The 57,261-nt window shown below is 68.0% G+C and carries 51 protein-coding genes and 2 tRNA genes (1 of these 53 only partly in view); 20 read left to right on the top strand and 33 right to left on the bottom strand.

What is annotated here, in order from left to right:
• Positions 1–457, bottom strand: partial view of a 1-acyl-sn-glycerol-3-phosphate acyltransferase gene (locus EBL84_RS12515; protein ID WP_123141123.1) — the 5' portion only. 353 nt of this gene lie to the left of the window's left edge; the window shows 457 of its 810 coding nt (coding positions 1–457); its start codon is at positions 455–457; the stop codon falls past the left edge of the window.
• 208 nt (positions 458–665) lie between these two features.
• On the opposite strand from EBL84_RS12515, the gene EBL84_RS12510 reads away from it, so the two are divergent.
• From EBL84_RS12510 to EBL84_RS12500, 3 genes are read left to right on the top strand one after another with little or no spacing between them, the layout of a single operon-like run.
• Positions 666–1,076, top strand: a complete 411-nt coding sequence (locus EBL84_RS12510; RefSeq protein WP_123141122.1) for a hypothetical protein — start codon at positions 666–668, stop codon at positions 1,074–1,076.
• 40 nt (positions 1,077–1,116) lie between these two features.
• Positions 1,117–1,863: a molybdopterin-synthase adenylyltransferase MoeB gene (locus EBL84_RS12505; RefSeq protein WP_123141121.1), complete on the top strand. Its 747-nt coding sequence runs from the start codon at positions 1,117–1,119 to the stop codon at positions 1,861–1,863.
• Between the two features lie 44 nt (positions 1,864–1,907).
• A complete protein-coding gene (locus tag EBL84_RS12500) occupies positions 1,908–2,441 on the top strand; it encodes a hypothetical protein (protein ID WP_123141120.1) in 534 nt (177 codons plus the stop codon).
• Here EBL84_RS12500 and ubiA read toward each other — a convergent pair.
• Together ubiA and recG are read right to left on the bottom strand one after the other, a co-directional pair.
• Positions 2,426–3,328, bottom strand: a complete 903-nt coding sequence (gene ubiA, locus EBL84_RS12495; RefSeq protein WP_123141119.1) for a 4-hydroxybenzoate octaprenyltransferase — start codon at positions 3,326–3,328, stop codon at positions 2,426–2,428. The two genes, EBL84_RS12500 and ubiA, sit on opposite strands and share 16 nt — an antisense overlap.
• Positions 3,329–3,503: 175 nt before the next feature.
• Positions 3,504–5,660, bottom strand: coding sequence for an ATP-dependent DNA helicase RecG (gene recG, locus EBL84_RS12490; protein ID WP_223807012.1), 2,157 nt, complete (start codon positions 5,658–5,660; stop codon positions 3,504–3,506).
• A gap of 71 nt (positions 5,661–5,731) precedes the next feature.
• Here recG and EBL84_RS12485 point away from each other — a divergent pair, with 71 nt between their 5' ends.
• Positions 5,732–6,148 carry a secondary thiamine-phosphate synthase enzyme YjbQ gene (locus tag EBL84_RS12485; RefSeq protein ID WP_123141117.1) on the top strand — a complete coding sequence of 139 codons (417 nt, stop codon included), beginning with the start codon at positions 5,732–5,734 and terminating at the stop codon, positions 6,146–6,148.
• A 7-nt stretch (positions 6,149–6,155) separates the two neighbouring features.
• Here the strand turns inward: EBL84_RS12485 and mltB are convergent, their stop codons facing one another.
• Together mltB and EBL84_RS12475 are read right to left on the bottom strand one after the other, a co-directional pair.
• Complete coding sequence (mltB, locus tag EBL84_RS12480) at positions 6,156–7,238, bottom strand: lytic murein transglycosylase B (RefSeq protein WP_123141116.1); 1,083 nt, start codon at positions 7,236–7,238, stop codon at positions 6,156–6,158.
• 125 nt (positions 7,239–7,363) lie between these two features.
• Complete coding sequence (locus EBL84_RS12475) at positions 7,364–7,750, bottom strand: RidA family protein (protein WP_123141115.1); 387 nt, start codon at positions 7,748–7,750, stop codon at positions 7,364–7,366.
• 106 nt (positions 7,751–7,856) lie between these two features.
• Here EBL84_RS12475 and EBL84_RS12470 point away from each other — a divergent pair, with 106 nt between their 5' ends.
• The 4 genes from EBL84_RS12470 (at position 7,857) to hcp (ending at position 11,564) form a co-directional block, all read left to right on the top strand.
• Positions 7,857–8,741, top strand: coding sequence for a phosphoribosylaminoimidazolesuccinocarboxamide synthase (locus EBL84_RS12470; RefSeq protein ID WP_123141114.1), 885 nt, complete (start codon positions 7,857–7,859; stop codon positions 8,739–8,741).
• Between the two features lie 310 nt (positions 8,742–9,051).
• On the top strand, positions 9,052–9,432 hold the full coding sequence (locus EBL84_RS12465; RefSeq protein WP_123141113.1) for a c-type cytochrome domain-containing protein: 381 nt from the start codon (positions 9,052–9,054) through the stop codon (positions 9,430–9,432).
• 139 nt (positions 9,433–9,571) lie between these two features.
• Positions 9,572–10,150, top strand: coding sequence for a DUF302 domain-containing protein (locus tag EBL84_RS12460; RefSeq protein WP_123141112.1), 579 nt, complete (start codon positions 9,572–9,574; stop codon positions 10,148–10,150).
• Positions 10,151–10,268: 118 nt separating this feature from the next.
• Positions 10,269–11,564: a hydroxylamine reductase gene (hcp, locus tag EBL84_RS12455; protein WP_123141111.1), complete on the top strand. Its 1,296-nt coding sequence runs from the start codon at positions 10,269–10,271 to the stop codon at positions 11,562–11,564.
• A 3-nt stretch (positions 11,565–11,567) separates the two neighbouring features.
• On the opposite strand, the gene EBL84_RS12450 is transcribed toward hcp, so the two are convergent.
• Entirely contained in the window at positions 11,568–12,266 is a 699-nt protein-coding gene (locus tag EBL84_RS12450; protein ID WP_123141110.1) for a Crp/Fnr family transcriptional regulator, read from the bottom strand.
• Positions 12,267–12,430: 164 nt separating this feature from the next.
• On the opposite strand from EBL84_RS12450, the gene EBL84_RS12445 reads away from it, so the two are divergent.
• The 9 genes from EBL84_RS12445 (at position 12,431) to EBL84_RS12405 (ending at position 20,844) form a co-directional block, all read left to right on the top strand.
• Positions 12,431–12,817: a DUF805 domain-containing protein gene (locus EBL84_RS12445; protein WP_123141109.1), complete on the top strand. Its 387-nt coding sequence runs from the start codon at positions 12,431–12,433 to the stop codon at positions 12,815–12,817.
• 69 nt (positions 12,818–12,886) lie between these two features.
• Positions 12,887–14,035: an efflux RND transporter periplasmic adaptor subunit gene (locus EBL84_RS12440; RefSeq protein ID WP_123141108.1), complete on the top strand. Its 1,149-nt coding sequence runs from the start codon at positions 12,887–12,889 to the stop codon at positions 14,033–14,035.
• Positions 14,032–14,697: an ABC transporter ATP-binding protein gene (locus EBL84_RS12435; protein ID WP_123141107.1), complete on the top strand. Its 666-nt coding sequence runs from the start codon at positions 14,032–14,034 to the stop codon at positions 14,695–14,697. The genes EBL84_RS12440 and EBL84_RS12435 overlap by 4 nt, the downstream gene beginning before the upstream one ends.
• A gap of 108 nt (positions 14,698–14,805) precedes the next feature.
• A complete protein-coding gene (locus tag EBL84_RS12430) occupies positions 14,806–15,879 on the top strand; it encodes a diguanylate cyclase (protein WP_123141106.1) in 1,074 nt (357 codons plus the stop codon).
• Positions 15,879–17,084: an ABC transporter permease gene (locus EBL84_RS12425; RefSeq protein WP_123141105.1), complete on the top strand. Its 1,206-nt coding sequence runs from the start codon at positions 15,879–15,881 to the stop codon at positions 17,082–17,084. Before EBL84_RS12430 ends, EBL84_RS12425 begins: the two co-directional genes overlap by 1 nt.
• An 11-nt stretch (positions 17,085–17,095) precedes the next feature.
• Positions 17,096–18,292 carry an ABC transporter permease gene (locus EBL84_RS12420; RefSeq protein ID WP_123141104.1) on the top strand — a complete coding sequence of 399 codons (1,197 nt, stop codon included), beginning with the start codon at positions 17,096–17,098 and terminating at the stop codon, positions 18,290–18,292.
• A 127-nt stretch (positions 18,293–18,419) separates the two neighbouring features.
• The gene (locus EBL84_RS12415; protein WP_223806077.1) at positions 18,420–18,728 is read left to right on the top strand and encodes an Hpt domain-containing protein; all 309 of its coding nucleotides are present in this window, start codon (positions 18,420–18,422) and stop codon (positions 18,726–18,728) included.
• Between the two features lie 455 nt (positions 18,729–19,183).
• Positions 19,184–20,005: a class I SAM-dependent methyltransferase gene (locus EBL84_RS12410; protein ID WP_123141103.1), complete on the top strand. Its 822-nt coding sequence runs from the start codon at positions 19,184–19,186 to the stop codon at positions 20,003–20,005.
• A complete protein-coding gene (locus tag EBL84_RS12405; protein WP_123141102.1) occupies positions 20,002–20,844 on the top strand; it encodes a cyclopropane-fatty-acyl-phospholipid synthase family protein in 843 nt (280 codons plus the stop codon). Before EBL84_RS12410 ends, EBL84_RS12405 begins: the two co-directional genes overlap by 4 nt.
• Before the next feature lie 111 nt (positions 20,845–20,955).
• Here the strand turns inward: EBL84_RS12405 and EBL84_RS12400 are convergent, their stop codons facing one another.
• The 7 genes from EBL84_RS12400 to EBL84_RS12370 form a co-directional block, all read right to left on the bottom strand.
• Positions 20,956–21,159: a cold-shock protein gene (locus EBL84_RS12400; protein ID WP_190287958.1), complete on the bottom strand. Its 204-nt coding sequence runs from the start codon at positions 21,157–21,159 to the stop codon at positions 20,956–20,958.
• 1,036 nt (positions 21,160–22,195) lie between these two features.
• Positions 22,196–23,566, bottom strand: a complete 1,371-nt coding sequence (locus tag EBL84_RS12395; protein ID WP_123141100.1) for an EAL domain-containing protein — start codon at positions 23,564–23,566, stop codon at positions 22,196–22,198.
• Positions 23,567–23,760: 194 nt separating this feature from the next.
• Positions 23,761–23,961 (bottom strand): DUF2061 domain-containing protein, encoded by a 201-nt coding sequence (locus EBL84_RS12390; protein WP_123141099.1) that lies wholly within the window; start codon positions 23,959–23,961, stop codon positions 23,761–23,763.
• Positions 23,962–24,077: 116 nt separating this feature from the next.
• Positions 24,078–26,081, bottom strand: a complete 2,004-nt coding sequence (locus EBL84_RS12385; protein WP_123141098.1) for an ABC transporter ATP-binding protein — start codon at positions 26,079–26,081, stop codon at positions 24,078–24,080.
• Positions 26,082–26,173: 92 nt separating this feature from the next.
• Entirely contained in the window at positions 26,174–27,592 is a 1,419-nt protein-coding gene (locus EBL84_RS12380; protein ID WP_123141097.1) for an ABC transporter permease, read from the bottom strand.
• A gap of 13 nt (positions 27,593–27,605) precedes the next feature.
• Entirely contained in the window at positions 27,606–28,583 is a 978-nt protein-coding gene (locus tag EBL84_RS12375) for an ABC transporter permease (protein WP_005224694.1), read from the bottom strand.
• A complete protein-coding gene (locus EBL84_RS12370; RefSeq protein ID WP_123141134.1) occupies positions 28,580–30,778 on the bottom strand; it encodes an ABC transporter substrate-binding protein in 2,199 nt (732 codons plus the stop codon). The genes EBL84_RS12375 and EBL84_RS12370 overlap by 4 nt, the downstream gene beginning before the upstream one ends.
• A gap of 393 nt (positions 30,779–31,171) precedes the next feature.
• On the opposite strand from EBL84_RS12370, the gene EBL84_RS12365 reads away from it, so the two are divergent.
• Positions 31,172–31,948 (top strand): enoyl-ACP reductase, encoded by a 777-nt coding sequence (locus EBL84_RS12365; RefSeq protein ID WP_062275390.1) that lies wholly within the window; start codon positions 31,172–31,174, stop codon positions 31,946–31,948.
• Positions 31,949–32,260: 312 nt separating this feature from the next.
• On the opposite strand, the gene EBL84_RS12360 is transcribed toward EBL84_RS12365, so the two are convergent.
• From EBL84_RS12360 to htpG, 16 genes are all read right to left on the bottom strand, one after another.
• Positions 32,261–34,186: a SurA N-terminal domain-containing protein gene (locus EBL84_RS12360; protein ID WP_123141096.1), complete on the bottom strand. Its 1,926-nt coding sequence runs from the start codon at positions 34,184–34,186 to the stop codon at positions 32,261–32,263.
• 75 nt (positions 34,187–34,261) lie between these two features.
• Positions 34,262–34,338: transfer RNA gene (locus tag EBL84_RS12355), tRNA-Asp, on the bottom strand.
• A 58-nt stretch (positions 34,339–34,396) separates the two neighbouring features.
• Positions 34,397–34,472, bottom strand: a tRNA-Val gene (locus tag EBL84_RS12350).
• 51 nt (positions 34,473–34,523) lie between these two features.
• Entirely contained in the window at positions 34,524–34,937 is a 414-nt protein-coding gene (locus EBL84_RS12345) for an HU family DNA-binding protein (RefSeq protein WP_165913526.1), read from the bottom strand.
• A 299-nt stretch (positions 34,938–35,236) separates the two neighbouring features.
• Positions 35,237–37,678 carry an endopeptidase La gene (lon, locus tag EBL84_RS12340; RefSeq protein ID WP_123141095.1) on the bottom strand — a complete coding sequence of 814 codons (2,442 nt, stop codon included), beginning with the start codon at positions 37,676–37,678 and terminating at the stop codon, positions 35,237–35,239.
• Positions 37,679–37,908: 230 nt separating this feature from the next.
• Complete coding sequence (gene clpX, locus EBL84_RS12335; RefSeq protein WP_062275383.1) at positions 37,909–39,174, bottom strand: ATP-dependent Clp protease ATP-binding subunit ClpX; 1,266 nt, start codon at positions 39,172–39,174, stop codon at positions 37,909–37,911.
• Between the two features lie 191 nt (positions 39,175–39,365).
• Positions 39,366–40,010, bottom strand: coding sequence for an ATP-dependent Clp endopeptidase proteolytic subunit ClpP (clpP, locus tag EBL84_RS12330; RefSeq protein WP_123141094.1), 645 nt, complete (start codon positions 40,008–40,010; stop codon positions 39,366–39,368).
• An 80-nt stretch (positions 40,011–40,090) separates the two neighbouring features.
• Positions 40,091–41,389: a trigger factor gene (gene tig, locus EBL84_RS12325; protein ID WP_123141093.1), complete on the bottom strand. Its 1,299-nt coding sequence runs from the start codon at positions 41,387–41,389 to the stop codon at positions 40,091–40,093.
• A gap of 143 nt (positions 41,390–41,532) precedes the next feature.
• Positions 41,533–43,071 carry an AMP-binding protein gene (locus EBL84_RS12320; RefSeq protein ID WP_123141092.1) on the bottom strand — a complete coding sequence of 513 codons (1,539 nt, stop codon included), beginning with the start codon at positions 43,069–43,071 and terminating at the stop codon, positions 41,533–41,535.
• Between the two features lie 10 nt (positions 43,072–43,081).
• Positions 43,082–44,467: an oxygen-independent coproporphyrinogen III oxidase gene (gene hemN, locus EBL84_RS12315; RefSeq protein ID WP_123141091.1), complete on the bottom strand. Its 1,386-nt coding sequence runs from the start codon at positions 44,465–44,467 to the stop codon at positions 43,082–43,084.
• A 228-nt stretch (positions 44,468–44,695) separates the two neighbouring features.
• Positions 44,696–45,619 (bottom strand): 50S ribosomal protein L3 N(5)-glutamine methyltransferase, encoded by a 924-nt coding sequence (gene prmB, locus EBL84_RS12310; protein ID WP_123141090.1) that lies wholly within the window; start codon positions 45,617–45,619, stop codon positions 44,696–44,698.
• 171 nt (positions 45,620–45,790) lie between these two features.
• Complete coding sequence (locus tag EBL84_RS12305) at positions 45,791–46,234, bottom strand: Rrf2 family transcriptional regulator (protein ID WP_123141089.1); 444 nt, start codon at positions 46,232–46,234, stop codon at positions 45,791–45,793.
• Between the two features lie 156 nt (positions 46,235–46,390).
• A complete protein-coding gene (locus EBL84_RS12300) occupies positions 46,391–46,897 on the bottom strand; it encodes a DUF1249 domain-containing protein (RefSeq protein ID WP_123141133.1) in 507 nt (168 codons plus the stop codon).
• Positions 46,898–46,973: 76 nt separating this feature from the next.
• Positions 46,974–47,348 (bottom strand): thioredoxin, encoded by a 375-nt coding sequence (trxA, locus tag EBL84_RS12295; RefSeq protein ID WP_123141088.1) that lies wholly within the window; start codon positions 47,346–47,348, stop codon positions 46,974–46,976.
• A 127-nt stretch (positions 47,349–47,475) separates the two neighbouring features.
• On the bottom strand, positions 47,476–48,135 hold the full coding sequence (gene adk, locus EBL84_RS12290; RefSeq protein WP_062275367.1) for an adenylate kinase: 660 nt from the start codon (positions 48,133–48,135) through the stop codon (positions 47,476–47,478).
• A 205-nt stretch (positions 48,136–48,340) separates the two neighbouring features.
• Entirely contained in the window at positions 48,341–50,257 is a 1,917-nt protein-coding gene (htpG, locus tag EBL84_RS12285; protein ID WP_123141087.1) for a molecular chaperone HtpG, read from the bottom strand.
• 323 nt (positions 50,258–50,580) lie between these two features.
• Here htpG and EBL84_RS12280 point away from each other — a divergent pair, with 323 nt between their 5' ends.
• Together EBL84_RS12280 and EBL84_RS12275 are read left to right on the top strand one after the other, a co-directional pair.
• Positions 50,581–52,215 (top strand): alpha-D-glucose phosphate-specific phosphoglucomutase, encoded by a 1,635-nt coding sequence (locus tag EBL84_RS12280; protein ID WP_123141086.1) that lies wholly within the window; start codon positions 50,581–50,583, stop codon positions 52,213–52,215.
• Between the two features lie 658 nt (positions 52,216–52,873).
• The gene (locus EBL84_RS12275; RefSeq protein ID WP_123141085.1) at positions 52,874–53,356 is read left to right on the top strand and encodes a Crp/Fnr family transcriptional regulator; all 483 of its coding nucleotides are present in this window, start codon (positions 52,874–52,876) and stop codon (positions 53,354–53,356) included.
• Between the two features lie 174 nt (positions 53,357–53,530).
• Here EBL84_RS12275 and EBL84_RS12265 read toward each other — a convergent pair whose 3' ends face one another.
• The 4 genes from EBL84_RS12265 to EBL84_RS12250 all read right to left on the bottom strand — a co-directional run.
• Complete coding sequence (locus EBL84_RS12265; RefSeq protein ID WP_123141084.1) at positions 53,531–54,133, bottom strand: DoxX family protein; 603 nt, start codon at positions 54,131–54,133, stop codon at positions 53,531–53,533.
• A 3-nt stretch (positions 54,134–54,136) separates the two neighbouring features.
• Positions 54,137–55,165 carry a GGDEF domain-containing protein gene (locus EBL84_RS12260; RefSeq protein ID WP_123141083.1) on the bottom strand — a complete coding sequence of 343 codons (1,029 nt, stop codon included), beginning with the start codon at positions 55,163–55,165 and terminating at the stop codon, positions 54,137–54,139.
• 3 nt (positions 55,166–55,168) lie between these two features.
• A complete protein-coding gene (locus EBL84_RS12255) occupies positions 55,169–55,948 on the bottom strand; it encodes a PstS family phosphate ABC transporter substrate-binding protein (RefSeq protein WP_165913527.1) in 780 nt (259 codons plus the stop codon).
• Positions 55,949–56,046: 98 nt separating this feature from the next.
• Positions 56,047–57,261 (bottom strand): penicillin-binding transpeptidase domain-containing protein (locus tag EBL84_RS12250; RefSeq protein WP_255420158.1); only part of this gene is annotated, 1,215 nt, incomplete at its 5' end.

The raw sequence follows: 57,261 nt of genomic DNA, 5'->3' as shown, positions 1-57,261 counted from the left end.
TGCCCGCGCGCAGCCGCTCGCGCCCGACCCGGAGGATGGTCTTGAAGGCGTTGACCGGGCGGCCGCGATCGATCGCGATCGGCTTGAGCAGCGCCAGCCCCCAGCCGAAGAAGGGCACCCACAGCAGCTCGCGCTTGAGCACCGTGGCCTGCGGCGAGACCAGCAGCTGCAGATAGAAGGTCTCCCACTGGCTCTGGTGATTGGCCATCACCACCACCGCCTCGCCGGCGGGGATGTGCTCGCGCCCCTCGACGACGATCTCGATGCCGTTGAGCCGGCGCAGCAACCACATGGTGGCGCGCGACCACAGGTTGACGAAGCGATAGCGCTGCGCGAAATCCATCCAGGGCGCCAGCAGCAGCGAGATCAGGCTGTGGACGATCCCCATCAGGTTGTAGAGGACGAAGAACAGGAGGCTGCGCAGCCACACCCCCAGGTCGGCCTTGTCGTTGTACATCGGCAAATCCGCTCCCATCTCTCGGACAGCAGGTCTACGGCCGTCGCACCCGGCAGCACGCCCGGGATCAGGCCCTGCGCGCGCCGCCGACGCGACATCGTCACCCGTCGGAACAGGCGACACGCGGCCCGATTATAGCCACCGCCGCGACCGACCGGTCCGCCCGGGTTGATTCTTTCGCAACCACGACTAGCATTGGGCAGCCACTATGGACAGCGTCGACGTCGACCGTATCAAGGAGCGCGAGATCCCGTTCCAGGAGTTGCATCCGAACCCCGATCAGGCCGCGACCGCCGCGGCCTTCCTCGCCGAGGTCGAGGGCGTACTCGCCACCGAGGCGCTCTCGCCCTGTCTGCTGCGGGTACGCTACGACGTGCTCCAGCTCACCCTGCAGGAGATCGACGAGGCGCTCGGCGAGCTCGGGTTGCATCTCGACAACGGACTGCTCCCCAAGGTCAGGCGCGCGCTCTATCACTACACAGAGGAGACCCAGCGGGCCAATCTCGGCTACCCCAGGTGCAAGGGCAACTGTCTCAAGCAGGTCTTCGCCAAGCGCTACGCGCAGATCGAGCACGGCTGTCGCGACCAGCGGCCCGAGCACTGGCGCCGCTATCTCTGAGTCGCCACGACACCCGCCCGGGCCGGCCCGCAGCAGTACCATGAACCCGCATCCAGACCCACGCTACAGCCGCCAGATGCTGCTCCCCGGCTTCGGCGAGGACGGCCAGCGACGCCTGCGTCAGGCACGCGTGCTGCTGATCGGACTCGGCGGCCTCGGCTCGCCGATCGCCATGTATCTGGCCGCCGCCGGTGTCGGCGAGCTGCGCCTGGCCGACTTCGACGCCGTCGACCTCTCCAACCTGCACCGCCAGATCGTGCACGACAGCACCACCGTCGGCCGACCCAAGGTCGACTCGGCGATGACCCGGCTGGCGGCGCTCAACCCCGAGGTCGCGCTGGTGCCACTCAAGGGCAGCGCCACCGCCGCCCGGCTGCCCGAGCTGATCGCCGACGTCGATCTGGTGATCGACGCCTGCGACAACTTCGCCACCCGCTTCGCCATCAACGCCGCCTGCATGAGCGCCGGCATCCCCCTGGTCTCGGGCGCGGCGATCGGCACCGAGGGCCAGGTCAGCGCCTTCTCCGCTCGTCCCGGCGGCCCCTGCTACCAGTGTCTTTATCCACGCGAGGTCGGCGAGGAGGAGGGCTGCGCGGTGCGCGGCGTGCTCGGACCGGTGGTCGGCATCATCGGTGCCACCCAGGCCACCGAGGCGATCAAGATCCTCACCGGCATCGGTGAGCCGCTGTTCGGTCGGCTGCTGCTGCTCGATGCGCTGCGCATGCAGTGGCGCAGCCTGACCCTCCCCCCCGATCCCGACTGCCCGGTGTGCGGCGGGCACGGATGACCAGCAGGCCGCCTCGCGCGGCCCCGCAGCCGGAGACCCCTCAGATGCGATTCGCAGTCAGCCCCGACGAACTCCGCCGCGCCAAGGTGCCGCACGAGCTCTTTCTCACCAACCTGATCGGCAACCACATCCTGATGACGGTGGCCATCGGCGGCATCGCCGGCAGCTTCCCCTGGCTGCTGGCGCTGATCCCGACGATCTCCTTCGCCATCCTCGGCTTCATCCTGTGGCGGGCACGCCGCGCCCGCGGGCGCGACCCCTGGTACGTGATGTGTCACTGGCAGGTATGCGCGCGCCGCAGCCGGATCTTCCTGACCATGCTGACACTGCTGGTGGCGAGCGCGACCCTCGGCTGGGTCGGCTACACCTATGGCGGGATGATGAAGGAGGCGGTGTGGGCGCTGGTCGCCGGCACCGGCATCCTGCCGGTGATGGCGACCGTGCTGGTGCTGGTGATCGTCGAGTCCGACGCCCTCTACCACGCCCACGAGGCGCGGCTACCGGCCTGGGTGGTGGCGCGCCATCCCGCCCCGATCGCACAACAACGGATCGAGGGCGAGGCTCAACCGAGCGCGTAGTCGAGCACCAGCCCGACGAACACCGCCATGCCGAAGTAGTTGTTATTGAGGAAGGCGGCAAAGCAGGGGTCGGGCTCGCGCGCGCGGATCAGCCATTGCTGATAGAGGGCCAGCCCGGCGGCGGCGGCCAGCCCGAGCAGGTACCAGCCACCGCGCCCGGTGGCCATACCGACCCACAACAACAGCGCCAGCATGATGAGCTGCAACAGCCCGATGATGACACGGTCCCAGCGCCCGAACAGGATCGCGGTGGACTTGACCCCGATCTCGAGGTCGTCCTCGCGATCGACCATGGCGTACTGGGTGTCGTAGATCAGCGCCCAGATCAGGGTGGCGACGAACAGCACCCAGGCATAGAAGGGGATGGTCCCGGTCACCGCGGTGAAGGCCATCGGGATCGCCCAGCCGAAGGCGGCGCCGAGGAAGAGCTGCGGCAGATGGGTATAGCGCTTCATGAAGGGATAGAGCGCGGTCAGCGCCACCGCCACCACCGACAGCGCGATCGTCTGCCAGTTGAGCAGCAGCACCAGGCCGAAGGAGGCCAGACAGAGGACGATGAACACCCCCAGCGCCTCGCCTGCGCTCACCAGGCCGGTGGCCAGCGGGCGCTGGTTGGTGCGCCGCACATGACCGTCGAAGTCGCGATCGGCATAGTCGTTGATCGCGCACCCGGCCGAGCGCATCAGCACCACCCCGAGGACGAAAATGAGCACGATCGACCACGGCGGCTGCCCCGCGCCGGCGAACCACAGCGCCCAGAGCGCAGGCCACATCAGCAGCAGACTGCCGATCGGCCGATTGAACCGCACCAGCAGCATGTATCCATGCAGCCGCTCACGCCAGAAGGCGGGACGCAGCGCCTTGGCTGTTACCTCTTGAAGACTCATATCGCAGGTCGACTCTCACCTGATTCGTGACATTGGCGACGATGCCCCCGTCGGTACGACAGAGGACGGGACGGTCGGCAGGGGTCGCGACGAGGCGGCCACGGGAGACGGGCCCCGGCATCGTCCGCAGGTGGAGCGATTATCGCACAGCCGCGCCGGGGGCGATCGATGCGGCTCAGGCGCGACCGTAGTCGACGCGATCCCCGAGCCAGCGACGCACCAGCGGCTCGAACAGCCCGCGATGGCTGCTCAACACCAGGTCGGCGGCCTGCTGGGCGGCGGGCAGCAGCTGCTGGTCGCGCAACGGGTCGGCGATACGGAACTGCACCGCACCGGTCTGGCGGGTGCCCAGCACCTCGCCGGCACCGCGCAGCGCCAGATCACGCTCGGCGATCTCAAAGCCGCTGTTGGTGGCGCGCAGGATCCCCAGGCGCTCGCGCGCCACCGCCGAGAGCGGCGCACGATAGAGCAGCAGGCAGTGGCTCTCGACCGCGCCGCGCCCGACCCGGCCACGCAGCTGATGGAGCTGGGCGAGCCCCAGGCGCTCGGGGTTCTCGATGATCATCAGACTGGCGTTGGGCACGTCGACCCCGACCTCGATCACCGTGGTCGCCACCAGCAGGTCGAGTTCGCCCGCGGCGAAGGCGGCCATCACCGCCTCGCGCTCGGCGCCACGGATGCGCCCGTGCACCAGCCCCACGCGCAGCCCGCTGAGGCGCTCGGCGAGCTGACGCGCGGTCTCCTCGGCGGCCTGGCACTCGAGCACCTCCGACTCCTCGATCAGGGTGCAGACCCAGTAGGCCTGACGCCCCTGGGCACAGGCCTCGCGCACTCGCTCGATCACCTCGTCGCGGCGGGCATCGGGCACCGCCGCCGTGGTGATCGCCTGGCGCCCCGGCGGCAGGGCGTCGATCACCGAGAGATCGAGGTCGGCGTACATGGTCATCGCCAGCGAGCGCGGGATCGGCGTGGCGGTCATGATCAGCTGGTGGGCCAGCGCCCCCTCGCCCCCGCCCTTCTCGCGCAACCGCATGCGCTGGTGGACACCGAAGCGGTGCTGCTCGTCGATGATCACCAGCCCGAGCTCGGCGAAACGCACCTCGTCCTGGAACAGCGCATGGGTGCCGACCACCAGTCGCGCCTCGCCCGAGGCGATGCGCGCCAGCAGCTCGGCGCGCTCGCGCCCCTTGTGACGACCGGTCAGCCACAACGTGGTGATGCCGAGCTCGTCGAGCCAGCCCCCGAGGGTACGGTGGTGCTGCTCGGCGAGCAGCTCGGTGGGGGCCATCAGCACCGCCTGATGTCCGCACTCGATCGCCTGCAGCGCGGCGAGCGCGGCGACCACCGTCTTGCCGGCGCCGACATCGCCCTGCAACAGCCGATGCATCGGTCGCGGCAGCGCGAGATCGGCGGCGATCTCGCCGACCACCCGTTCCTGCGCCGGGGTCAGCGAGAACGGCAGGCGCGCACGCAACCGCGCGCGCAGCGCACCGTCACCGGCGAGCGGCGGTGCGACCTGCGTCCCCTGAGTCTCGCGCAACTGACGCAGACTCGCCTGGTGCGCCACCAGCTCCTCGAAGGCCAGGCGCTGGAAGCTCGGGTGACGGCGCTCGACCAGCGCCTCCAGGGTCGCCTCGGGCGGCGGGCGATGGAGATAGCGCAGCGCCTCGCTCAAGGTCGGCAGACCCAGAGGGTCGAGCACGCTGGCAGGCAGGCACTCGGCCGGGGCGCGGGTCTCGAGCAGCGCCAGGGCCTGCTCGGTGAGTCCGCGCAGCGACGCCTGGTTCAACCCCTCGGTGGCGGGGTAGACGGGGGTCAGTCCGGGCTCGAGCCCCTCCTGCCCGGCGCCCTGGATGCGATACTCCGGGTGCACCATCTCGAGGCCGCGCGGTCCTTGACGGACCTCGCCATAGCACGACAGCCGTACCCCCGGGCGCAACGCCGAGACCTGTTGACTGCCGAAGTGGAAGAAACGCAGCATCAGCGCACCGAGTCCACCGTCGGTGAGCCACACCTTGAGCGAGCGGCGCCGCCCGAGAGCGATCCCGGCCTCGCCGATCTCGGCCTCGACCAGTGCCTCCTGGCCGACCCGCAGCTCGGCGAGCGGCACCGCGCGACTGCGATCCTGATAGCGGGTCGGCAGGTGCAGCAACAGGTCCTGGACGCTGTGGATACCGAGCCGGGTCAGGCGCTCGGCCACCCGGGGCCCGACACGGTGCAACCGCTCGACCGGGATCTGGTCGAGCGCCTCGGTGTCGTCAGGCTTGTGATCTGGTACGGTTTGAATCAAGGCGCTGCTGTCTGCTCTAATCGCCGCGCGGGCCCCGTACATGGCGCCCGTCGCTGTACGGCGCCGCGACCCCACCTTCGTCACTGGACCCGGAGACCAGCAGCCCCTCGCCGATGATCGAACAACACCGCCTCAGCATCGCGACCCGGGGTCGCGGCACCTACGAGATCACCGACGCGGTTCAGCAACGGGTGTGCCAGAGCGCCATCGTTACTGGACTTTGCCACGTCTTCGTGCATCACACCAGTGCCTCGCTACTGCAGTGCGAGAACGCCGACCCCTCGGTCCGGCACGATCTGGAGCACTTCCTCGCCCGGCTCGCCCCCGACGGCGACCCGGTCTATACCCATGCCGCCGAGGGCCCGGACGACATGCCGGCGCACCTGCGCGCCATCCTCACCAAGATGGACCTGACCCTCCCGATCAGCGACGGACGCTGCGCGCTCGGCACCTGGCAGGGGGTCTATCTCTACGAGCACCGCACCGGCGCACAGCGGCGCCGACTCACCCTCACCCTCAACGGGGTCTGAGACGCGCTCAACGCCCGGCCAGGGCCGCGCCGTGACGGGCACGGACGGCCGCGGCGAGCTGGTGCACCGCCATGGCGTAATAGGTACTGCGGTTGTAGCGGGTGATCACCCCGAAGTTCTCGAACCCCACCCAGTACTCGGTGCCACCGCGCGCATCAAGCGCCAGCAGGCTCAGCCGCCCCCGTCCCGGCACGCCGTCGAGATCGACCCCGTGGGCACGCAGCGCGGCGCGGCTGTGGGCGCTGGTGAAGCCGGTCTTGAGCGCGCCGATCCCCTGCCCCGCGCTCACCCGCACGCGCATCGTCACCGGCGCGCCGGCGCGCCAGCCGTGGGCCTTGAAATAGTGGGCGACGCTGCCGATGGCGTCGGTCGGGTCCCAGAGATCGCGCACGCCGTCGTCGTCGAAGTCGACCGCGTAACGCTGGAAGCTGGTGGGCATGAACTGTCCCAGCCCCATGGCACCGGCATAGGAGCCTTGCGGCTTGCGCGGATCGACCCCGGACTCGCGCGCCATCAGCAGGAAGGCCTCGAGTTCGCCGGTGAAGTAGTCGGCGCGGCGCGGATAGGCGAAGGCGAGCGTGGCCAGGGCATCGAGGGTGCGGGTGGTACCGACATAGCCGCCGTAGCGTGTCTCGACCCCGAGGATGGCGACGATGTACTCGGGCGGCACGCCGTAGCGCGCCCCGGCACGCTCCAGGGTGGCGGCGTGGGCGCGCCAGAAGCGCACGCCGCCGGCGATGTTGTCGGCGGTGACGAACTTGCCGCGATAGCGCGTCCAGGCCCCGTTCGGCGCCCGCTTGGCGCGCGGCGCCTGACGGTCCATCAGCTCGATGATCCACTGCTCGCGGCGCGCCTCGGAGAGCAGCCCGGCGAGCACCTCGGGGGCGAAGTCGTGCTCCCGCGCCATGCGTGCGACGAAACGCGCGGCCGCGTCGCTGGCGGCGAAGTCGCCGCGCACCTCGGCGTCGGCCGCCACCGGCAGGACACCGCTGGAGAAGGGGTCGAGGGCGACGCGCTGCTGGGCACTGGCGCTGCAGCCGGCGACCAGGACCGGCACGCAGAGGGCGAGGACGAAGGCGATGCGATGCATGGCAGACCCGGTTGATGGCTGAGGTTGAAGGAAGGGAATGGAGTGGCGACCGATCGCGCCGCGGGCGCTACCGCCAATGGTATGCCAGGATCGCGCGAATACCATTCGCGTCGGCGCCGGGCGGTTCAGTCGGCCAGGGCCATCACCGCATCCATCTCGACCCCGGCCCCCTTGGGCAGGGCCGCCACCCCGACCACGGCGCGCGCCGGATAGGGCTCGGAGAAGTATTCGGTCATCACCTGGTTGACCACCGGGAAATGACCGAGATCGGTGAGGAAGACATTGAGCTTGACGATGTCGGCGAGGGTGCCGTTGGCGGCCCGGGCAACCGCCGTGAGATTGTCGAAGACCCGCCGCACCTGGGCCTCGATGTCGCCCTCGACCAGGGTCATGGTCTCGGGGACCAGCGGGATCTGGCCCGAGAGATAGACGGTATCGCCGACCCGCACCGCCTGCGAGTAGGTGCCGATGGCCTGGGGGGCCTGATCGGTGGAGATGACGCGTTTGTTCATCGAAGGACCTCAGATGCTCAGGATGGCGCCGACGGGCGTCGGGGATGGCCCACGAAGCGGCGTAAATCGTTATAATCTCAGCCTTGTCGTTCTGGGATCAACCGTCATGCCTGCGCTCTACGAATCGAACATCTCCACACTGCCGCTGCTCGGTCGCGGCAAGGTCCGGGACATCTATGCCGTCGGCGAGGATCATCTGCTGGTGGTCACCAGCGACCGCCTCTCGGCCTTCGACGTGGTGCTCCCGCAGCCGATCCCGGGCAAGGGCGAGGTGCTCACCCGGGTCTCCAACTTCTGGTTCGAGCGCACCGCCGACCTGATCCCCAATCACCTCTCCGACATCCCGGTCGAGGCGGTGATCACCGACCCCGAGACACTCGCCACGCTCGGCGAGCGCGCCATGGTGGTACGCCGCCTCAAGCCGCTGCCGGTCGAGGCGATCGTGCGCGGCTACCTGATCGGCTCGGGCTGGAAGGACTATCGCGCCACCGGCGCGGTGTGCGGCATCGCCCTGCCCCAGGGCCTGCGCCAGGCCGACCAGCTCCCGGAGGCGATCTACACCCCCTCGACCAAGGCCGAGATCGGCGATCACGACGAGAACATCGACTTCGCCCGCACCGTCGAGCTGCTCGGTCGCGAACTGGCCGAGCAGGTGCGCGACACCGCCATCGCCATCTACACCAGCTGCGCGGCCTATGCGCGCGAACGCGGCATCATCATCGCCGACACCAAGTTCGAGTTCGGACTCGACGAGGCGGGCCGGCTGCACCTGATCGACGAGGTGCTCACCCCCGACTCCTCGCGCTTCTGGCCGGCCGACGAGTACCGCCCGGACACCAGCCCGCCGAGCTTCGACAAGCAGTTCGTGCGCGACTATCTCGAGACCCTCGACTGGGACAAGACCCCGCCGGGGCCGGAGCTGCCGCAGTCGATCATCGACCGCACCGCCGCCAAGTATCTCGAGGCCGAGCAGCGCCTGACCGGCGCCTGAGTCCGCCCTCCCCGGGGGTGATCCCACACCCCCGTCGTCCAAGCCCAGCCCCGACCAGCGGGGCACGAAAAGCTGACCTAGGCCGGTATCACACACCTTGTCGATGGCCGGGAGTCGACTAGCATTAGAATCAACGGGGCAATTGTCAGTGGCCCGTGCCCACCGATGATTCATCAGGGGGCAAGCCGTCGAACTGCACGGTGAGCGGTCGGCATCCAGGGGCGGAACACCCTCGACCAGCGTGGCGAACACGGCAGGCCAGGAGCATTGGTGGCACGAGCCGTGTCGTGTCAACGAAGGAGAGAGGGCGATGACCAGTCGAATCCGCACGATCGCGATGATGGGGCTCCCGGCCCTGCTGGTGCTCGGTGGCTGCGGGCAGCAGGATCGCATCACCTACGAGATGCACATCCAACCACTGCTGGAGACCCATTGCGTCGAGTGTCACCTGCCGGGCGGCGCGGGCGCCGAGGCCAGCGGCTTCCAGGTCGTCTCCTACGACACCCTGATGAAGGGCACCAAGTTCGGTCCAGTGGTGGTGCCGGGCGATGCGCTCTCGAGCAGCCTCTACCGTCTGCTCGCCGGCGAGGTCGATCAATCGATCCGCATGCCCCACGGCAAGGATCCACTCGCACCGGAGCAGGTCGCGCTCGTCGAGACCTGGATCGAGCAGGGCGCGCCCGAGCGCTGACCCCTCCAGTCCGGCTCGCCGCAGGCGCGCACGGGACCGGGCCTCAGGCCCCACCCCATCTTGAGCACATGCGCCCGTCCCCACCGGACGGGCGTCTCGGGGTCCCGCGAGGGGCCCCTTCGTCAATGGAGGGATATGGATGAGACTGGCCCGCAACCTGTTTGCCATCTTCGGGGTGCTCTGTCTGCTCGCCATCGGCTATGGCGCCGCACGACTGGCGCCGATCCTCGCGACCTTCGACCCCGGCGCACCCCGGGTCTATGCCGAGTTCGGCCAGCGTCTGCTCGCGACCGGCGACCCCGGCATGGCGATGATGTGGTCGGTCCCCGTCGAAGAGGGGCTCGCGACCGAGGACGTCGTCGACTCGCTCAAGAGCCTCGCCGTCTCCAACAACCTGCTGTTCGTCGGCGAATCGCCCTTCTATCAGCAGATCGAGGCGATCACCGGCGAGCCCTATCGCTATGTCAACTTCCTCTCCTTCTGCGACGCCCGGGTCGGGCGCCAGATGCTCGAGCACCGCAACGAGTACAGCGGCTTCATGCCCTGTCGCATCGCCCTGGTCGAGGACGCCGAGGGACGGCTACACCTCTACAGCATGAACCTCGACCTGCTGATCCACGGCGGTCGCCCGCTCCCCCCGGAGCTTGAGCAGTCGGCCACGCGGGTGCGCGACATCATCTGGAGCATCATGCAGGGGGCGGCGGTCGGCGAGTTCTGATCCACGGGGACGGATTTGACCTCCATCAAGGGGCGATCGACGAGAGCGGACGAGACTGCGCCCGTCCCCGCCGTCAGTGACGCGGGACAGGTCCCGTCCGCCCACAGGAGATCGCCCCATGTATTGCAACCAGTGTGAACAGACCTTCCGCAACAGCGCCTGCGTGAACTCGCCCGGCACCTGCGGCAAGGACGCCGACGTACAGTCGCTGCAGGAGACCCTGCTCTACGGCCTCAAGGGGATGGCCGCCTACGCCCATCACGCACGCCGCCTCGGCCACCACGACGAGACCGTCTCGGCGTTCATCGAGGAGGCGCTGTTCGTCACCATGACCAACGTCAACTTCGACCCCGAGGCGCTGCTCGACTACTGTCTGCGCTGCGGCGAGATGAACCTGCGGGTGATGGAGCTGCTCGACGCGGCCCATGTCGAGACCTTCGGCGCCCCCGCCCCGAGCCGGGTGCGCGAGGGCACCGCGGCCGGTCCCGGCATCCTCGTCACCGGCCACGATCTGCTCGATCTCTGGGAGCTGCTGTGCCAGGTCGAGGGCACCTCGATCCGCGTCTACACCCACGGCGAGATGCTCCCCGCGCACATGTACCCGAAGTTGCGCGATCATCCCAACCTGGCCGGTCACTACGGCGGCGCCTGGCAGGATCAGAAGCGAGAGTTCGCCGCCTTCCCCGGCCCGGTACTGGCCACCACCAACTGCGTGCTGATCCCGCCCGAGCAGTATCGCGACCGGCTCTACACCATCCGCGCCACCGGCGTCCCCAACGCCCGGCGTCTCCCCGATGGCGACTACTCGGCGCTGATCACCGCCGCCCTGACCTGCCCGCCCTGCCCCGAGGCGCCCGCCGGCGAATCGACCATCGGCTTCCACCGCCAGGTGCTGCTCGATCAGGCACCGACCCTCGTCGAGGCGGTCAGGTCCGGCGCGATCAGCCACTTCTTCGTCATCGGCGGCTGCGACGGTGCCGAGAAGGGGCGCAACTACTTCACCGACTACGCCCGCGCCACCCCGCCGAACTCTTTCATCCTCACCCTCGGCTGCGGCAAGTACCGCATCCGCGACCACGACTACGGCGAGCACCTGGGGCTGCCGCGGCTGCTCGACATGGGCCAGTGCAACGACGCCTATGGCGCCATCGCCGTCGCCGCCGCGCTGGCCGAGGCCTGCGATTGCGGCATCAACGACCTGCCGCTGACCCTGGTGGTGAGCTGGTTCGAGCAGAAGGCGGTGGCGGTGCTGCTGAGCCTGCTGCATCTCGGCGTGCGCGGCATCACCCTCGGCCCCAACCCGCCGGCCTTCATCACCCCCGGTGTGTTCGCGATCCTGCAGCAGCGCTACGACCTGCGCCTGACCGGCCAGGACCCCGCAGGCGATCTGGCGCGCGCGCTGGCCGCGGCCTGAGGCTCACTCCGGCCCGAGCCCAGGCTCGAGCGCGGCGAGTTCGACCAGCCGGGGGCGATCGAGCAGGGTCACATGACGCCCCTCGAGCGCGATCACACCGGCATCAACGAACTGACGCAGCGCCCGCGACAAGGTCTCGGGCTGGATCGACAGACGCGAGGCAAGCACCCCCTTGGGGACCTCCAGACGCAGCGCGCGCCGCTCCGGCGGCAAGCGTTCGAGCAGATAGCGCGCCAGCCGACCGCTGGCGGTGTGCAGGGTGAGATGGTCGATCTCGCCAATCAGGCCACGCAGCCGCTGGCTCAGCGCCCCGAGCAGCAGGAAGCAGGTGTCGACCGATTCGCGCAGCATGGCGGCGAAGTCGGCCGCGTCGATCGCGATCAGCTCGGTCGGCGCGAGCGCGCTCGCGCACACCGGATAGCTCGGGCGGTTGAGGAACATCAGCGCTTCGGCGAAGGTCTGCCCGGGGGAGACGATCTCGATCACCTTGCGCGCGCCATCGGGCGCGAGCCGGTAGAGCTGCATCTGCCCGGCGCATACCAGGAAGAAACGCTCGGCCGCGTCGCCCTGGAGAAACAGCGACTGCTCGGCGGCCAGGGTGAGACGGGTGGTCCGCGCGGCGACCCGCTCGAGCTGCGCCGGTTCGAGCCGCGCGAGCAGGGGCGCGGCGCGCAATGACTCGATGATCTCGCGTTGCGACACTGTCCATCCCCAAGGTTTCGACCGTTCGTCGTCCATGCTAGCGCAGCCGGGCAGGCGACGCAGGCCGGGTATACTCTGGGAGACGCGCGCCGAGCGGCCGCATCCGTGGGGCGCAGCGCCAGCCGATCGCGTCCCGAACGAGAACCCCGCAACGAGACCCAGACATGCTCACGATCTTCTTTGGCGACATCAAGCACGGTCGTCTCTCCCGCCTCGCCTATCTCGGCTGTCACGCCGCCCTGATCGCCCTGCTGGTGCTGGCCAGCTTCGGCCTCGCCAAGGGGCCCGAGGACTCGGCGCTGATCGCCGACATCAAGCTGGCGGTGCTGGTCGCCATCGCCGCCGTGCTGCTGGTCGCCCAGGCCAACATCGCCGCCAAGCGCATCCGTGACGCCGGGCTGCCCGGTTGGTGGATACTGCTGTTGATTGCGCTGCTCAGCCTGATGATCGGGGCGCTGTTCGGTCACGAGCTGATCGCCGGTCTCGATCTGCTGCTGCTGCTGCTGCTACTGGTGCTGCCGACCGAGGCATTCGGTAGACGCGAGGCCTGAGCCACGCATCGCACCCGCTGGTCCGGCGCGCTACAATGGTGCCCCGACCAGCCTCGGACACCGTCCCCGATGAAAAGGCCGTCGCCCTCCCTCCTGCTCGTCCTCGCGCTCGGCGGCGCGCTGCTGCTGTGGTGGTACATCAGTCGACCCGGACCGCCCCGGGTCGAGTTGGTCGCGGTCAGCGAGGGCGCCATCGAGCGGCTGGTCGCCAACACCCGCGCCGGCACCGTCAAGGCCTGTCGGCGTGCCCGGCTCGCGCCCAGCCTGGGCGGTCAGATCGCCCGTCTCGAGGTCCACGAGGGCGATCGGGTGGGCGCCGGCGAGCTGTTGCTCGAACTCTGGAACCGCGACCTCGTCGCCCGTGTCGAGCTCGCCGAGCGCGAGGCCGAAGCGGCCACGGCCCGCGCCCGCGCCGCCTGTCTGCACGCCGAGCAGGCCGGGCGCGAGGCCGAGCGCCAGCGCCGGCTCGATACCCGTGCGATGACCTCGGAGGAGGCGCTCGACCGCGCCCAGACCGCCGCCCGCGCCGGCGCAGCCGAGTGCGAGGCGGCACGCGCCAACGCCGAGGTCAGCCAGGCCCAGATCGGGGTTGCGCGCGCCGAGCTGGAGCGGACCCGGCTCGTCGCCCCCTTCGCCGGAGTGGTCGCCGAGGTCTCGGGCGAGCTCAACGAGTACGTCACCCCCTCGCCGCCGGGCATCCCCACACCCCCTGCGATCGATCTCATCGACGACGCCTGCTACTACATCTCCGCCCCCATCGACGAGGTCGACGCCGCGCGCATCGCCCTCGGGCTGGAGGCGCGGATCACCCTCGATGCATTCGGCGATCGGGTCTTCGCCGGGGTGGTGCGCCGCATCGCTCCCTATGTCTTCGACCAGGAGAAGCAGGCGCGTACCGTCGAGATCGAGGTGGTGATGACCGAACCGCCGACCGACACGCCACTGCTCGCCGGCTACAGCGCCGACGTGGAGATCGTGGTCGAGCGCCGCGAACAGGTCCTGCAACTGCCCACCGCGGCGATCCAGGCCGGCCTCACGCCAAGCGTGCTGCTGTTCGATCCGACCAGCGGACGACTGCAACGACGCGAGATCCGCATCGGGATCGAGAACTGGGAGCGCACCGAGATCCGCTCCGGTCTCGCGCCCGGCGACCGCGTGGCGCGCACGCTCGGCGGTGAGGACGTGACCGACGGCGCTCGTATCGAGCCGGCGCCATGATCGCGCTCCGGGGGATCAGTCGCAGCTTCCGTGTCGGCGAGCAGCAGGTGCGGGCTCTGCATGGGGTGGAGCTGGATATCGACACTGGCGACTATGTCGCTATCATGGGCCCGTCGGGATCGGGCAAGAGCACCCTGCTCAACATCCTCGGTCTGCTCGACCGCCCGGACCAGGGCCGCTACCGGCTCGACGACATCGAGACCACCGGCCTCGACGAGGAGGCGCGCGCTGCGCTGCGCGGCAACCGCATCGGTTTCGTCTTCCAGTCCTTCCACCTGATCCCGCGACTGAGCGCCGCGGAGAACGTCGAGCTGCCGCTGATGCTCGCCGGCATCGCACCCGCGGCGCGAGGCGAGCGAGTCGCCCAGGCGCTCGACCGGCTGGGGCTGACCGACCGCGCCGACCACCGCCCCGACCAGCTCTCCGGCGGCCAGCGCCAGCGCGTGGCGATCGCCCGGGCCACGGTGATGCAACCGGGGCTGCTGCTCGCCGACGAACCCACCGGCAACCTCGACCGACGCTCGGGCGATGAGGTGATCGCCACCCTCGAGGCGCTCAACGACCAGGGCGTCACCCTGGTGGTGGTCACCCACGACCCGGTCGTGGGCGGACGCGCCGGACGGCGCATCGACATGGAGGACGGCGGCATCCGTGCCCACTGACGGTCCACACCGAGGCCTCTGCATGGACGCACGTGCACCAGGACGGCAGGATTCGCCCCATCGCACTTCGCGATCCCCGGCAACACACCTGTACCAGGCACCCTCGCCATGCCCATGCCACTGCAGTCGCTGAAGCGCCTGCTCGAGACGCCACAGCGCTTCGCTCGGGACCCGCTGCTGTTTCGTCGCGCGCAGCTGCTCAACTTCATTCTGCTCACGCTCACTGCGCTGATGAGCGTTGCCGCACTGTTCAACCTCATCATCATCGGCGACTCGAGACTCGCCCTGATCGAGCTGGCGATGGTCGTAGCCATACTGCTGGCGCTGTGGCGCTTTCGCCGTCACGCCAGCCTGCAGGGGCCGGCGTGGCTGGCCTCGTCCTCCGCGGGCGCGATGCTGCTGTATCTGATCGTCCATACCGAGGGCGACACCAACCCTTATGTGCTGCTGTTGCTCTACCCCTTGTTCGTCTATCCACTGCACGGTCTGCGCGCGGCCACCCTCGCTTACCTGCTATTCATCGCCGCGGTCCTCACCACCTTCGTCTACGGCTGGGGGCACTGGAGCATCACCTGCCCCGCCCAGACGCTGTTCAACATCACCGTCGCGCTACTCATCGGCGGCGGCATCATCCATTATTACGAGCACACCCGCGAAGAGGCGCTCAACCGGATACGCATCCTGTCGATGACCGACCCGCTCACCGGCATCTGGAACCGCACCATGTTCGACGAGATGCTCGCGCGCGAGATCGCCAAGACCGGTCGTCATCAGCGCTGTTTCTCGCTGATCCTGCTCGATCTCGACCACTTCAAGCGAATCAACGACACCCTGGGACACGATGTCGGCGACGCGGTACTGCACGAGTTCGCGCAGCTGCTCGCCACACGCACGCGCGCCAGCGACAGTCTGGCGCGCTGGGGCGGCGAGGAGTTCGCGCTGATCCTGCCCGACACCTCGCGCCGTCAGGCCGAGCAGCTCGCACGCGACCTGCTCGGGACCGTCCGCGCACACCGTTTCCCCCGTGCCGGACGGGTCACCGCAAGCCTCGGGGTCGGCACCTTCTGTCCCGGCAACGACCGCGCGACCTTCTTCCGCGCAATCGATCAGGCCCTCTATCGCGCCAAGCGTCAGGGGCGCGACCGCTATGCCATGACCGAGGACGACCAGGCAGCCGACTGATGCGCCCCCGCGACACCGCCACCACCGCACTGCGCGCGCTCGTCGCCCACCCCGGCCGCGCCGCGCTGACCCTGCTGGCCGTCGCCCTCGGCTGCGCGGCGGTGGTCGTCCTGTCGGGGATCGGCGATGGCGCGCGCCGCTTCGTGCTCGACGAGTTCAGCCAGCTCGGCACCCGGCTGCTGATCGTCGTCCCCGGGCGCAACGAGACCACCGGGGGCGCACCACCCCTGCTCGGCGAGACCCCACGCGACCTCACCCTGGACGACGCCCTGGCGCTGCTGCGCGCCCCGGGGGTCGCGCGGGTCGCCCCGGTAGCGATGGGCGAGGCCCCGGTGTCGACCGGGGCGCTGGCGCGCGAGGTCGGCATCCTCGGCACCACCGCCGACTATCTCGCCATCCGCGAACTGACGCTGGCCGCCGGGCGCTTTCTGCCCGGCGCCGATCCCGGGCGCGCGGCGCCGGTGGCGGTGCTCGGCGCGACCCTGGCGCGCGAGCTGTTCGGCACCGCCAGCCCGCTCGGGCAGCGCATCCGGATCGCCGACCGGCGCTTCCGGGTGATCGGCGTGCTCGCCGGCGGCGGTGTGTCGCTGGGCACCGACATGGCCGACCTGGCACTGATCCCGGTGGCCTCGGCCCAGGCGGTGTTCGACAACCCCGGGCTGTTCCGGGTGCTGGTCCAGGGGCGAGTCGGCGCCGATCTGACGGTCACCGCCGAGCAGATCCGTGCCATCGTCCGCGACCGCCACGAGGGCGAGGACGATGTCACCGTGATCACCCAGGACGCGCTGCTCGGTACCTTCGACCAGATCCTCTCGACGCTCACCCTGGCGGTGGCGGCGATCGCTGCGATCAGCCTGGTGGTCGCCGGGGTGTTGATCATGAACGTGATGCTGGTGTCGGTCTCCCAGCGCAGCGCCGAGGTCGGGCTGCTCAAGGCGCTGGGGGCGAGTGCGGCCCAGGTGCGCGCGCTCTTCCTCACCGAGGCCCTGATACTCGGTGCGCTCGGCAGTCTCGCCGGGCTGGGGTGCGGTCACGCCCTGCTCTGGCTGATCGACCGCCAGTTCGCCGGGTTCACCCTCGCCGCACCCCTCTGGGCGAGCCTGGCGGCGGTGCTCACCGCACTGGGCAGCGCGCTGGTGTTCGGACTGCTGCCGGCACGACGGGCCGCGCGGCTCGATCCGGTCGCGGCGCTCAACGGTCGTTGAGGCACGGAACGATGCGCACCACGGACCTGATGCGTTATGCCCTGGGCGCGGTCGGCGAGCGCCCCGGTCGCAGCCTGTTGACGGTGCTCGGGATCGCCATCGGGGTCGCCGCGGTGGTGCTGCTGACGGCGATCGGCGAGGGCGTGCACCGCTTCGTGCTCGCCGAGTTCAGCCAGTTCGGCACCAACCTGATCGCCGTCTCGCCGGGACGCACCACCACCCTGGGGATGTCCGGGGCGCTGGTCTCCAACGTCCGGCCACTGAGCCTGGAGGATGCCCGTGCGCTCGCGCGTCTCCCCGAGGTCGAGGCAGTGGTCCCCGTGGTGCAGGGCAATGTCGCCGTCGAGCACGCCGGGCGCAGCCGCCGCACCACGGTGTTCGGCGCCGGTCCCGGGGTCCCCGAGATCTGGTCGATGCGGCTGGCCAGCGGTCGCTTCCTCCCCGAACGCGGCGCCAATCCGCCGGCCTTCGCGGTGCTGGGGGCGGAGCTGGCGGTGCAGCTGTTCGGCCAGCACTCGCCGCTCGGCGCCCGTATCCGCGTCGGCGGCGAGCCCTATCGGGTGATCGGGGTGATGGCGCGCAAGGGCCAGATGCTCGGCTTCGACCTCGACGACACCCTCTACATCCCCGCCGAGCGGGCGCTGGCACTGTTCGACCGCGACAGCCTGATGGAGATCGACCTGCTCTACGACCGTCATGCCGACAGCGCGGTGGTGGCCGAACGGGTGCGCGCGCTGCTGATCCGTCGTCATGGCACCGAGGACTTCACCATCACCACCCAGGACCAGATGCTCGCGGTACTCGGGTCGGTGCTCGGCGCGCTGACCACGGTGGTCGGGGCGCTCGGCGCGATCTCGTTGCTGGTCGGCGGGATCGGCATCCTCACCATCATGACCATCGCCGTCGGCGAGCGTCGGCGCGAGATCGGGCTGCTGCGCGCGCTCGGCGCCGGACGCGAGCAGATCCGCTGGCTGTTCCTGCTCGAGGCGATGCTGCTGGCGCTGCTCGGCGGACTCGTCGGACTCGCCATCGGCGCACTGGTGGTGGTGCTGCTCGGGCTCGCACTGCCGGGGCTGCCGCTGCAACCGGCCTGGGACTTCGTGTTGCTGGCCGAGTGCGGCGCACTGCTGCTCGGGCTGGTCGCCGGGGTCGTCCCGGCGCTGCGCGCGGCGCGACTCGACCCGGTGCGGGCACTGCACGAGCAATGAGCCGCGCGGGTTGGACGGAAAGGGGAACTGGGGTTAGAGTCGCCGAAACACTCGGCGGTGGAGCACGATGATGCCGACCCCAGCACCCGCACAACCGCTTCGCGATCCAGCAGCAGCCCTTGCCAGCGTGGGCGGCGACGCTGAGCTCGCCCACGAGCTGTTCTGCGCCCTGCGCGCGGAGCTGCCGGCCGAACTCGAGGCGCTGCGCGCCTGTCGAGCCGAGAGCGACTGGCCGGGCCTGGCCGACTACGTCCATCAGATGCGCACGGTCATCCGCTACTGTGGCGTACCGGCACTCGATGCCGCACTCGACGCGCTCGAGCGCGCCGCTCGCATCGGTGACGCCCTGCGCATCGATCACGATATCGAGCAGGTCGCGACCCAGGCCGGACGACTGAGCAGCATGCCGGATCGGGAGACGATCGAACACGGATAGAAAGCCAACCAAACCGCACTCGACCTCCCCCCGCCAGTCTCCCTCCTCGCCCGCTCCAGGTGCACCCTTTTCCGCTCCCGCCGACGCCTCAGAGGCCCCGGCGAGCCAACAGGCACGGCCCGGCAATCAGATTCTCTGATAGCGAAAACAAAGATTTAAATGAAACAAAATCCACGAGCGGGTTGATTCGTGGTGTCAGCCCTGTAGGATAAAACCCTCTTCCAGTCGGGGCCACCCCGACCATCATCCGGCGGCATCCAGCTGCCACTTCGAGTGCGCAATCGCGCTGTTTTCAGTGAGCGCCCCCTGTATACCAGGGTGTATTCCGGCGCCAGAAGAAGACCTCTCGTGTATCGCCATGCCGTGCGCCATCTCCGCACTGGCCACTGAATCGCCACCCCGCGAGGCGTACACACGTCATCACCACCGACCCGAGCAGGCCCAGGAGCGACGCCATGTACAACCCCACGCATACCCAGCAGGACTATGGCAACGACCCGCTTGCAGTCAGACACACCGATCACTACCAGGCCGAATACATCCAGTCCTTCGTCGAGAAGTGGGACCAGCTGATCGACTGGGACGGACGCGCCCAGAGCGAGGGCGACTTCTTCGTCCGGGTACTGCGCGAGCACGGTGCACGCAAGGTGCTGGATGTGGCCACCGGCACCGGCTTCCACTCGGTCCGGTTGCTCAAGGAAGGGTTCGAGGTCACCAGCGCCGACGGTAATCCCAACATGTTGGCCAAGGCCTTCTCCAACGCCCGCAGCCACGGCAAGCTGCTGCGCACCGTGCAGGCCGACTGGCGCTGGCTCAACCAGGACGTCCACGACTATTACGACGCGGCGATCTGTCTCGGCAACTCCTTCACCCATCTGTTCGACGAGCGCGACCGCCGCAAGGCACTCGCCGAGTTCTACGCCACACTGCGTCACGACGGCATCCTGATCATCGACCAGCGCAACTACGACGCCCTGCTCGATCACCAGGTCGCGCCCAGCCACGACTTCTACTACTGCGGCGACAACGTCCGCGCCACCCCCGAGCACGTCGACGACTCGCTCGCCCGCTTCCGCTACGAGTTCCCCGGCGAGAACGTCTTCCATCTCAATATGTTCCCGCTGCGCAAGAACTATCTGCGCCGGTTGCTGCACGAGGTCGGCTTCCAGAAGGTGACCACCTACGGCGACTTCAAGGAGACCTATCGCGAGGATCAGCCCGATTTCTTCATCCACGTCGCCGAGAAGCGCTATCGCCAGGAGGACGAGAACGCATGAGCACGCCCTACTCCGAGGTCGTCGAGACCGCCCGCAACTATTACAACAGCGAGGATGCCGACAACTTCTACTTCCACGTCTGGGGCGGTGAGGACATCCATATCGGCATCTACCAGCATGCCGAGGAGGCGATCGCCACGGCCAGCCGCCGTACCGTCGAGCGCATGGCGACGGTCGCCGCGCCCATCACCCCGGAGACCCGGGTGCTCGACATCGGCTCGGGATTCGGCGGCGCGGCGCGCTATCTCGCCGCCACCTTCGGCTGCACGGTGACCTGCCTGAACCTCAGCGAGAAGGAGAACGCGCGCAACCGCGCGATGAATCGAGAGCAGGGACTGGAGGATCGCATCGATGTGCGTGACGGCAGCTTCGAGTCGATCCCGCTCGCCGAGACGAGCGTCGATCTGGTGTGGTCGCAGGACGCCATCCTGCACAGCGGCGAGCGCGAGCGGGTGATTGCCGAGGTGGCACGGGTGTTACGCCCGGGCGGGCGCTTCGTCTTCACTGACCCGATGCAGACCGACGACTGTCCGTCAGGGGTGCTGCAGCCGGTGCTCGAGCGTATCCATCTCAGCACACTGGGGTCATTCAGGTTCTATCGTACGACGGCCGTGGACAACGGGCTCGAGGAGGTCGAGATCATCGATCTCACCGAACAGCTGGCGGTTCACTATAGCCGGGTCGGGGAGGTGCTGGAGAGGTCGCGCGAACAGCTGGCAGGGAAGATCTCGGCGAATTATGCCGCGCGCATGCAGGACGGTCTCACGCGCTGGGTCGAGGCGGGGCGCGCCGGCTATCTGCGCTGGGGGATCATGCACTTTCGTAAACGCACCGACTGAATCGGCTCACATCCGACGGGCATGGGCGTCGGGAGAACAGCGGATCGGGTGACGGGCACCCGATCCGCGCCCTGATCGGCCCGGGCCCCAGGGGCCGGGCCAGGATCAGGCTCAGACCGGGTTGACGTTCTCGGCCTGGGGGCCTTTCGGGCCCTGGGTGACCTGCATGGTCACCTGCTGACCCTCGAGCAGGGTCTTGCGGCCACCAGCGCCATTGATCGCGCTGTAATGCACGAAGACGTCCTTGCCGCCTTCACGCGCAATAAAACCGTAACCCTTCTCGTCGTTGAACCACTTAACCGTCCCGGAAACCATTTCGCCTGGCATATCAACCTCATCACAATATAAAGCACCGGCATTCATCTCGCCGGTATTGCTAAAAATCCGCGTCCCGCACGCAATTACGAGCGCGGCTTCATCACCCTGTCACGGACAGGATGACGAATCGAACGGGAGCCACGCAGGCATCCCGCAATCGGTGGCGACACCAGGTGTCGCACCATATCCGTTATCGACCCGTGTCGATGAACGAGACCAGGCTTCCGCGGCGTGCCGAGCGCCACACACCACTCAGTGGCGTGCGAAATGCCGTTCGGCATACCTCCACGAGCACGGACGACCTGTCATCACACACTGATGACCATGGCTGTCCTGACCGGGGGAAGGGGCATCATCGTGACCGAGCATCAACCGTTCGGCAGCGACGCTCACACAGAGCGGCAGTCGCTTTCGCGGTGATCTCAAGGCCCGTGGCCCCATGCGATTGATCGGGCGGTATTGGTTCCGAGCGGGACGACCACTGGCCACCTAGGGCGGCACTGGGCCGGTTCGCCGGGCCCGCGGCCAACATGACCGTCAACCCGACACCGGACTCCGACTCCATGGGGTCCCGCGTAACTATCCTTCCATCAAGCACACGCATCCGGCGTATTCGTTCTCGAGGTGATGCGTCCTGCATCACCAGTGCTTCTTCGTCATTATGCGATTCTATTTGGCCAGTGTAAACCGGAGAACGTAATCGCAACATGGGCGTTCGCCGTCATCCCTTTTGCACCGTTTCATTATCACCACATCATCACCAGGACCACTCAGGCAACACGGCCAGCGGCTGTCATTGCTATCGGGACGAACATGATGGATACACCTCGCCTGTTCCACGCAAGACGACAGCCATGCGGTCGGGACAACGAGCGTTGGGGGAAATGCGATGGTGATCGGCGGTGATACCGCGAGTGGGGGAAATGCGACGGAGGCGGCCTTCAGTAAAGCGGAATCGAAATTCTCATGCTGGCTAGTGTAACCCTGAATCCCGCCCTTGGCGACGAAAATCTGCGTCTGGCGCACCGCACGCTCAGGATTCGATGAAGCTCGACTCGGACTCGATGCGTTGAACCGCCGGGTACATCAGGTCCTGATAGGGCATGCTGACGAAGTGCCCCTGGATGGCATCGACCCCGGCGCTGAACAGCATCGGCAGCAGCCGGGCGCTCTCCACCGCCAGCGCGATCACCTGGATGTCGCGGGCATGGGCGCAACCGACCAGACGGTCGAGATCCCGCTGTTCGACCTCGCCCTCGACCAGACCACGGGTGATCCTGCGGTTGAGCTTGACATGGGTCATCAGCCCGCCGTGACGCTCGAGAAAGCGACAGTCGCCGACACCGGGGTCTTCCAACAGGAGACCATGACGATTGAGACGCAGCAGCTCGGCGAGTTGCTCCACCCCCTCGGGTTCGCGCACGAAGGCATCGCGATGGAGCTCGACCACGATCGAGCCCGAGGAGATACGCGCCGCCGAGGTGAAGCCGCCGATGGCCTTGATCAGGGCGCGCGAACGCAGGGTCTCGGTAGCGAGGTTGACGAACAGCATGGCATCGGCGCGACCGGCACCTTGCAGCTCCTCGAGGATGGTCAGCGCCCGCCGGTAGATCCACAGATCGATCTTGCCCATCCAGCCCGCCTCGGCGATGGTCGGCAGGAAGTCGCCGGGCAGCATCAGCGCCCCGGACTCGTCCTTGAGCCGCACCAGTGCCTCGAACTGACTGCGGGCCCGCTCGGGCGCCTCGAGCGGCACGATCGGCTGGAACTCGAGGGTCAGACCGCCCTCATCGATCAGCGACTTGATCCGCAACTGCTCGGCCGACAACCCGGACTCGTGGACGGTGGTTTCGGCGACGAACTCGGTCTGGGGCTCGGAATCATGGGTCGCGGCCTTGCTCAGGTCGGTGATGGTCGGGATCACCACAGCACGCCCTCCTCGCCGCCCCTCACGACTGTCGGCATGCCCCGGCGCCACCCCCGGCGATGCGGTCTCGACCTGCTCGAGCATGCGCAAGCGCCGGCGCAGCACGGCATTGCCGAGTTCGCGCTCGCAGACCATCAGCAAGTGGTCGGTATCGCCCTTCATCACCACATCGGCCGCGCCCCACCGATAGCCCTCGGCCGGCGAGAGCTGGCTGTCTCTGGGCTTGATCAGCACCACCGATGCATCGAGGACGTCACCGATCGTATCAAGACGCTCATCGAGGGCCAGATCGAAGAAGGACCCGGCCTCACACAACACCAGATCCCAGTGTCCCGGTTCGCTCAGGGCCTGATCGAGCGACGCCTGATCACTGGCCGCGTTCAGCGCAACCTTGACCCCCCGGCGACCGAGCAACGCAGGGATGCGTAGCTTGAAGGGTTCGGGGTCCACACACAGGATGTGCTTTTTCTCGATCATCCAAGGTCCATTGGTGAGTGGTTGCGCCAGCAGCGAGTCCAATGCGCAAAAATAAGTCGAGCACAGAACTAACGCAACCCCAAAGGATCGACCGCGCCAGCACAACACCCCGTCCCGAGATGAATCGAAGGCGTCAGACTCCTGTCGAATCACAACGCCAGACGGCCGTCACCGGCAACATCGGGCATCCCCGCCTAGACCTCAGCGGTCGCAATCATCTTCGGCCGCTTGCGGATCCGCTCCCAGACCAATTCGTGGAAGAAATAGGCCACGGTGTTGATCATCGGCTCGACCAGGGCGATGGCGCCGCCGACGACCCAGCTGCCGGTCATCACATAGGCCACGGTGAAGGCCACCGTCATGTGCACCGCGCCGAAGGTGAGTGTCTTGATCATGGTCGCTACCCTCCTCGATTACCTTGAGGACAAGCATAGACCCAGACCGCCTCTAAATGAAATAGATTCTCATTTACACCCCAATAGGCATGGACGATCACGCCCTGGCCCGGCACTCAGCGCCCGGCCTCGACGAGGAGACAATGGACACGATGCGTCGCACTGACCGCCCGCCCCTCGGGATAGGCCAGGGCGCACTCGGGGCGTGCCTCGGGGCAGCGCGGATGGAAGTGACAGCCTGGCGGCGGCGCACTCGGCGAGGGCATGTCGCCCTCCAGACGCAGGGTACGCCGCTCGGCCCGGGGGTCGGCCACCGGCACCGCCGAGAGCAGCGCGCGGGTATAGGGATGACGCGGACGCTCGAGGATCTCATCGACCCTTCCCCGCTCGACCACCCGGCCCAGATACATCACCGCGACCTCGTGGGCGAGATAGGCGACCACCGACAGGTCATGGGTGATGAACAGATAGGACAGACCGAGACGGGCCTGGAGATCCTTGAGCAGGTTGAGGATCTGCGCCTGCACCGAGACGTCGAGCGCGCTGGTCGGCTCGTCGCAGACGATCACCCTGGGGTCGACGGCGAGCGCGCGGGCGATACAGATGCGCTGACGCTGCCCGCCGGAGAACTCGTGCGGATAGCGCTCGACGGCCGCACCCGGCATCCCTACCAGCTCGAGCAGCTCGGCGGCGCGGCGCAGCCGCTCCGGGCGGGTGCGCGCCAGCCCCAGCGCTTGCAGCCCCTCGCCGATCACGTCACCGACCAGCATGCGCGGATTCATCGAGGCGTGCGGGTCCTGGAAGATGATCTGCAGGTCCTTGCGGAAGCGGCGCATCCGGCGATGGCCGAGCCCAGCCAACTCGTGGCCCTGGTAACGGATCGAGCCGGCGGTGGGCGCGATCAGCTGCAGCAGCGCCTTGCCGGCAGTGGTCTTGCCGCAGCCGGACTCGCCGACCAGCGCCAGGGTACGGCCCGGGCGCAATTGCAGTGACACCCCGTCGACCGCGCGCACCTGCCCGACCACCCGGCGCAGCACCCCACGATGGATCGGGAAGTGCACCTTGAGATCGGCGACCTCGAGCAGCGGGGCCGCATCCTCCCCGGCGGGCGCATGCTCACCCTCCGCCACCGCAGGCGCGGCCACGGTGGCGGCGTCGACCTGGTCGGCGTCCCACAGATGGCAGCGCACCCAGTGCCCCGCCCCGGCCTCGTGCCAGGGCGGCAACTGCTCGGCGCAGCGCGCGAGCGCGCGCGGACAGCGCTCGACGAAGCGACAGCCGGTGAACGCGCGATCGAGCGGCGGCACCCGCCCGGGGATGGCCGCAAGCCGCGCGCCGCGCTTGTCCGCCGTCGGCAGGCTGTCGAGCAGCATGCGGCTGTAGGGGTGCGCGGGCGCGGCGAAGAAGGCGGCGGTGGTTGCCGTCTCGACGATCTCGCCGGCATACATCACCGCCAGCCGCTCGGCGGTCTCGGCCACCACCCCGAGGTCGTGGGTGATCAGCAACACCGCCAGCCCGCTTTGCTGCTGCAGGGTCTTGAGCAGGCCCAGCACCTGCGCCTGGATGGTGACATCGAGCGCGGTGGTCGGCTCGTCGGCGATCAGCAGCTCGGGATCACCGGCGAGCGCCATGGCGATCATCACCCGCTGTTTCATCCCGCCCGAGAGCTGGTGCGGATACTCGCGCGCGCGCCGCTCGGGGTCGGGGATGCCGACCGCGTGCAGCAACTCCAACACCCGCGCATCCACCGCCGCAGCAGCGGCGCCCGCGTGCAGCCGCACCGCCTCGGCGATCTGCGCGCCGATCCGCATCACCGGGTTGAGCGAGGTCTGCGGCTCCTGGAAGATCATCGCCAGACGCGCGCCACGCACCCGGCGCATCTCGGCCTCGCTGAGCCGCAGCAGGTCGACCCCGTCGAGTCGCACCGCACCGGACTCGATCCGTCCCGCCGGCGGCAGCAACCGCATCAGCGACAGCGCGGTCATCGACTTGCCGCAGCCCGACTCGCCGAGCAGCGCGAAGGTCTCGCCGCGCGCCAGCTCCAGTCGCAGGTCGTCGACCACCCGCGCCGCGCCGATGGTGGTACTCAGCCCCTCGACCTCGAGCAGCGGCGCGCTCATCGCCAGCCCCCCGGGACGACGAGGATGACGGACGCGTGGCGACGATGGCGGATCACGGCGAGGGACCTCCGGGGTTGGGTGGACACGACGGCTCAGGCGGCGCCGCGCAGGCGCGGGTCGAAGGCATCGCGCACCACGTCGGCAAACAGGTTGGCGGCGAGCACCAGGGTGAACATGAACACGAAAGCGGCGCTCAGCGACCACCACACCACCGGTTCGCGCGCCAGCTCCAGCCGCGCGCCGTTGATCATGTTGCCCCAGCTGTTCATGGTCGGGTCGACCCCGATGTTGACATAGGAGAGCACCGCCTCGGCCAGCACCAGACCGCTGAAGTCGAGCACCAGGGTGATCAGCACGATGTGCATCACGTTGGGCAGGATGTGACGACCGATGATGGTGAAATGACCGACCCCGAGCGCGCTGGCGGCCTGGACATAATCCGACTCGCGCAGCTTGAGCGTCTCGCCCCGCAGCAACCGGCACAGCCCGGTCCAGCTGGTCACGCCGAGGATCAGACAGAGAAAGAGCAGGCGCAGGTCGGCGCGCTCGACCAGGCTGGCGAAGTCCTCGGCGTGGTTGCTCATGTAGACCTGCAGCATCAGCACCGCCGCGGCGATCAGCAACACCCCGGGGATGGCGTTGAGGGTGGTGTAGAGATACTGGATCAGGTCATCGACCCAGCCCCTGAAGTAACCGGCCATGATCCCCAGCAGCAGCGCCGCGGGCAGCATCACCAGGGTGGTCAGGGTGCCGATCAGCAGCCCGGTGCGCACGCTCTTGAGCGCCTGGTAGAGCACGTCCTCGCCGACCTTGTCGGTGCCGAGGACATGATAGTGACCGGCGAGCAGCGCCACCGCCCCGCCGAGCGCCAGGATCGACGCCAGGGTGAGCAGCGCCGCACGCCACGGCACCTCGGTGCGCCCGGCTTTGATGCGCGCGCGCATCAAAGCCGGGGTGATGCCGCGCCGCCGCGCCAGTGCCGCGCTCAGCGCGAACAGGATCGCCCCCCACAGCGCCAGCCCCAGCAGCGCGCCGAGCAGCCCGCGCCAGAGGATGTCGAGACCACGCGCGGCGGGGTCGTCGAGATGGGCGCCGCCGTGCACCAGACGGGGATAATCGCGCAGCACCCGGCCATCGGGCAGCTCGATCGCCTCCTTGACGTAGAGATGGGTGGCGAAGGGCGCCGAGTAGGTCTTCTCCGACTGACTGCGCAGCCCGGCGAGCGCCAGGTCGAGCAGGCTCAGCACCTCGGGCGAGTAGCGCGTCTCGGCGCTCGTCGCGCCGGACTGGTCAGCGAGACGCAGCCGCAGATGCACCGAGTCGAGCACCGCGACCAGCAGATAGCAGCCGAGCACCACCAGGGTGACCACCCCGATGCGCGAGCGCGCCACCCGACGCCAGGGCGCGCGCAGGTGCTCGTGACGCGCGGCGTGCCAGGCAAACCCGCCGAGCAGCGCCAGCAACAGATAGAGCAGCGCGTCGGTCCACAGCACCACCGGCATCAACGGCATGGCATCGCTCCACTCATTGCAACCGCACCCGTGGGTCGGCGAGGGTGTAGGAGATGTCGGTGAGGATCAGCCCGAGGATATAGAGCACGGCGCCGAGGAACACCATCGAGCGAACGATGGCGAAGTCCTGGTTGCTGATCGCATCGATGGTGTAGCTGCCCAGCCCCGGGATGGCGAAGAAGGACTCGGTGATCAGGCTACCCATGAACAGCAGCGGCAGCACCACCACCACCCCGGTGAGGATCGGGATCAGGGCGTTGCGCAACACGTGGCGGAACAGCACCAGGCGCTCGCCCAGCCCCTTGGCGCGGGCGGTACGGACATAGTCGCGACCGATCTCCTCGAGAAACAGGGTGCGATACCAGCGTGTCCCCGCACCGATACCGCCGATCACCCCGACGATCACCGGCAGCACCAGGAACTTCAACCCGGCCAGCCCGCTGTCGTAGCCCGAGATCGGCACCAATTGGAACAGCTTACCGAGCAGGAACTGGCCGCCGATGATGTAGAACAGCCCCGAGATCGACATCATCGTCACCAGCAGCACCACGCTGGCCAGATCGACATAGGTGGCGCGGAAGAAGACGATGAACAGCGCATAGCTGATGTTGAAGGCCAGCCCCACCAGCAGCACCGGCAGCGCGATCGCCAGGCTCGGCCACATCCGCTGGGCGATATCACGCCCGATGTCGCGCCCATCGTCGGAGCTGCCGAAGTCGAAGACGAACAGCCGCACCGACTTGTCGAAGAAGATGGTCTCGGTCAGCCGCCCCAGCCCCTCGGCCTCGGCGTTGTAGAGCATCGGCCTGTCGTAGCCGTGATCGGCCTTCCAGGCCGCGACCGCCTCGGCGGTCACCCGCTTCTCGCCGAGATGCATGCGCGCCATATCATCGGGCGAGTTGACCACGAAGAAGAGCACGAAGGTCAGCAGGTTGACCCCGATCAGGATGGGGATGGCATAGAGCAGCCGACGCAGGATATAGGCACTCATAGCGCGCGACTCCGCTCGCGCCGGCGCACCAGCCACCAGGCCGGCAGCAGCAGCGCCAACAGCACGGCGGCGGCCGCGCCCAGCGGCCACAGCACCGGCTGGTTCCAGGCGCGGCGCAGCTCGGCGCGCAGCGCCGGGTCGATACGACGGTACTTGAGGGTGTTGTTGGCCATCTGGTTGGGGTAGGCGTTGTGATACCAGCGGTGATAGAGACTGAAGGCGCGCGGGTGGAAGCCCCAGATCCAGGGCGCGTCGGTACGCGCGATCTCGACCATGCGATCGATCAGCGCCTGGCGCTCGGGGCCGTCCTCGAGGTTGCGCATGCGCTCGAACAGCCGGTCGAACTCGGGGTTGGTGTAGTTGACCGAGTTCTCGCCCTGGTGCTCGACCCGACCGTTGGGGCCGTAGAGCAGGAAGAGGAAGTTCTCCGGGTCGGGGTAGTCGGCGTTCCAGCCCCAGAAGAAGATCTGGCCGGTGCCGTTGCGGATCTTGTCCTGGAAGCGGTTGTAGTCGGTGGAGCGGATCACCAGCTCGATGCCGAGCTTGGCGAACTGTTTGCGCAGCCAGTTGAGTCGTGCGCGGTCGTCGGGACCGGTGGCCACCGCCTCGTAGTTGAGCGTCAGCGCCCGACCGGTGTCGCGATCACGCCCGCCGGGATAGCCGGCCTGGACCATCAGCGTGCGCGCCTCGTCGAGCGAGCGGCGCACCGCCCGCCCCGCCTCCCAGCGATAGACGAAGGGATTGATCCCGGCCTCGCCCGTGCGATGACCGAAGATGCCCGGCGGCAGCGGGCTCTGGGCGACGACGCCACGACCATTGAGGAAGATCGAGATGAACTCCTCCATGTCGACCGCGATCGAGATCGCCCGACGCAGCAGGCGCGCGCGCTGGCCCTCGCCGCCGATCACCGGATCGAGCATGTTGAAGCCCATGAAGAAGATCGTCGGCTCGACCGCGGTCATCAGCTCGACCCCGCGCGCCTCCAGCGTCTCGGTGAGCATGGGGCGGCCGCTGGCATCGACCCGCACCGCCTGATCGAAGGCGTCCGAGGAGATCCCGGAGAAGTCGTAATAGCCCTGGAGGAACTTGTTCCAGCGCGGGATGCTCTCCTTCTCCAGGCTGTAGACGACGCGATCGATGAACGGCAGCGGCGCCCCGGCATCATCGAGGATACCGGCGGCGCGATCGCCCGGCATGCCGCTGTCGGGATAGCGCTCGCCGTGGAAGTTGGGGTTGCGCTCGAGCACCATGCGCAGGTTGGGGTTGTTCTCGGTGAGCATGTAGGGACCGGTGCCGACCGGATACCAGTCGAGCATCAGGTTGCGCTCGCGCATCCCCGGCTGGGCGTAGAAGGCCTCGGCCTCCCAGGGTATGGGCGCGAAGAAGGGCATCGCCAACCAGTAGGAGAACTGCGGGTACTTGCCCTCGAGGGTGATGCGCAACCGATAGCGATCGAGCACCTCGACGCCCTCGAACTCGGTGTCGCGCAGCAGCGCCACCCGGGCGCGCGCCTGCTCCGGGTCCGCGGCCTCGAGCCGCTCGCCGAGCGCGGCGAAGCCGAGGATGTGCTCGCCCATCACCCCGTTGATCGGCGAGTGCAGCCAGGGCGCGGCCAGACGCTTGATCTGATAGGCGAAGTCGGCGGCGACCAGCTCGCGGGTGCCGTGCTCGGCGAAGTCGCCGAGGGTGTCGATCCCGGCGAGCGCGCCGGGCTCGAGGTCGAGATAGCGCGGCGCGCCCTCGGCGTCGCGAGCAAGGGCCGGATGCGGCTGGTAGCGGGTGCCGGGACGGACGTGCAGCTCGTACTCGCTGCGGGCGATCGCCGCGGCGGGCGCGTCATCGGGCAGCGGCTCGCCAGCGGCATCGTAGAAGCGCACCCGCGGCATCTCGGCCAGGGCGAGCGGGATCAGCTGGTAAGGCCGGTGGAGAAAGTGATACTGCAGCGGCGGCTCGTAGATCTGGGCGATGAAGGTGTTTTCATTGACGGTGTAGGAGCGCGCCGGATCGAGATGCTTGGGTCGCTCGCCAAAGGAGCTGTAGAGGGTGTTGCTGGTGGCCGTGTCACGCGGATAGGGATCGTTCCAGGGGCGGTCGTCGCATGCGACCAGCCCCGCGATCAGCAGCGACATCACCGACACCACCCGGATGCCTCGCCACAGCACACGCCATCTCGCCGCCTTGTCCACCATCGGCATCATCGTCCTCACCCGCTTCGCGCCACGACGACCGTCCTCGGTCCCCGGTCACAGGTCTCATCGGCACCGCAGCTCATCGACCTCTCCCTCGCGTACACCCTTCCACCTCAATACGAGTTTCGGTACTGTTATCGGTCCCCGAACCACGGGGTATCGGTTGCGGCCCGAGAGACCGCGAGGCTCGCCGCGCCCGATCCGGCGCCAGCGTCCCGGCCCCGGGTCCCGGGTCCCGACAGGAGCGGGTGTCCGTGCCAGAGCCCCGAGCAACGATCCCCAATCATCGAATGATCTGACTGAAATGTCCAAGGGTGAACACGGACCATCAGCAGATCCCGACCCGAACGGTCGCCGGCGCACCCGCGCCCGGCCAGCGAACGCGAGAGACTACCGAACATGGGATTCCTTGAAGGCAAGAAGATTCTGATCACCGGCGTGGCGAGCAACCGCTCGATCGCCTGGGGCTGTGCCGAGGCGATGCACCGCCAGGGCGCCGAGCTGGCCTTTACCTACCAGAACGACAAGCTCAAGTCGCGTGTCACCGACATGGCCGCCAAGTGCGGTTCGGACCTGGTGCTGCCGCTCGACGTCAGCCGCGACGAGGACATCGACGCGCTGTTCGCCGCGCTCGGCGAGCAGTGGGACGGACTCGACGGCATCGTCCACTCGATCGCCTTCGCCCCGCGCGAGCAGCTCGAGGGTGAGTATGTCGATGCGGTCACCCGCGAGGGCTTCAACACCGCCCACGAGATCAGCGCCTACAGCTTCGCCGCCCTGGCCAAGGGCGGGCGGGCGATGATGGAGGGGCGTAACGGCGCGCTGCTCACCATGAGCTATCTGGGTGCGGTGCGCGCGGTTCCCAACTACAACGTGATGGGCGTGGCCAAGGCCAGTCTGGAGGCCAACGTGCGCTATCTGGCCGCCTCGCTCGGCCCGCGCGGCACCCGCGTCAACGCCGTCTCGGCCGGCCCGATCCGCACCCTCGCCGCCGCCGGCATCTCCGACTTCCGCGACATGCTCAAGCAGGTCGAGGAGCGCACCCCGATGCGCCGCAACGTCACCATCGAGGAGGTCGGCAACGCCGCCGCCTTCCTCTGCTCCGACCTGGCCAGCGGCATCACCGGCGACGTCCTCTACGTCGACACCGGCTACCACATCCTCGGGCTCGGCTGAGCCCGCTCACGCCGCCGCGCCCGTCTGGTCGCGGCGGCGCCCCGAGGCGTCACTCGACGCCTCGCTCCCCCACGCTCCCCCTGCCCCACTCCCCCGCCCGGCGCACCGCTCGCCCCCCAGGGACACAACCCTGGACAGCAGGCAGGCGACGAGCGCATCAGCAAGGCCGCGCACAAAAAAACCGCCTCGGCGCCGGCGTCATGACGCCTCCACCTGACGGTTCGATCGCATATCGCTTGATGGCGCAGCAGCGATGCCACGCATCGCTCGGGGCGTCGGCCGCGTGGCCGGTCCCCGAGCGAAGTCGCAAGGTCAGAGCTGGTCGTCGTCCACGCTCAGTGGCTCGCGGGTGATCTCGGCGCGACGCTCGATGTCGGCGAGCAGCGCATCATAGAGATCACGCCCGGCGAGTTCGGCGAGCAGTCCGGCCTCCGGGATGGTCGCGCCCTCGCCACCGACCGTCACCTCGCCATCCTCGACCTGGGTCAGCCGCACCACCACGGCATCGCCGTCGGCAAGCGCCACCGCCTCCAGCTCAGACTCTCCGGATTGCGGCGCCGGCAGCTTGAAGGCGAGATCGAGCACCGCCTCGGGCAACACCGCGCCGCGCCCGACCAGCCCGACCGATTCGATCACCGCCGCAGCCATCGCCTCGGACCACTCGGCCTCACCGTCGCGCACCTGGGCGAGCGCCGCCTCCGCCGCGGCCATCGCGGCCTGCTGCGCGCGCTGCTCACGCAGCGCGGCGACGATCTCCTCGCGCACCGTCTCGAGCGGGCGCGGCGCCGACTCGCGATGATCGCGCACCCGCACCACCACGGCGCTGAGCCGCTCGTGATCGGGCTCGATCAGCTCGCTGTTGTTGCCCTCGACCAGCACCTCGTCGCTGAAGGCCGCCGACAGCACACCGGGCTCGGCGAGCAGTCCCTCGCCACCCTCGCGTCCGATCCAATCGCTCTGACGCAACTCCAGGCCGAGCTCCTCGACCACCGGCTCGAGGCTGTCCGGACGCTCGTAGGAGAGGGTTGCGAGGCGCTCGCCGAGATCGTAATAGAGCGACTCGGCCTGGGCACGCGCCTGCTCTTCGTGCAGCTGCTCACGGACCGCCTCGAACGGCTGGGTCTCGCCGGGGCGGACCGCCTCGACCTCGATCAGGTGATAGCCGAAACGGGTCCGCACCGGCTCGCTCAGTCCACCCTCGGGCAGCGAGAACACCGCCTCGTCGAACACCGGATCCATCATCCCCGGCTCGATCAGACCGAGTTCGCCACCCTCGGCGGCGCTACCGGGGTCGTCCGAGTGCTCGGCGGCGAGATCGGCGAAGGATTCGCCCTCGAGGATGCGCGCGCGCAGCGCCGTGATCTCGCGCTCGGCGGCGGCGACCTGTTCGTCATCGGCCTGTTGCGGCAGCGCGATCAGCAGATGACGGACCTGTCGCTGCTCGGGCATGACGAACCGCCCCTGCTCGGCGGCATAGGCCTCGCGCAGCGCCGCCTCGTCGATCTCGATGCCCTTGGCCAGTTCGGCGACGTCGAGGACCACGTAATCGAGCTTGACCTGCTCGGGGCTGCGGAAACGCTCGGCGTGTTCCTGGTAGTAGGTCTCGATCGTCTCGTCGGCGAGCGGCTCGTCGCTCAGATAATCGGCGGCGGCAAAGCGCGCATAGTCGATGTCGCGCTGCTGTGCGGAGAGACGCTGGAACTGCTCGAGTTCGAGACGGGTCGGGAACTCGCTGGCCACCACCGCGCGGATCAGCTGGGTGCCGGTCAGCTGCCGGCGCAGCTGCTCGACGAACTGCTGCTCGCTCATCCCCTGCAGTTGCAGCAGGCGCTGGAAAGCCTCGTTGTCGAAGCGACCATCACGCTGAAAGGCCGGCTCGGAGAGGATGCGCAGCTTGAGCTCCTGATCCGAGACACGCAGCCCCAGACGCTGCGAGACGTCGATCAGCAGCACCTCGCGGATCATCTCCTCGCGCACCATGCGGCGCAGCTCGGCGCTGTCGAAGGCGGCAGGGTCATAGGCGGCGCCGAGACGCTCGCGTAGCTCCATGCGGGTCTGCTGGACCCGACGATCGAGATCGCGCTCGGTGAGTTCGACACCATTGACGGTGGCCGTCACCGTCTCGCCATTGATGCCGAGATAGGACTGGATGCCCCAGAGCGCGAACGGAATACTGATCAAGATGACGATGACCCAGGCGATCCAGCCCTGGGCACGATCCCTGATGGATTGAAGCATGGCGGTCGATCCAAACGAAGGTGTGGGCCAAAAAAAAACGGGGCACCCTTGCGGATGCCCCGTTTTTATCGAATTTGGCGGAGCGGACGGGACTCGAACCCGCGACCCCCGGCGTGACAGGCCGGTATTCTAACCAACTGAACTACCGCTCCAGAAGAATTGCCATTATACTGCAATTTTTTTTCTTTGCAACACCTTTTTTTTCGGTGTTGGTGGGTGCTACAGGGATCGAACCTGTGACCCTCGCCTTGTAAGGGCGATGCTCTCCCAGCTGAGCTAAGCACCCCACCCTTCGGCTTGGGAGGAAGTTTTTATCCTTCCCCCCGAAGGCGAAGCGCTATTGTACGGCATCCTTGAGCGCTTTGCCAGCCTTGAATGCAGGCGTCTTCGATGCCTTGATCTCGATGGTCGCGCCGGTCTGCGGGTTGCGGCCGGTACGGGCGGCACGTTCCTTGACGCTGAAGGTGCCGAAGCCGATCAGCGACACGGTACCGCCGTCCTTGAGGGTCACGGCGACCGAGTCGGTGAAGGCATCGAGGGCACGGGCTGCCGCAGCCTTGGAGATATCCGCGGCATCCGCCATGGCTTCGATGAGGTCGGATTTGTTCATTGATCCCCCTGTTACCTGTCTCGTTTGGTACACACTGACTGCGCGACGACGATGAGGCGGATGCCACGCATCGGACGCGGGGCCGGAGACCCCTGTGCGCAAGCCTTCTTCAAGATTGACGCATGCTAAATCGGAGTCCATGCGAGGGCAACCGGCTTTTCTGCCTGTTGGTCACAAAAACCCGCCGTTAAGCAGAGCCGCGGCACTTGACATGGCAGATTAGCCATCATGAGCAGACACAATCACCGTGCCAGCACCGCTCATGACCTTAACAATCGAATCGGACTCCGTCGATACAACAGAGCAAATGATCGCCGCCGACGCACCGTCCGCCCCCCTGGGGCATCGGACGATGGGCCGGAGCGGGAACATCGATCGCGGTGTTGATCGGCACCCCGGATGGGTGCGGGTGCCGACCCGACGGCGACATGCCCATCACATCAGTGATGCAGCGGCGCCCCCTGATCTCGAGCACCCTCGGCCGAGTCGGCCGACTCCTCCTCGGCCTCCTTGGCCTCGGCCGACTCCCCGGCGGGGCGCGGCGGTTGGACCAGGGCGATATCGAGGACCTCGTCGATCCAGCGCACCGGATGGATCTCCAGATGCTGCTTGATGTTCTTGGGGATCTCGACCAGGTCGCGCTCGTTCTCCAGCGGGATGATCACTTCCTCGATCCCACCGCGATGCGCGGCGAGCAGCTTCTCCTTGAGCCCACCGATCGGCAACACCTCGCCGCGCAGGGTGATCTCGCCGGTCATCGCCACCGTCGAGCGCACCGGGATCTTGGTCAGCGCCGAGACCAACGCGGTGCACATGGCCACGCCCGCGCTCGGACCATCCTTGGGGGTCGCGCCCTCGGGGACGTGGATATGGACATCGAAGGTGCTGTGGAAATCGGTCGGCACCCCAAGCCCCTCGGCACGCGAGCGCACCACGGTCATCGCCGCCTGGATCGACTCCTGCATCACATCACCGAGCTGACCGGTATAGCTGAGCTTGCCCTTACCCGGCATCAACGCCGACTCGATCTGCAACAGCTCGCCGCCGACCTCGGTCCAGGCCAGGCCGGTGACCTGACCGACCTGGTCGTGCTCCTCGGCGCGGCCGTAGCGATAGCGCTGCACCCCGAGATACTTCTCCAGTGACTTGGCGGTCACCGTGGTGGCGCTGTCGCGCTTCTTCAGCAGCACCTCCTTGACCACCTTGCGGCACACCTTGGAGATCTCGCGTTCGAGGTTACGCACCCCGGCCTCGCGGGTGTAGTGACGGATGATGTCGCGCAGCGCCGCCTCGCGGATCACCAGCTCACCGGGCTTGAGACCATTGTTCTTGGTCTGCTTGGGGATCAGGTAGCGCTCGGCGATGGCGACCTTCTCGTCCTCGGTGTAGCCCGAGAGCCGGATCACCTCCATCCGATCGAGCAGCGCCGGGGGGATGTTGAGGGTGTTGGCGGTGCCGACGAACATCACCTCGGAGAGGTCGAAGTCGACCTCCAGGTAATGATCGGCAAAGGCGTGGTTCTGCTCCGGGTCGAGGACCTCGAGCAGCGCCGAGGCCGGGTCGCCACGGAAGTCCATCGCCATCTTGTCGATCTCGTCGAGCAGGAAGAGCGCGTTGCGCGAACCGGCCTTGGAGAGGTTCTGGATGATCTTGCCCGGCAGCGCACCGATATAGGTGCGCCGGTGCCCCCGGATCTCGGCCTCGTCGCGCACCCCACCGAGCGACATGCGCACGAACTTGCGGTTGGTGGCGCGGGCGATCGACTGACCGAGCGAGGTCTTGCCGACACCGGGCGGACCGACCAGGCACAGGATCGGGCCCTTGAGCTTGCGCACCCGCTGCTGCACGGCGAGGTACTCGAGGATGCGCTCCTTGACCCGATCGAGCCCGTAGTGGTCCTTGTCGAGCACCGCCTCGGCGACCTTGATGTCGTTACGGATACGCGAGCGCTTCTTCCACGGCACCTGCACCAGGGTCTCGATATAGTTGCGCACCACCGTCGCCTCGGCCGACATCGGCGACATCAGCTTGAGCTTGTTGAGCTCGGACTGGGCCTTGTTGTGCGCCTCGCGAGGCATCTTCGCCTCCTCGATGCGCTTGGCCAGGTCCTCGATCTCGTTGGGGGCGTCCTCGAGCTCGCCGAGCTCCTTCTGGATCGCCTTCATCTGCTCGTTGAGATAGTACTCGCGCTGGTTCTTCTCCATCTGGCGCTTGACGCGCCCGCGGATGCGCTTCTCCATCTGCAGGATGTCGTTCTCCGACTCCATCAGCCCCATCAGGTGCTCGATGCGCAGCTGCACATCGGTCATCTCCAGCACGCGCTGCTTCTCGTCGAGCTTCAGCGACATGTGCGCGGCCATGGTGTCGGCCAGACGACCGGCCTCGTCGATGCTCGAGAGCGAGGTCAGCACCTCGGGCGGCACCTTCTTGTTGAGCTTGACGTACTGATCGAACAGCCCGACGGCCGAGCGCATCAGCACCTCCTGCTCGCGCTCGTCGGTCTCGAGCGTCTCCTCGAGCGGCTCGATGACCGCGGAGAAGGCGTCATCGGTGGTGAGGAAACGCTCGATGCGGGCACGCTGGTTGCCTTCGACCAGCACCTTGACGGTGCCGTCGGGCAGCTTGAGCAGTTGCAGGATATTGGCCAGGGTGCCGATCTCGTGCAGATCCTTGACCTCGGGGTCGTCGACCTCGGCACTCTTCTGTGCGATCAGCAGGATCTGCTTGTCGCTCGCCATGGCGGTATCGAGCGCGCGAATCGACTTGTCGCGCCCGACGAACAATGGAATCACCATGTGCGGATAGACGACGACGTCGCGCAGCGGCAGCACCGGCAGCTCCTGCGGAGTCGAGGATGTCAGGTTGGAATCGTGTTGCGCCATGGAAACCCGTTCTCATTGAAAGCGACGGCCCGCGGGGCCGTGGTCGGTACGATCGGGCCGAGCCCAGGGACCGTTCCACGGACGCCGACGTCGGTACGATTGGATGATGGGGAAAGGATCGGGGCGGCCGACGCGCAGTTCAACGCGCCGGCGCGCCTGGATTGGGGGGCGGGCGGACAGTCCAGCGGCGGGTGTCCGTCCGCCTCCTGGGGGTGGGACAGCGCGATCGATCAGTCTCCCGATGCCGCCTGCTTCTCCATCCCGTCGTAGATCAGGAACGGCTTGTTCTCACCGGCGATCACCGAAGCGTCGATGACGACCTTGCTGACATGCTCCATGGAGGGCAGCTCGTACATGGTGTCGAGCAGCACCTGCTCCATGATCGTCCGCAGGCCGCGGGCCCCGGTCTTGCGCTCCATCGCCTTGGTGGCGATCGCGCGCAGCGCGTCCTCACGCAGCTCGATCTCGACGTCCTCCATCTCGAACAGGCGCGCGTACTGACGCACCAGCGAGTGTTTGGGCTCGGTGAGGATGCGCATCAGCGCCGCCTCGTCGAGTTCCTCGAGGGTCGCCATCACCGGCAGTCGACCGACGAACTCGGGGATCAGGCCGTAGCGGATCAGGTCCTCGGGCTCGACGCCGCTGAGCAGCTCGCCGATCATCCGCCCGTCATCCTTGCTGTGGACCTCGGCGGAGAAGCCGATACCGGTCTTGCGCGAACGATTCTGGATGATCTTGTCGAGCCCGGCGAAGGCACCACCGACGATGAACAGGATGTTGGAGGTGTCGACCTGGAGGAATTCCTGCTGCGGATGCTTGCGCCCACCCTGCGGCGGCACCGAGGCGACGGTCCCCTCGATGAGCTTGAGCAGTGCCTGCTGCACGCCCTCGCCCGAGACGTCACGGGTGATCGAGGGGTTGTCCGACTTGCGCGAGATCTTGTCGATCTCGTCGATGTAGACGATGCCGTTCTGCGCCTTGTCGACGTCGTAATCACACTTCTGCAGCAGCTTCTGGATGATGTTCTCGACGTCCTCGCCGACATAACCCGCCTCGGTGAGGGTGGTGGCATCGGCGATGGTGAAGGGGACGTTGAGCAGTCGCGCCAGGGTCTCGGCGAGCAGCGTCTTGCCGGAGCCGGTGGGGCCGATCAGCAGGATGTTGCTCTTGGCGATCTCGATGTCTTCCTTGGCCTCGGCGACCTCGAGACGCTTGTAATGGTTGTAGACGGCGACCGAGAGCACCTTCTTGGCGAACTCCTGGCCGACGACGAACTCATCGAGACGCGCCTTGATCTCACGCGGCTTGGGAAGACTGCTGGCGGCCTCGCCGACGCCCTCTTGCATCTCCTCGCGGATGATGTCGTTACACAGCTCGACGCACTCGTCGCAGATGAACACGGACGGCCCTGCGATGAGCTTGCGGACTTCATGCTGACTCTTGCCACAGAACGAACAGTAGAGCAGCTTGCCTTCGTCGCTCTTGTTTCCACTCATCGGGAATAGCTCTCCGGGGGGTCGGTTGGGGATGGGGATCGGACAATCCCCATCGAGGCGAATTCAATCATAACGGTTTGCGCTTATATGGCAAGAGAGTGAAGAGACGAAGGCTTGGCGGTCGTCACACTCCGGTGACGCCCGACAAGCCCCCTGACTCCGACCGCTTGCGACGTCGCGCGTCGCGCCACTTACTCCTTGCCGGAGGCGGCACCTCGCTCGCTGATGACGCGATCGATCAGCCCATAGGCCTGGGCCGCTTCGCCACCCATGAAGCGGTCGCGCTCGGTGTCCTCGGCGATCTTCTCGACCGACTGACCGGTGTGCTCGGCGAGGATCTGGTTGAGACGCTCGCGGATGTAGAGGATCTCGCGGGCGTGGATATCGATATCGGAGGCCTGCCCCTGGAAGCCGCCGAGCGGCTGATGGATCATCATCCGCGAATGCGGCAGGCAGTAGCGCTTGCCCGCGGCGCCGCCGGCGAGCAGCAGCGCGCCCATGCTCGCCGCCTGACCGATGCACATGGTGCTGACATCCGGGCGGATGAAACGCATGGTGTCGTAGATCGCCAGGCCCGCGGTGACCGCGCCACCGGGCGAGTTGATATAGAGATGGATATCCTTGTCCGGATTCTCCGACTCCAGGAACAACAGCTGCGCGACCACCAGGTTGGCCATGTGGTCCTCGACCGGGCCGACCAGGAAGATCACGCGCTCCTTCAGCAGGCGCGAATAGATGTCGAACGAGCGCTCGCCGCGGGCGGTCTGCTCGATGACCATCGGCACCAGCCCCAGTGCCTCGGGCCTCCAGTCGGTGCGGCTCTCGATGTTGCTCATGGGATACGCCTTCAACTCTCTGCGGATTGGCTTCTGGAAGGCGTCCGCCGTCACCGGCGGACGCATCGCGTGGGTGTCGATCAGCCCGCGGCGCCCGGGTTGGTCAGCGCCTCGAAGCTGGTTTCCTCGTCCTCGACCGAGACCTGGCCGAGCACCAGGTCGACCACCTGGGACTCGAGCACCGCGGCCTCGAGCGCGGCCATGCGGCCACGCTCGGCCTTGTAGTAGTCGATCACCGCCTGCGGGTTCTCGTAGGTGGCGGCCATCTCGTCGAGCATCGCCTGGACGCGATCTTGATCGGCCTTGAGCTCGTTTTGCTTGACCAGCTCGCCGATGATCAGACCGAGGGCGACACGGCGACGCGCCGGCTCCTCGAACAGCGCGTCGGGCAACTGCACCTCGCCCTGGGCGCCCACCGAGCGACGCATCTCCTCCTGCATCGAGGCGATCTCGTCGCGCACCAGCGCCTGCGGCACCTCGACCGGATTGGCCTCCATCAGCAGGTCCATCACTGCTTCCTTGGTGCGGGCCTCGAGACGCTGTTTCAACTCGCGCGCCATGTTCTCGCGCACATCGTTCTTGAAGCGCTCGACGTCGCCGTCCTCGATGCCGAAGCGCTTGACGAACTCGCCATCGACCTCGGGCAGGGTCGGCTCGGCGACCTGGCTGACGGTGATCTCGAAGCTCGCCGGCTTGCCGGCCAGCGCCTCGACCTGATACTCCTCGGGGAAGGTCACCTCGACGGTCCGGGTCTCGCCGGCGGCGGCGCCGACCAGACCGTCCTCGAAGCCGGGGATCATCCGCCCGGAGCCGAGCTCGAGCTCGACGTCAGCGGCCGAGCCACCCTCGAAGGCCTCGCCGTCGATGGTGCCGGCGAAGGAGATGGTGAGCTGATCGCCCTGCTCGGCGGCGCGCTCGACCGGGGTCCAGGTCTTGTGCTGGTCGCGCAGCCGCTCGATCAGCGCGTCGAGATCAGTCTCGGCGAGCTCGCAGACCGGACGCTTGAGTGCGCGGCCCTCGAGTGCGGCCAGCTCCACCTCGGGCATCACCTCGAAGGTGGCGACATAGGCGAAACGACCGGCCTCGACGTCGATCTCGGGCTCGACCTCCGGCTGACCGGCCGGACGCAGCGACTCCTGGGTGAGCGCCTCGTAGAAGCTCGCCTGCACCTGCTCGCCGAACACCTCCTCGAGGACCTGGGCGCCGTAACGCTTGCGCACCAGCTTCATCGGCACCTTGCCGGGGCGAAAACCGGGCAGCTTGGCGCTGCGCGCGAGCTGCTGCAGACGCTGATCGACCGCACTGGTGACCTGCTCGGAGGGCAGCTCGACCTTCACACGACGCTCGAGACCCTCGCCCGATTCCACCGAAACTTGCATTGACTCATCTCCTGTCGGCGCCGGGATTCTGACCAGGCCCGCACCTTGCTAAAAAACGCGTGCGGGCAAGACGCCCGCACAATCAAAAGTTGTTCAGTATAACGCGTGGTTTTTCGCGCCACCAAGCACCATCGCACGCGAAATCACCCCGTCACCGGGCCTTCAGTCACGCTTTCATCACTCTCGCGCCGCAACGCGCGCTTGAGGATCTTGCCCGAGGCGTTCTTCGGCAGCGCCGCGTGCAGCACCACCCGGCGTGGCACCTCGTGGCTGCCGAGGCGGTCGCGGCACCAGGCGCGCAGCTCGCCCGGCGTGACCTCGGCGGTGTCGGCGAGCGCCACGTGCGCCACCACCACCTCGCCGTGCCGGGGATCGGGATCGCCGACCACCGCCGCCTCGGCGACCGCCGGGTGGGCGTAGAGCGCCTCCTCGACCACCCGCGGATAGACATTCATGCCGTTGGTGATCACCAGATCCTTGATGCGATCGACCAGATAGACATGACCGTCGCCATCGATCCGCGCCAGGTCGCCGGTGCGGAACCAGTCGCCGTGAAAGCTCTCGCGGGTCGCCTCGGGCAGCCCCAGATAGCCGAGCATCACGTTGGGACCGCGCACGCACAGCTCTCCGGTCTCGCCACTGGGCAGCACCCGTCCGGCGCGATCGCGCACCGTCAGCTCAACCCCCGGCAGCGCCGGGCCGATCGAGCCCGGCTTGCGCGGCCCACTCGGACGATTGACGCTGAACACCGGGCTGCATTCGGTCGCGCCCGCGCCCTCCACCAGGAGGGTCGCGAAGCGCGTCTCGAACGCGCGCATCAACGCCGCCGGCAGCGCCGCACCACCACTGATGCACAGTCGCACCCCGCGCCACTGCTCGGCCAGGACCTCGGCATGACGCAACAACACGCCGTACATGCTCGGCACCCCGAGGAACACGGTAGCGCCATGCCGGGCGATCGCTTGGGTGACCAGCCGCGGCTCGAAGCGCGGCACCGGGATCATCGCCAGCCCGTGGAGCAGCGGCGTGAGCATCGCGGTGGTGGCGGCGAAGGAGTGAAACAGCGGCAACACCGCCAGCACGCGGTCGCCGGGCACCAGCTCGAAGCCCTGCCAGGACCCCTCGGCGTTGGCGATCAGGTTGGCGTGACTGAGCATCGCCCCCTTGGGCCGTCCGGTGGTCCCCGAGGTATAGAGCACTGCGGCAACCTCGGTGCCCGGCAACGGCGACAGCGGCGGATGCGTGATCAGCGTGGCGAAGTCGGCTCGGGCGGCATCCAGCTCGATCCGTCTCGGTGGCGCCGCGCTGCGCGCGCTGGCCGCCTCGGCGAGCGCAGCAAAGGCCGGCTGATGGAGCAACAGCGCCGGCCTTGCGTCGTCGAGGATATAGGCGATCTCACGATCGCTCTGCAGCAGGTTGACCGGCACCACGGTGGCGCCGGCCTTGAGGATCGCGAGATAGGCGATGACGAACTCACGCCCGTTGGCGCACAGCAGCGCGGCACGGGCACCGGGCTGCAGCCCGGCTGCCGCCAGCGCCCCGGCCATGGCATCGGAGGCGCGATCGAGCCCGGCATAGTCGAGCGCACCGGCCTCGTCGAACAGGGCGGGCGCCCCCTGGTGCGTGGCCGCGCACGCCCGGAACCGGGCGGCAATGTCCGTCAGCTCGATCGCCCCCTCCATGACCGCCGGCTCAGATGACCTTGGAGAAGCCGACCGGGCCGCTCTTGGCCGCGAGATAGGCGTCGAAGGTCATGCAGATGTTGCGCACCAGCAGGCGACCGCGCGGCAGGATGCGGATCCGCTCGGCGTCGAGTTCGACCAGACCGTCCTCGACCATCACCTGCAGCTTGTCGAGCGCGTCGGCGAAGTAGGTCTTGAAGTCGATCCCCCAGGCGGCCTCGACGGCGGGGATGTCGAGCACGAAGTTGCAGATCAAGCGGGTGATGACGTCGCGACGGATGATGTCGTCACGAGTCAGCTCGATACCACGGAACACCGGCAGACGGCCGGCATCGATGGCGGCATAGTACTCGTCGAGCTCGCGCTGGTTCTGGCCGTAGGTGTTGTCGACCTTGCCGATCGAGGTCACGCCGATACCGATCAGGTCGCAGTCGGCGTGGGTCGAGTAGCCCTGGAAGTTGCGATACAGGGTACCGGCCTGCTGGGCGATGGCCAGCTCGTCGTCGGGACGGGCGAAGTGGTCCATGCCGATGTAGACATAGCCGGCGTCGGTCAGACGCTGGATTGTCGCCTGGAGGATGTCGAGCTTGACCTCGGCGGTCGGCAGGTCCTCGTCGCGGATGCGCCGCTGCGGCTTGAAGCGGGTGGGCAGGTGCGCGTAGTTGAAGATCGACAGACGCTGCGGGTTGACCGCGATCACCCGCTCGAGGGTGTTCATGAAGGTCTCGACCGACTGGAACGGCAGGCCGTAGATCAGGTCCAGGCTGATCGAGCGGAAGCCCTCGGCGCGCGCCGCCTCGAGCACCGCCATGGTCTCGGCCTCGCTCTGCACGCGGTTGACCGCCTTCTGCACCCGCTCGTCGAAGTCCTGCACGCCGAGACTCATGCGGTTGAAGCCGATGCGACGCAGCAACGCGATGGTGTTGGCGTCGGCCTCGCGCGGGTCGATCTCGATCGAGTACTCACCGACCTCGTCGTCGGCGAGCTTGAAGTGACGACGGGTGGTCTCCATCAACTCGACCATCTGCTGGTCGTTGAGGAAGGTCGGGGTGCCGCCGCCCCAGTGCAGCTGCTCGACCACGCGGGAGTCGTCGAACAGCGCCCCCTGCATCTCCAGTTCGCGATAGACACGGTCGAGATAGGGCGCGACCCGCGAGCGGTCCTTGGTCACGACCTTGTTGCAGGCACAGTAGAAGCAGACCGTGTCGCAGAACGGGATGTGGAAATAGATCGACAGCGGGCGGCCACTCTCGTTGCTGCGCGCGCAAGTGGCGCGGTAGGCCGCCTCATCGAAGGACGTATCGAACTCGACCGCGGTCGGATACGAGGTGTAGCGCGGACCGCTCTGGTCGTAGCGACGGATCAGCTCAATATCGAAGGAAACGCCTTGTTCCACCTAATCAACCCTCCAGCCGCACGGCGCCATGCATCCGGCCCGGTACGGCATTCTTCGTAACGCCCGTTCAGGCATCATCCCCGCCCACCGAGGCCCACCGGGGCGCGTCGATCTGCACGAGCAGGGTATGGAATGGAATCTCTTCCAGGAATCGGCCCGACGCCTCACTGCGCGACCACGAGCACCCGGCATCGCGCCGGCACCGGGTTCGCGCGAGCGGCGTCGGTCTCATGCGGCGGCCGCCGCCGCGATCTCGGCGCGATGCGCCAGCAGTTGCTCGCGCGTCAACACTAGCACGCCCTCTCCACCGCGCTCGAACTCCAGCCAGGTGAAGGGCACCTCGGGGAGGCGCTGCTCGAGCGCGAAGGCCGAGTTGCCGACCTCGAGGACCAGCACACCCTCGGGCTCGAGGTGGTGCGGGGCGCGCTCGAGGATGCGCAGCGCCAGCGCCAACCCCTCGTCGGCGGCGACCAGCCCGAGCTCGGGTTCACGCAGGAACTCCTCGGGCAGGGTGTCGTACTCGTCGCGCGGCACATAGGGGGGGTTGGAGACGATGACGTCGTAGCGGATGTCGTCGAGTGCGGCGAAGAGATCGGATTCGATCGCCCGCACCCGTTCATCGAGTCCGTAGCGCTCGATGTTCGCGCGCGCCACGGTCAGCGCCGCCGGCGAGAGATCGACCAGATCGACCTCGGCATCGGGCAGATGCAGCGCGGCGGCGATACCGATACAGCCACTGCCGGTACAGAGATCGAGCACCCGCTCGACCCGCGCCGGGTCGACCCAGGGATCGAAACCGACCTCGAGCAGCTCGGCGATCGGCGAGCGCGGCACCAACACGTTGCTGTCGACGATGAACTCGAACCCGGAGAACCAGGCGCGACCGGTGAGATAGGCCACCGGCACCCGCTCGCGGACGCGGCGCTCGATCAGTGCGGCAACGCGCTCGCGCTCGGCGAGGGTGAGTCGGCAGGAATGGAAGGCGGCGGGCAGGGAGTGATCCAGGTCGAGCGCGCCGAGCACCAGTTCGGCGGCCTCGTCGAGAGCGTTATCGGTCCCGTGACCGAAGAACAGGCCGGCGGCCTTGAAGCGACTCGCGCCCCAGCGCACGAAGTCCTGGATGGTGATCAATCCGTCGGGTTGTGCTGACATCGCGGCTCAAGCATGGTCCGGTACATGGACTGGCGCCCGGACTCGTCCGCCACGCCAGGAAACAAGCCGCGAAGGATACCATCCTTGGCTCCCGCTGTTCAGTCGGTCGTCCACCGATACCGGGGCGCCCCCGCACCCGACCGGGGACGGGCGGCCGAACGGCCGAGGACATCAGGCCGCCCGGCGCTTGCCCTCGGCGGCCAGCACCTCGTCCTGACCACGCTCGACCAGATCCTGCAGCGAGATGTCGCTGAGGAACTGGAAGATCTGGTCACTGAGCTGGTCCCACAGATGATGGGTGAGACAGCGCTGGCCGTCGCGACAGTTCTCGCGTCCACCACAGCGGGTGAACTCGACCCACTCGTCGACGGCGCAGATGATGTTGGCGATCGAGATCTCCTCGGCCGGCTTGCCGAGATAATAGCCGCCACCCGGTCCGCGCACGCCACGCACCAGCTGCTTGGCACGCAACGCCGCGAACAGCTGCTCGAGATAGGACAGCGAGATACCCTGATTCGCCGAGATATCGGCCAGGGTGACCGGCCCCTTGCCCGCGTGGAGCGCCAGATCGAGCATGGCGGTCACCGCATATCTGCCCTTGGTAGAAAGTCTCATCGTCGAATGCCTGTATAAGGTATTGATTGACAAGGAGACCGAGTAGGACCCGATCACCCGACCCTCCTACTAAATTAGTCAAGCAAAGGTCTATTTCAATACATGCACTACGGTCGATGACGACGGGCGGGTAGAGCGGGGAGGTGCGCGGGGCGTTCAGAGACAGGTCGGCAGCCGACGTCCGGAGGCTGTCGCCCCGGAGATGGCAGGCTGGGCGGCGAGGAAGCAGTGGCCCTGTCCCAGACAGTAGTCCAGCCACTTGGCGAGGAAGAGGTTGGCGCGCCACTTGTGCGCGAGCGTCGGCGGTGCATAGCCGTTGCGCATCGACCACAGCGACTGCTCGAGCTCGAGCACCTCGAGCTGGCGGGCGTCGTGATAGGCGCGCAGGCGCGCATCCGGATCGCTGCGCACCCCGCCCTCCCCCGCCGGGAACAGGTGAGTCAGGCGCAGCAGGGTCATGTAACGGGTCTGCGACTCGACCTCGAGCACCAGGTCGACCCCGGAGGCGTGAGGCGACAGCCGCCGGCCCTCGAGCTGGCTCAGGTCCGGCGCCAGCCGCGCCAACCGGGCGAAGTTCTCCTCGCACAGCGCCAGCAGCGCACCCACGCTCGGGCGCGCGACCAGTGGCAGGGCGTCGGCCCAGGGATCGCTGGAGACTTGCATCATTGCGTCCGATAAAAACGCCGACGCCGGGCTCGAGGCCCGGCGCCGAGACGTCGACTGGTTACGCCGCGAGCGCTCAGCCGTTCTGCGCGGTCTGCTGCTCGGCGACCTGGCGCTTGACCTCTTCCATATCGAGCTCGGCGGCCTTGGAGAGCAGCTCGCGGAAGGAGCGCTCGGGCAGCGCGCCGGGCTGGGAGAAGATGATGACCTGCTCGCGGAAGATCATCAGCGTGGGGATCGAGCGGATCTGGAAGTGTGCCGCCAGCTCCTGCTGCGCCTCGGTGTTGATCTTGGCGAAGACGATGTCCTCGTGATCCTCGGAGACCTTCTCGAAGGTCGGGGCGAAGGAGCGGCAGGGACCGCACCAGGGCGCCCAGAAATCGACGACGACGAAATCGTTGTCCTTGATGGTCTGTTCGAAGTTGTTGCTGTCGAGCTCCAAGACGGCCATGCGAATATCCTACTAGATAGCTAAAGATTGTCGGGCATATTAACAGAATCGCCATCCACTCGCAGATTCCGCAACCCGCCCGGGGCGCCGGTCCCTGTCACCGGGGACAGACGACCGGCGACGACTGTCAGAGTGCCCCGAGGCCCTCGAGGATACGGTCGCGGATCTCCTCGACCGACCCGATACCGTGCACCTTGAGGTACTTGGGCGCGCCCTCGCCACCGGCCTCGGCCCAGGTGGAGTAGTAGCCGATCAGCGGCTCGGTCTGCTCATGATAGACCGCCAGACGCGCCTTGACCGTCTCCTCGCGATCGTCGTCGCGCTGGATCAGCGCCTCGCCGGTGACGTCGTCCTTGCCTTCCTCGCGCGGCGGATTGAACACCACGTGATAGCTGCGCCCCGAGGCCGGGTGCACCCGCCGCCCGGACATCCGCTTGACGATCTCGGCGTCGGGGACGTCGATCTCGACCACCGCGTCGACGAAGATGCCGCTCTCCTTGAGCGCGTCGGCCTGGGCGATGGTGCGCGGGAAGCCGTCGAACAGGAAGCCGCCCTGACAGTCCTCGGCGTCGATGCGCGCCTTGACCATGCCGATGATGATGTCATCGGACACCAGCCCGCCCTCGTCCATGATCTTCTTCGCCGCCTTGCCGAGCTCGGTGCCCTGCTTGACGTGGGCCCGGAGCATGTCGCCGGTGGAGATCTGGGGGATCTTGAAGTGTTCCTTGATGAAGCCGGCCTGGGTCCCTTTTCCGGCACCCGGGCCGCCGAGCAGGATGATGCGCATGACGCTCCTCATTGTGGTTGCGATTGAAAAACATTGATCTTGAGTGTGCCACAGCCGGATCGGGCAGGACCACAGCCGGCTCGGCGCCGCCATCGCGAATGCGCGCGCGGCGCGGCACAGATCGATCAGGGGATGCGCGCGGCGTGCGCGCGGCAAACTGAGCAGGACGACCACCGCACCGGCGGCACGGTGGTCGCGTGGGGGATCAGCCGCCGCTGACCATCATGTTGAGCATCAGCTTGTTGAGCCGACCGACGAAGGCGGCCGGGTCCTCGAGCTGACCGCCCTCGGCGAGCTGGGCCTGATCGAACAGCACCATCGCCAGCTCGGCGAAGCGCTCGTCGTCGGTCTCGGCCTCGAGACGCTTGAGCAGCGGATGCTCGAGGTTGACCTCGAGCGTGGGCTTGGTCTCGGGGGCCTCCTGGCCGACCGATTTCAGCACCCGCGCGAGGTTGGCGCTCATGTCGTGCTCGCCGACCACCAGACAGGCCGGGGAGTCGACCAGGCGGGTGCTCGCGCGCACCGTCTCGACCTGTTCGCCGAGCGTCTGCTTCATCTGCTCGAGCAGCGAGCCGTGCTCCTCCTCGGCCTTCTCCTTGGCGGCCTGATCCTCGGCGTCGGCAAGCTCGCCGAGATCGAGATCGCCCTTGGTCACCGACTGCAGCGTCTTGCCCTTGTACTCGGTGAGATGGCTCACCAGCCACTCGTCGACCCGATCGGAGAGCAGCAGCACCTCCACGCCCTTCTTGCGGAAGACCTCGAGATGCGGGCTGTGACGCGCCGCGGCGGGGCTGTCGGCGGTGATGAAGTAGATCTTCTCCTGCCCCTCCTGCATCCGCTCGATATAGCCATCGAGCGACTCACGCTGGGCATCGCCCTCGCTCGCGGTGGTGGCAAAGCGCAGCAGCCCGGCGATGCGCTCCTTGTTGGCGAAGTCCTCCGCCGGCCCCTCCTTGAGCACCCGGCCGAACTCGTCCCAGAAGGCGCCATAGTTCTCCGGCTCGTCGCGCGCCATCGCCTCGAGCACGCCGAGCACGCGCTTGGTGTTGGCCTGACGGATGGTGTCGATCTTGCGATTGTGCTGGAGGATCTCGCGCGAGACGTTCAGCGGCAGGTCATCGGCGTCGACCACGCCCTTGACGAAGCGCAGATAGTGCGGGGTGAGCTTGTCGACCTCGTCCATGATGAAGACACGGCGCACATAGAGCTTGACGCCGTGCTTCTGCTCGCGGTCCCACATGTCGAAGGGCGCGCGCTTGGGCACGAACAGCAGCGAGGTGTACTCGTTGGTCCCCTCGACGCGGTTGTGCGAATAGGCCAGCGGCGCCTCGAAGTCGTGGGCGACGTGCTTGTAGAAGTCGTGATACTCCTCCTCGGAGATCTCCGACTTGTTGCGCATCCACAGCGCGGTGCCGCGATTGACCTGCTCGTACTCGGGGGTCTCGGGCTGCTCCTCGCCCTCCTCGCCGTAGAGCTCCTTGCGCATCTCCACCGGCAGCGCGACGTGATCGGAGAACTTGGCGATGATCGCGCGCAGCCGCCAGCTGTCGAGGAACTCCTTCTCGTCCTCCTTGAGGTGGAGGATGACGTCGGTACCGCGGCCGGCCTTCTCCACCGTCTCCAGGGTATAGCTGCCGCGCCCGTCGGACTCCCAGCACACCCCGTGCTCGGGGCCGAGCCCGGCGCGGCGCGAGATCAGGGTGACGCGATCAGCGACGATATAGGCCGAGTAGAACCCGACGCCGAACTGACCGATCAGGTTGCTGTCCCTGGTCTGATCACCGGAGAGGTTCTCGAGAAAGCGGCGGGTGCCCGAGCTGGCGATGCTGCCGATGGTCTCGGTGACCTCCTGACGGCTCAGACCGATGCCGTTGTCGGAGACGGTCAGGGTGCCGGCCTCGCGGTCGACCTCGATGCGGATGCGCAGCTGCGGGTCGCCCTCGTACAGACCGTCGTCACTCAGCGCCTCGAAGCGCAGCTTCTCGGCGGCGTCGGAGGCATTGGAGACCAACTCGCGCAGGAAGATCTCCTTGTTCGAGTAGAGTGAGCGGATCACCAGGTCGAGCACCTGACTGACCTCTGCCTTGAACTCCAGGGTTTCCTTGTGCGCTTCTACTGTCATGCTTGTCGTGTACCTTGAGGAATGAAGATCGTTTGCGAACCAGGGGTTCGAGTCACCCGGCAGGGCTCAGACCGAACCATACCGGTATTGTCGCACGGCGACGGGGGGATACAATGCCTCGACGGCGGAGCCCCGGCGATGGCCGCCCCGAACGGGAGGCGTCACCCGGCCGGCGCGCCCCACAGGGACCGTGCCCTCGCACCGCAGCGGGTCGCCCCGCCACCGCATCCCCTCGCCATGGGAGACGTGCACGGATCGGCACGCGCAGCACGCGGCCCAGCCAATCGAGCACAGCCTCTCCCCCACCAGTCAAGGGTCTGAAGATGGAACCGCAAATCATCGCCACCACCCCCTTCGAAGGTCAACGCCCCGGCACCTCGGGGCTGCGCAAGAAGGTCCGGGTGTTCCAGCAACCGCACTATCTCGAGAACTTCGTCCAGGCGATCTTCGACACCCGCCCCGAGCTCGCCGGCGGAACCCTGGTGGTCGGTGGCGACGGGCGCTACTACAACCGCGAGGCGGTCCAGACCATCCTGCGCATGGCCGCGGCCAACGGCGTCGCCCGGGTACTGGTCGGGCGCGGCGGGCTGCTGTCGACCCCGGCGGCCTCATGCGTCGTGCGCAAGCACCACGCCGGGGGCGCGATCGTGCTCTCGGCCAGCCACAACCCCGGCGGGCCGGACGCCGACTTCGGCATCAAGTTCAATGCCGCCAACGGCGGCCCGGCGCCGGAATCGATGACCAGTGCCATCCACGCCCGCACCCAGGAGATCGAGCGCTATCTCACCCTCGACAGCGCCGCCGTCGACCTCGATCGGATTGCCACCCTGACCCTCGGCGCGACCCGCATCGAGGTCATCGACCCGGTCGCCGACTATGCCGAGCTGATGGCCTCGCTGTTCGACTTCGACGCCATCGCCGGACTGTTCGCCTCGGGCGGGTTCCGCATGCGTTTCGACGCGATGCACGCGATCACCGGTCCCTACGCCCTCGAGATCCTCGAGAACCGGCTCGGCGCCGAGGCCGGCACCGTCCTCAACGCCGAGGCCCTGCCCGACTTCGGCGGCGGCCACCCCGACCCCAACCTGACCCACGCCGCGGCCCTGGTGGCGATGACCCGCGGCGTCGACGGACTCGACTTCGCCGCCGCCTCCGATGGCGACGGCGACCGCAACATGATCCTCGGGCGCGACTGCTTCGTCACCCCCAGCGACAGCCTCGCGATCCTTGCCGCCAACGCCCATCTCACCCCCGGCTACCGCCAGGGCATCCGCGGCGTGGCCCGCTCGATGCCCACCAGCCAGGCCGCCGACCGGGTCGCCGAGGCGCTCGGTGTCGAGCACTTCGAGACCCCCACCGGCTGGAAGTTCTTCGGCAACCTGCTCGATGCCGGGCGCATCACCCTGTGCGGCGAGGAGAGCTTCGGCACCGGTTCGGATCACCTGCGCGAGAAGGACGGGCTGTGGGCGGTGCTGTTCTGGCTCAACCTGCTCGCCGCGCGCCGCCAGTCGGTCGCCGAGATCGTCACCGAGCACTGGCGGCGCTTCGGGCGCGACTACTACACCCGTCACGACTACGAAGGGGTCGCGTCGGCAGGCGCCGAGGGGCTGATGGCCGCACTGCGCGAGCAGCTCCCCACCCTGCCCGGCCAGCAGCTCGGCGCGCGCCGTGTGGCACAGGCCGACGACTTCGCCTACACCGACCCGATCGACGGGGGGCGCGCCGAGCACCAGGGCATCCGTATCCGCTTCGAGGACGGCGCGCGCATCGTCTACCGCCTCTCCGGCACCGGCACCGAAGGGGCGACGCTGCGCGTCTATATCGAGCGCTTCGAGCCCGACCCGGCCCGCCACCAGCTCGACCCCCAGGAGGCGCTCGGCGAGTTGATCGCAACCGCCCGCGAACTCGCCGGGATCGAGCCGCGCACCGGCCGGACGGCACCAGACGTCATCACCTGAACGGCGTTCGGCCAGCGCTGCGCTACCGTCCCGGATCAGCCATCGGCTCGGCGTCGAGGTCGAGCCCGCGATCGACCGTCTCGGCACGGTCTGGGACGACTACCGCGCGGCGCTCTTCGCCGCGCCCGGCGGCGACCTCGCGGCCCGCCGGAGATCGCAGCGATCCCCACCGAGACAGCGGCCAACTGCGCGCCTGCATCCTCGAACCCTTAGTCGGCGGCAAGCCACAGGGCACCGGGCCGGGGCCGGGGCCGGGGCCGGGGCTGACGATCGTCGCGCGGCGGCTCAAGCAGCACGGCGCCCGACTCCCCGCCCCCCACGGCTCCCGCATGCGCCAGACCTTTCCTGCTCCCGCACACTGCGCCACCGCCACCTCAACTCCAGCGCCGACAGCGACTTGCCGCAACCGTGCACAGCGGCCACAGTTGCAGCCGCACACCTCAAACCAGTAGGATTCAGCACAGATTTCCCCATCTTGGACAAGGGCCTGCGACGGCCCGGACTGCGCCGCCCACCGCGCATAGCCCCCGTTTCCCGAGACGCCTGTACGCGCCCTGCGGATGACCGGAGCGCAGCGACGACCGTGGCGCCGGGGACCAAAAGACAGGGGGCGGTCGAGCGGCCTCCCCACGCATCCACAGCACGCGGAGCTATTGCAATGAGCCAATTCGACAAGATCCAGGCGCTCAACCAGTCGATCCTGGGCGCCGAACTCGACGACGCCGAGTGCGCCGTCCTCGCCGACCGCATGGGCGAGGTCGCGCTCACCGACGGCGAGACCCTGGTGACCGAGGGCGAGGCCCGCCAGACCCTGTTCCTGCTCGGCGCGGGCAAGATCGACGTCATCCGTAATCAGGGCGGCAGCGACGTCCACCTCCACCGCATGCGCGCCGGCGAGTGCGCCGGCACCCGCGCCTTCGTCGATGGCTCGGACCGCAAGGCTGCGCTGCGCGCCGTCGGCGACGCCCGGGTGCTGACCCTGGAGCCGATCGACTTCGAGTCGCTGCTCGACGATCACCCGCGCATCGTCTACAAGGTGATGCGCGCGATCTTCCGCATCACCCACGCCAACCTGATGCGGATGAACCAGGAGAGCGCCGAGCTCAAGAACTACCTGGTCCGCGCCCCGGGGCGCTACTGAGCGACGTCTCCCGCCCGGACAGACGCAGGCCGTACGTGAGGATCTTGCGATCGAGCGCCGGGCGCGAGATGCCGAGGATCTGGCAGCTGCGCGCCTTGTAGCCGCCGGCGTGATCGAGCGGCCACCCCGCACCTGCTCGACCGCAGCGAGGCTGCGCAGCGCCGCCCAACCGCGTCAGCCCGTCATACGCAGCCAGCGCCCGATCCAGTGATCGAGACTCACCCAGCGCCCGGCACCACAGAAGAAGAGCACCAACAGCATCACGAAATAGGTCGCGGCGAACTCGATCCCGTTGTTGAGCATCACCAGGCTGCCGTACTCGGTCAGCCAGCTGTAGTCGCCGTGCGCACGCAGGATCTCCTTGGCCTCGGCCAGACGCTCGACCGCGATCAGGGTGCGCTCGGTGGCAAACAGCGAGCCACCACCCTCGGCGATCGCCAGCCAGCCGTTGTGCCAGTGCACGGTGAGCGCGGCGACCGCCATGGTGACCATCAGCGGCAGCGCCGCCCAGCGTACCCCGAGCCCCACCACCAGCAGTACCGCCCCCAGGGTCTCGGTCCCGGCGGCGAGCACCACCATCAACTCCGGCGCCGGCAGCCCCAGCCCCCACTCGGGGTTGCCGAACCAGGCCACGGTGTCGTCGAAATTCGCGAACTTCCTGGTCCCGGCCATCCACAATACCGGCGCCAGGTAGAGTCGCAGCGCCAGCGGCGCAAGGAAGTCCAGCCACCGGGTCATATCCAGCAGTCCTTGCAGACGTCTCGCCAGAGACCACATCGCTCACCCCTCCGTTATCGAGTGCTCGCCCCCCTCGAACCAACGGTTGCGCCCGGCGCGCTTGGCGCGATACATCGCCGCATCGGCGCAGCTCACGCAGTGCTGCAGCTCCTCCCCGGGTGAGCAGGCACACACCCCCAGACTGATGGTGATCGGCTGCGCCAGCCCGAAGTCATGCTCGGCGACCAGTCGGCGCAGCTTCTCGACCAGGGCGCGCGCCATCGCCAGATCGGTGTGGGTGGAGAGGATCAGGAACTCCTCCCCGCCCCAGCGCACCAGGTAATCGCTGGCGCGGACGTGCCGCGACACCAGCCCGGAGAGCTGGCGCAACACCCGGTCGCCGCAGTCGTGTCCGTGCTGGTCGTTGACCCGCTTGAAATGATCGATATCGAAGATGACGATCGACAGCCGCAGATGATGACGGCGCGCCCGTGCCGACTCGCGTTCGAACAGCGACTCGACCACGTGACGATTGAGCAGGCCGGTGAGCGGATCGTGCTCGGCCAGATAGCGGATGTCGCACTCGGCCCGACGCAACCGCGCCAGCGGATAGCGACACAACAGCGCCGCCCCCGTGCCGCCGATCACCACCAGTACCAGCGCCAGCAGCAGCGAGTCGCGCAGCAGGGGGCGCAGCGAGGCCGAAGTCTCCAGCGCCCCGACCGGCCGACCGGCATCGAGCAGCCACTGGCGCTGTCTCAACAGCGGCGCCGGCAACGGCGCACCGATCTCGACCACGGCCTCGCCACCCTCGGCGTACACCACCTGACGGACCGCGACCCCGCGCACCTCGTCGCGCAGCAGCCCACCGATACGCCCGTCCTCGTAGACCCAGAACTCGGGATCCCGTGCGATCACCTGACGCATCAGCTGCTCGGCGGTGAGCACCGAGAGGGTGGCCAGGTTACCGTCGAGATAGCGGCGCTGGACGTCGAAATGGATGACAGGCACGGCCAGCGCCGTCACCACCACCAGCGTCAACACCACCAGACGCAGCAGGTCGGCGAGACTGCGGTCATCCCCGGGAGGCACGGATCAGCCCCCTGGACGCGGTGGTACCAGCGCCCCATTGGCCTCGACCACCGCCCGACCTGCGACCGAGAAGACGAAGTCGACAAAGCGGCGCACCCGCTCGTCCGGGGCCGTGGCAAGCACCAGGGTGAACTCGGCGACCAGCGGATAACGACCGGCGGCGAGTGCCTCCAGGGTCGGCGCCCGCCCGCCGAGATGCAGTACCCGCAACGACAGCGACTCGGCGACCCACTGCATGCGGGTGAGATAGCCGAAGCTCCCGGGCACCCGGCGCAGCACCGCAGCGTTATCCTGCGCCGTCAGCGTCACCACCAGATCGGGACGGGCGAAGGCGCGGTCGAGCGCCGCGTCGAGTCGCGGATCGAGTCCGCGCAACAGCATGGTCTCGGTATCGTACTCGGCGCGCAGCACCGGACGACAAGGAGTGCCGTCCGGCCAGGTGACGCGCTCGCCGCGATAGATCGCGACCAGCTGCGCGACATCCAGCGAGTCGGCGCCGACCCCGGGATGGGCGGCGAGGATCAGCGGTGTGCGGGCGAAGACCAGGACCTCACCGACCCGCCGACGCTCGACGGCACTCAGCGCACGCCCGGCCAGGGCGATGTCGAGACGGCCGTCGGCGAGTGCCCGCACCCCGCCGCCGGTACCCAGGCTCGGCAGCACCCGGGGCGACTCGCCACAGCACGCGCCATAGCGCTCGGCCAACGCCTCGGCGACCCCGAGCGCACCGCCGGTGCCACCGATACGCAAGGGCTCGGCCTCGCCGGTCAGTGACCAGATCATCGCCAAGATACCGAGCCATCGCCACACGTCGACCTCCCCGAAAAGACCGCACTGCCCGTTGCGAGTATAGACAGCCACGACAGCGCCACCGCGCCCGGTCATTCCAGCCACACCCGCACCCGGTCGCTCTCGCCCCGGGCGTCGACCACCGCAAGATCGACATAACCCGGCTCGCGCGGCCACCAGTCCAGGGTTCGGGCGACGGGCGCACGCCCGATCGGCACCCCGTCGGCGAACCACTGGAAGGGCGCCCGCCCCTCGTGCACCCGCAGCCGCAACAGCGCCGCCGCGCCGTCTCCATCGAGCCCGAGCGCGACCCGCGACCCGGCCGGCGGATAGGCGATGCGCGGCCCCGAGCGCGGCACCCCGGCGAGCGTCAGCGCCGGTGCCGGCGCGCGCGCCGGGGGCGGCTCGGGCAACGGCGAGCCCGGCCCCAAGCGGGCGAAGACATCGCGCAGCAGCGGCGCCGCCGCGCCGGCGCCGGTCAACCCGGGGACCGGCGCGCCATCGGCGCGACCGACCCAGACCCCGACCAGATGACGCCCGTCGTAGCCGAGCGCCCAGGCGTCGCGATGGCCGTAGGAGGTCCCGGTCTTGTGGGCGATGCCCCGCCCCGGCGCGGTGCCCACCGGCGGCGCGGCGGCGAGGATGGCACCGACCCGGCGCGCCGCCCCCGCCGCAACCAGCGGAGTGCCCGGGGACGTGGCCGGCGCCGCCCCGCGCCGGTGGTACAGCGCCAGCGGCCGACCGTCGTTGGCGAGCGCACCATAGAGCGCGAACAGCTCCTCGAGCGAGAGCCCCACCCCGCCGAGCGCGAGCGCCAGCCCCGGGCGCGCGCCGGACGGCAGGCGCGGCGCGACCCCGACGCGACGCAGCCGCCCGAGCAGGCGCTGCGGCCCGAGCGCCTCGAGCAGGGTGACGGCCGGCACGTTGAGCGAGCGCTGCAGCGCCTGCGCCACCGCCACCCGGCCCTGATAGTCACGATCGAGGTTGCGCGGCGCATAGCCGTGGAAATCACGCGCGCGATCCTCGATCCAGCCGGCCGGGTCGGCGACCCCGGCCTCGAAGGCCAGGGCATAGATCAGCGGCTTGAGGGTCGAGCCCGGCGAGCGCACGGCCCGGGTCATGTCGACCCAGCCACGCCGCCCCTGGTCGAAGGGCGCGGCGGCGCCGACGTGGGCGAGCAAGGTACCGGCGCGATGATCGGCGACCAGCAGCGCCACCGAGACCCGGGGACCGAGCCCCCGGGCACGCGCCAGCGCCAACGGCTCGAGCCGTGCCTGCAGCGCACCGTCGAGGGTCAGCTGGTGGTG

It is taken from the genome of Marichromatium sp. AB31, from assembly GCF_003718685.1.
Classification (GTDB): domain Bacteria; phylum Pseudomonadota; class Gammaproteobacteria; order Chromatiales; family Chromatiaceae; genus Marichromatium; species Marichromatium gracile.
Note: the sequence above shows the minus strand (reverse complement) of the source record. Positions and strands in the feature narration are given on the sequence as shown.

Bases quoted from the DNA above. Each gene is read 5' to 3' on its own strand.
- EBL84_RS12375 (WP_005224694.1), bottom strand. From the start codon at position 28,583: ATGAGTGCCTATATCCTGCGTCGGCTGCTCTATGCCATCCCCATCCTG.
- EBL84_RS12510 (WP_123141122.1), top strand. From the start codon at position 666: ATGGACAGCGTCGACGTCGACCGTATCAAGGAGCGCGAGATCCCGTTC.
- EBL84_RS12370 (WP_123141134.1), bottom strand. From the start codon at position 30,778: ATGCCGATGGTGGACAAGGCGGCGAGATGGCGTGTGCTGTGGCGAGGC.
- EBL84_RS12430 (WP_123141106.1), top strand. From the start codon at position 14,806: ATGCCCATGCCACTGCAGTCGCTGAAGCGCCTGCTCGAGACGCCACAG.
- EBL84_RS12265 (WP_123141084.1), bottom strand. From the start codon at position 54,133: ATGTGGTCTCTGGCGAGACGTCTGCAAGGACTGCTGGATATGACCCGG.
- EBL84_RS12440 (WP_123141108.1), top strand. From the start codon at position 12,887: ATGAAAAGGCCGTCGCCCTCCCTCCTGCTCGTCCTCGCGCTCGGCGGC.
- EBL84_RS12385 (WP_123141098.1), bottom strand. From the start codon at position 26,081: ATGAGCGCGCCGCTGCTCGAGGTCGAGGGGCTGAGTACCACCATCGGC.
- EBL84_RS12485 (WP_123141117.1), top strand. From the start codon at position 5,732: ATGATCGAACAACACCGCCTCAGCATCGCGACCCGGGGTCGCGGCACC.
- EBL84_RS12365 (WP_062275390.1), top strand. From the start codon at position 31,172: ATGGGATTCCTTGAAGGCAAGAAGATTCTGATCACCGGCGTGGCGAGC.
- EBL84_RS12500 (WP_123141120.1), top strand. From the start codon at position 1,908: ATGCGATTCGCAGTCAGCCCCGACGAACTCCGCCGCGCCAAGGTGCCG.
- clpP (WP_123141094.1), bottom strand. From the start codon at position 40,010: ATGAGCAACATCGAGAGCCGCACCGACTGGAGGCCCGAGGCACTGGGG.
- EBL84_RS12505 (WP_123141121.1), top strand. From the start codon at position 1,117: ATGAACCCGCATCCAGACCCACGCTACAGCCGCCAGATGCTGCTCCCC.
- EBL84_RS12380 (WP_123141097.1), bottom strand. From the start codon at position 27,592: ATGCCGTTGATGCCGGTGGTGCTGTGGACCGACGCGCTGCTCTATCTG.
- EBL84_RS12305 (WP_123141089.1), bottom strand. From the start codon at position 46,234: ATGAGACTTTCTACCAAGGGCAGATATGCGGTGACCGCCATGCTCGAT.
- EBL84_RS12445 (WP_123141109.1), top strand. From the start codon at position 12,431: ATGCTCACGATCTTCTTTGGCGACATCAAGCACGGTCGTCTCTCCCGC.
- hcp (WP_123141111.1), top strand. From the start codon at position 10,269: ATGTATTGCAACCAGTGTGAACAGACCTTCCGCAACAGCGCCTGCGTG.
- EBL84_RS12465 (WP_123141113.1), top strand. From the start codon at position 9,052: ATGACCAGTCGAATCCGCACGATCGCGATGATGGGGCTCCCGGCCCTG.
- EBL84_RS12360 (WP_123141096.1), bottom strand. From the start codon at position 34,186: ATGCTTCAATCCATCAGGGATCGTGCCCAGGGCTGGATCGCCTGGGTC.
- ubiA (WP_123141119.1), bottom strand. From the start codon at position 3,328: ATGAGTCTTCAAGAGGTAACAGCCAAGGCGCTGCGTCCCGCCTTCTGG.
- EBL84_RS12395 (WP_123141100.1), bottom strand. From the start codon at position 23,566: ATGATCGAGAAAAAGCACATCCTGTGTGTGGACCCCGAACCCTTCAAG.
- EBL84_RS12475 (WP_123141115.1), bottom strand. From the start codon at position 7,750: ATGAACAAACGCGTCATCTCCACCGATCAGGCCCCCCAGGCCATCGGC.
- trxA (WP_123141088.1), bottom strand. From the start codon at position 47,348: ATGGCCGTCTTGGAGCTCGACAGCAACAACTTCGAACAGACCATCAAG.
- recG (WP_223807012.1), bottom strand. From the start codon at position 5,660: ATGTACGGGGCCCGCGCGGCGATTAGAGCAGACAGCAGCGCCTTGATT.
- EBL84_RS12255 (WP_165913527.1), bottom strand. From the start codon at position 55,948: ATGATCTGGTCACTGACCGGCGAGGCCGAGCCCTTGCGTATCGGTGGC.
- EBL84_RS12435 (WP_123141107.1), top strand. From the start codon at position 14,032: ATGATCGCGCTCCGGGGGATCAGTCGCAGCTTCCGTGTCGGCGAGCAG.
- EBL84_RS12275 (WP_123141085.1), top strand. From the start codon at position 52,874: ATGAGCCAATTCGACAAGATCCAGGCGCTCAACCAGTCGATCCTGGGC.
- EBL84_RS12400 (WP_190287958.1), bottom strand. From the start codon at position 21,159: ATGGTTTCCGGGACGGTTAAGTGGTTCAACGACGAGAAGGGTTACGGT.
- adk (WP_062275367.1), bottom strand. From the start codon at position 48,135: ATGCGCATCATCCTGCTCGGCGGCCCGGGTGCCGGAAAAGGGACCCAG.
- EBL84_RS12425 (WP_123141105.1), top strand. From the start codon at position 15,879: ATGCGCCCCCGCGACACCGCCACCACCGCACTGCGCGCGCTCGTCGCC.
- EBL84_RS12460 (WP_123141112.1), top strand. From the start codon at position 9,572: ATGAGACTGGCCCGCAACCTGTTTGCCATCTTCGGGGTGCTCTGTCTG.
- EBL84_RS12410 (WP_123141103.1), top strand. From the start codon at position 19,184: ATGTACAACCCCACGCATACCCAGCAGGACTATGGCAACGACCCGCTT.
- lon (WP_123141095.1), bottom strand. From the start codon at position 37,678: ATGGCGCAACACGATTCCAACCTGACATCCTCGACTCCGCAGGAGCTG.
- EBL84_RS12405 (WP_123141102.1), top strand. From the start codon at position 20,002: ATGAGCACGCCCTACTCCGAGGTCGTCGAGACCGCCCGCAACTATTAC.
- EBL84_RS12280 (WP_123141086.1), top strand. From the start codon at position 50,581: ATGGAACCGCAAATCATCGCCACCACCCCCTTCGAAGGTCAACGCCCC.
- EBL84_RS12470 (WP_123141114.1), top strand. From the start codon at position 7,857: ATGCCTGCGCTCTACGAATCGAACATCTCCACACTGCCGCTGCTCGGT.
- htpG (WP_123141087.1), bottom strand. From the start codon at position 50,257: ATGACAGTAGAAGCGCACAAGGAAACCCTGGAGTTCAAGGCAGAGGTC.
- EBL84_RS12320 (WP_123141092.1), bottom strand. From the start codon at position 43,071: ATGGAGGGGGCGATCGAGCTGACGGACATTGCCGCCCGGTTCCGGGCG.
- tig (WP_123141093.1), bottom strand. From the start codon at position 41,389: ATGCAAGTTTCGGTGGAATCGGGCGAGGGTCTCGAGCGTCGTGTGAAG.
- EBL84_RS12300 (WP_123141133.1), bottom strand. From the start codon at position 46,897: ATGCAAGTCTCCAGCGATCCCTGGGCCGACGCCCTGCCACTGGTCGCG.
- clpX (WP_062275383.1), bottom strand. From the start codon at position 39,174: ATGAGTGGAAACAAGAGCGACGAAGGCAAGCTGCTCTACTGTTCGTTC.
- EBL84_RS12390 (WP_123141099.1), bottom strand. From the start codon at position 23,961: ATGATCAAGACACTCACCTTCGGCGCGGTGCACATGACGGTGGCCTTC.
- EBL84_RS12420 (WP_123141104.1), top strand. From the start codon at position 17,096: ATGCGCACCACGGACCTGATGCGTTATGCCCTGGGCGCGGTCGGCGAG.
- prmB (WP_123141090.1), bottom strand. From the start codon at position 45,619: ATGTCAGCACAACCCGACGGATTGATCACCATCCAGGACTTCGTGCGC.
- EBL84_RS12345 (WP_165913526.1), bottom strand. From the start codon at position 34,937: ATGGACTCCGATTTAGCATGCGTCAATCTTGAAGAAGGCTTGCGCACA.
- mltB (WP_123141116.1), bottom strand. From the start codon at position 7,238: ATGCATCGCATCGCCTTCGTCCTCGCCCTCTGCGTGCCGGTCCTGGTC.